The following is a 54,089-nucleotide window of genomic DNA, read 5'->3' on the forward strand; positions in this document are numbered from 1 at the left end:
AACTCGATTGCAAAATCACGGTCACTTACAGAGTCTAATGAATTGCCAGTTGGTTGATCGAAGTTGAGTGCTTGTGCCGTATAATGACGGTCAATAGGGTAGGTTGTTCCAGCAAGTGCAGCAGCACCTAAGGGACACTGGTTCATTCGACGTTGACAGTCTTCTAATCGTGAATAATCACGCTCTAACATTTCATACCAAGCCATTAAATGGTGGCCAAAGGTAACCGGTTGTGCCGTTTGTAAATGGGTAAAGCCTGGCATGATAGTATTTGCTTCTTGGCAAGCCAGTTCAGTAAGCGCTTGTTGAACACGAGTAATAGCAAATAAAATGGCATTAATTTGATCGCGCAAGTACAGTCGTATATCTGTGGCAACCTGATCATTTCGCGAGCGTCCAGTGTGAAGTTTTTTCCCCGCAATACCAATTTTATCCGTAAGGCGTGCTTCAATATTCATATGAATATCTTCAAGCGCAATTGACCATTCAATTTTACCTGAGGCTATCTCATCTGCTATTTCTTGTAAGCCTGTAATAATTGAGTCACTCTCTGCGGCTGTCAGGATGCCTACTTTAGTAAGCATTTTAGCATGAGCAATAGAGCCATTAATGTCATGTCGGTAGAGACGGTGGTCAAAGTGAATAGAGGCCGTAAATGAGGCAACGAAGGCATCAGTCGCTTCACTGAATCGACCGCCCCACTGTTGATTGGTTGAAGGCTGATTGGTTTGTATTTTTTTTGAGTTACTCATTAAGTTGGCCTTTTATCTGCGTATGTTTTGAGCGCTCTCCACCATAGAGAAATGATAATAGCGTATATTTGATACACAATTAAAATATTTATGTAGCAATCTTTTTTAGCTGATAATTGGAATACTCGTTCTAATGATCCGCTCTTGATAACCAATACTCTTCAAATAAATAAGTTATTTTTTATGGCGCATAACACTGATTTAGAACAACCAGGAACGTTGAAAGATGACTTTTTTCTGCCTGACTTGTGCACTACAAAAGCGGTATTTTTATTGGTGCTGCTGGCAGAGTTGATTGTATTTGTTTGGGTACTTGCACTGCCACAGGAAGCTACATTTGACTGGAATCGACTGGCACTAGCCTCGTTTTTTGTTCAGTGGATTGTGTTGGTAAGTGCTGCATTGCTTTGTTGGTTGCGTTCTTGGTTAGCTAAAAAACCTTTATGGCTCACCTTAGCATGTTGCTATGGTATTGTGGTTTTTGTCACAGTTACTTTTGCGCTTGCTGCAGAATGGGCGCTCTATTTACCAAGAGGGTTTCAGCCTTTTTGGCAAGGTATTGATATTACCAAGCTGGGTAAGTATGTGTTACTGGCTGTTATTTTAGCCAGTTTATTCTTGCGCTATTTTTATGTTCACCAGCAACTATACTATCAACAACAGGCAGAGCTACAAGCGCGCTTACAAGCTTTGCAATCGCGTATTCATCCACATTTTTTGTTTAACAGTCTCAATAGTATTGCTAGCCTGATAGTTATCAATCCTGATAAAGCTGAGCAAGCTGTTGAGGATCTGGCAGGGTTACTACGGGCTACACTGGATGATGTGACTTTAGAAGTCACTTTGCAGCGGGAAGTCGAAGTTTGTCAGCAATATATTCGTATTGAACAGCACCGGTTTGGGGAGCGCTTAACTGTGAACTGGCATATGAAGGGTGTGCCAATGGATTTACCGATTCCGTTATTGACTATTCAGCCCATTTTAGAGAATGCGGTGCTGCATGGAATTCAACCAATTCCGGATGGAGGTGTGATAGAAGTCACGTTAGAATATTTAAATGATCTACTTATCTTGCGTGTTGTTAACCCGTTAGCTATGTATTATCAACAACAGCCGGGAAAAGGTAATCGTTTAGCGTTGGCTAATATTCAGGCCCGTTTACAAGCCCTATACGGGTATCAAGCCCAGCTGTCTGCCAGCAAGTCCGACAATATGTTTGTGACGGAGTTAAAATATCCATGCCAGCCAGGAGTTGAGGCTGGCCGGGGAGAGTGAGCAGTAATGATCAAAGTGTTGATTGCTGATGATGAGCCTTTAGCCCGTGACCGTTTGCGCCGTATGACAGAGGGGATTGAGGGGTTTTGCGTCCTTGAAGAAGAAGCGCGAACTGGGGCAGAGGCGATTGCAATTGCTCATCAGCGTAAACCTGATGTTGTTTTATTAGATATTCGTATGCCGATGATGGATGGTTTAGAAGCAGCTATGGTTCTGTGTGAAATGGACTGTCCCCCTGCTATCATTTTTTGTACTGCATATGATCAATATGCTTTAGAAGCGTTTCATGTTCAGGCTGTAGGTTACTTATTGAAGCCTGTTAAGCAGGAGGCGCTATGTAAAGCACTTCAAAATGCACAACGCACCAATCGCTCCCAGCTAGCTGCGTTAAATGATCGACTGTCCGAAAATGAGCTGAAAAAAAGAACGCATATCAGTGCACGAACATATAAAGGCATTGAACTTATTCCATTGAACGATGTTCGTTTTTTTCAGGCCGATAATAAATACGTGACAGTAAACCATGCCAAAGGTGAGGTACTTATTGATGAAACACTAAAAGAACTAGAAACTGAATTTGCTGATGCGTTTGTTAGAATTCATCGCAATGCCTTGGTGGCGCGTCGAGCGATAGAAAGTATGACACGTAATGATCAAGGTTCTTATGAGATTCATTTACGAGATGTGATCAAACCTCTTCAAGTGAGTCGCCGGCATGTTGCAGAGATGCGTCGGCTACTAAAGTCTTTATAGTACTTCTTTTTCTGTCTATGTTTGTTGAGCAGCCCAGAGTTATCTGGGCTGTTTGTATTGCCGCAAATTGTTACACTATCGGTGTGAATAGCCCTTAACCGGAAGTGTTGACGTGAAAACCATTCGAATTGCCACCCGTAAAAGTGCACTTGCTCTTTGGCAAGCAAACCATGTTAAGCAACAACTTGAATGTGCTTATCCTGACGTACAGGTTGAGCTTGTCGCGATGATGAGCCAAGGGGATAAACTGCTTGATGCGCCTTTAGCAAAAATAGGGGGTAAAGGACTCTTTGTTAAAGAGTTAGAAAAAGCGCTGCTTTCTGGTGCTGCAGATATTGCAGTACATTCCATGAAAGATGTGCCTATGGAGTTTCCAGAAGGGTTATGTCTACCAGTTATTGGGTTGCGCGAAGATCCCCGTGATGCTTTTGTCAGCCATAGTGCCAGTTGTTTAGATGAGCTTCCACAAGGGGCTATCGTTGGAACCTCCAGCTTACGAAGGCAATGCCAGCTGTTAAAACACCGACCTGATTTAACGATTAATTTTTTGCGTGGAAATGTCAATACGCGTCTAGGCAAACTGGATGCGGGTGAATATGATGCCATCATCCTTGCCGCTGCGGGACTGAAAAGACTCGAGTTGGAAGCGCGCATTACGGACTATTTTTCTCCGGACTTCATGATTCCTGCCGCAGGCCAAGGAGCCTTAGGTATTGAGTGTCGTACAGCTGATACCGAGCTTAAAAAGGCGCTAAGTGTCTTACATGACACTGAAACGGCTGCCTGTGTGACAGCAGAGCGTGCTGTAGTTACTTATTTGAAAGGAGGTTGTCAGGTTCCAATTGGCGCTTATGCAACGTTACAGGAGGGCAAGCTGAGCTTAACGGCAATTGTTGCTGAGCCTGATGCCAGTAAGGTGTATATGAGTGAAATTGAAGGTGATATCAGCCAGGCTAAAGTATTAGGTGAAACGGTGGCAAAAGAGTTAATACAACAAGGGGCGGGTGATATTTTGCAGAAACTATTAGAGAATTGGACGAATCCATTGGTCATAAAATAAGCTTTCAATCAATCAGGAAGATAACACATCACCGATGAAATGATGATTACACCAGTATTTTTAGTGACTCGTCCCGAACCTCAGGCCAGTCAATTGGTCCAAAGCTTGGCATTGGCTGGGCTGCGTGCACTGGCGTTACCTATGATTGCCATTCAGCCATTACCAGAATCAGCACCACTTCGTGCCATTTGGCAGAATTTAGCACAGTTCGATAAAGTGATTGTAACCAGTACTGCGGCTGCTCAAATTGGACTGTATCAGGCTGAACAATATTGGCCGCAGTGGCCGGCAGGCTTAATGTGGTTTGCGATTGGTCAAGCAACGGCGTCTGTTATGCAACAGTTGTCGATTGACAGTGCTTTATCAGACCAGGGTGTTGATAGTGAAGCATTGTTGGTTTTGCCATCACTACAAGCAATACAACAGCAACGAGTGTTGCTTATTAAAGGCAAAGGAGGTCGTTCATTGATTCAGCAAACGCTTGAGTCAAGAGGGGCGGATGTGACAGTGTGTTGTGTTTATGAGCGTATTGAGCCAGCGTATCATGCTCAAGATGTTGAACAGCTCATTAAAGACCAAGGTGTCACAACAATAATTGCCACAAGTGGAGAAATCGCTAGTAACTTATTAGAGTATATTGACGGTACGATGGCTGCCAACCTGCAACTTATTGTGCCTAGTGAACGTGTGGCATTGCTCCAACAAAATCAACAATGGGCTGATATTTTTGTAGCTGAGGGGGCGAGTGACCAAGCTATTTTGAAATGCATACAGCGATATATTCTTAAAACCTAATCCTGTTTTTTTTGGTACGTTAGAATCTTTGGCGTTGTGAGGCTGTCTCTGGTGGCCCAGTCATAAGTTAGGTATCAGTATTAGTATCGGTAAGTATGTATAAAGTGTCATACAAATAAAAATCAGCAAGTGAATAGATTGCTGATAGGCTTGGTCAGCCTTTCACAGCGAGTGTAGTTTTCCTGAGTTAAAATATGTCCACATCAAGTTGTGAAATATTAATGTACTATTGAATCTGTTGACCCTGTTCAGCAGCTTTTTTGAATGTAAAGTTTGGTAATTTGCTCATGACAACGAAGAAAGATGGAAATAACACGCCAAATGAGGCATCGAGTCCAGATGCAAAAGGAAAGCATGATGTCAATGAACAGGCGAATACAGTAAATCCAAAAAAGGCTGATCAGCAGCCACCGCAAGAGGAGCAAAGTACAAATCTGCAAGCATCCCAACCAGCACCTGATAGCCAACATTCCATGGCCCAAAAAACGCCTCCTGCTGAGCAAGCTATTGCAGGGCAAATGCCCAAAAAGCGTAATCTCGTTAGCATTATTGCCTTAACAACCAGTGTAATCACTTTGGGGTTGGTAGGAGCAATCGCTTACATTGATTATGATGTGGGCTATTACTTTAAGCATGAAGGCACAAAGTTTAATCCAGAGCTGACAACATCTGCAGCGGTTGAGCAGTTGGATAATAAGTTGGGAGGAGAGCTTCAGCAAATGAAGCGTGCTAACCAGCAATCACAGCAGCAGATACAACAGTTGGTAAGTAAGCAACAGCAACAAACACAATCAGTCCGTAACCAAGCAAATGATTTATCAGAAAGTTTAAGTAACTTACGTCAGCAGTTTAATCAAATGCAAGGCACAAGCCGTGATGACTGGCAGTTAGCTGAAGTGGAGTATATGTTGCGTCTTGCCAATCAACGGTTACTAACAGAAAAGGATGCACAGGGCGTAGAAGCGATTTTAGTGAGCGCGGATAAAATACTGGCAGGTTTGGATAATTACTCGCTTTATCCTGTTCGTGAAGCGCTAGCCAAAGATTTAGTGGCTGTTCGTGCGATTCCCAGCATTGATCTTGAAGGACTCTATTTGCAATTGTCGGCATTAGAAGGCGCAATTAATAAGCTTCCGTTGATACCACCTGCAGGCTATGAACCAGAGAAGCCTACTCAAGTTACAACTAGCGATGAGGAAAAAGTGGATGATGGCTTTTTTGAGTATGCTCAAAACCATATTGCAGGATTATGGGATGGATTTACACAGTATTTTCGTTTCTCCACCGATCGTGACAAACCAGTAGAATTACTATTAACACCTAATGAAGAACTTTATTTACGCCATAATTTACGTTTAATGTTGGAGCAGGCGCAACTTGCCTTGTTACAAGGAAAACAAGAAATATATTGGAATAGCTTGAGTAAAGCAGAGCTTTGGGTAAAAAATTACTTTTCGCTTTCCAGTCGCGATGCTGAATCTATGTTAGGACAACTTGCTGAATTACAGAACGTTAAGCTTGCGCAAAAAATGCCTGATATTTCTGGCTCCCTTAAAGCAATTAAAGCCTATATTGATAATTTGCACCGTTTTCATGAGGGTAAACTACCCAAAAATAAATCAGAGAGTGACACTTCTACTGAGGCCGGCAGTCGCAACGCCTTAATGTCTGAAGTACAACGGACACAAAATTAAGGGCGGAGTAAAATGAAAATATTCTTTTATTTTTTATTATTATTGCTGTCTATTGCCGCAATCATTACCGGGATGAATCAAGATCAGGGCTATGTCCGTATTGCCTGGGATGGAATGGTCTTTGAAAGCACCCTGTGGATGTTGTTTGTATTTATGGGCATTGGTTTTTTTGGCTATAAAGCTTTACGTTGGCTAATAAGTTTATTGTTGAGCACTACAGGCTGGGTTGTACCAATCACCTCATCAAGTCGCCAGCAACGTGCTAAGCGTCAGTCGGTGAGAGGATTAAACTGCCTTATAAATGGACAGTGGGATCAGGCGCAACGGTTACTGTCAAAGTCAGCAGAGCAAGGTGAAGCCCCTCTAATTAACTATCTGGCGGCAGCGCGAGCGGCTTTTGAAGCTGGCGATAGTGAGAGTGTCAGTGACTATTTACGAAAAGCAGATAAAAGTGTATCTGGTGCTAAAGTAGGTGTAGGTATTGCTCAAGCACAACTTCAATTATCTGCCGGGCAATTTGAGCAGGCCTTGGCAACCTTGCAAGAGTTACGTCGTAAAGTCCCTCGGCATAAATATGTTTTAAAGCTTTTAAAACAAGTGTGCATTCGTCTTAATGACTGGGATCAACTGGCTGAGCTGTTGCCTGTATTAGAACGTCGGAAAGTAATTTCGGATGATGAGTTAAAGGACTTACAGCAACGCACCTGGAAAGCGCAACTCGAACAGGCATGTCAGCGTAGCAAAGTTGAGGACAAGGATGAAGATAGGGCTTCAGCTATTCAAGCGGTGTGGGATAGTTTACCTCGCCAAGCAAAACACGAAGTATCAGTGGTTGAAGTCTATATACGCTGTTTATTAAAACTAAATGCTCATGTTGTTGCTGAAAAAGTCGTGCGCGAGGCGCTTGGTCGAAATTATGATGATCGACTTATTAAGCTTTATGGCTTAACGGCGGGAAAAGATGTTAAAAAACAGTTGGCACTGTGTGATCAGCTATTGGCAAGTTATCCAGATAATCCTGAGATAATGCTGGCATTGGGTCGTTTATGCTTACGTAGTGAAATGTGGGGTAAAGCAAGAAGTTACTTTGAATCCACATTAAAAGTTCGTAAGACACCTGAAGTGTATAATGAGTTGGGTAGGTTACTAGCACACCTAGGTGATCATCAACAAAGTACAGAGCACTTTAGGGAAGGGCTAGCTTTAGTTGCACGCTCAGACGTCACTAAGTATCCAATTCCCATTGCAAAACAGCCAGCGGCTTAATAGGAAGCCGGTTAATAATGTAGTCATACTCTTGCAGCACTACCCTAAAAAAAGAGCAGAAATCTGCTCTTTTTTTATACATGATATTTCATCTCCAGCTTTTATCCCATGGCGCAAGGGTGACAGCAATCTGGTCTACAGACATAATCGTCAATACACGTAAGTTATAATTGTCATTATACATATCGACTACATAATTTTTTTGTACACGTCTTTTCTCTGTGACAATTCGGCTTGTGCCTTTCCATATATCATACTGAACATCAAGTCGTTCACCTGATGTGGGTTGCCACTCGTAACTTATAAAAACAATGGTTTTGTGGCCAGTTGGATAGTCATATACAACATGACTTAAGGAAAACTGAACCTTGGATTCGTTGTTGGAAACGATATAAGTTTCAATTGTTTCTCCACTTGGGACAACCAAGCGAGGTGTTTTAGCCAAAGCCATACCTTGTGGTAATAAAATATGTCGTAATGACATGTGAAGTGGTAGATAAGATGTGCAGTTTACAAGGGTTAAAATTGGTGTTGTCTTAAATGTTGTATCAATACACGTGGAATGAGTTCTATTAGCATAATCAATATCTGTGTTCATCAGTATGTGCTCTTTTCTTTAGTAAGGTACTTTTGAGGAGAGAGTTGAAATTAAATGAACTAAAAGAGCAAAAGAAGAGGGAATTTTTTCTGCAGCTTTTTTATGGGAATGAACTGTCTATACTCATAGTGAAGGATTTTTAGTGGGGCTAGTCTGTTAAGTGAGCTTCATTGGTGGGAAGGAAGCGTAAATCTAAGTGTTGTTTTATTTTCTGAATAATCTTCAAAAATAATACGAATAGATCTACCTTGGCGCTCATAGTTTGAAACTTTGAATTTTGAGGTCATGTCACTAGGTAAATTATTCACAAAAAAAGTCCTCATTTCTTGCAAGGTTTGAGGTGCGAGACCCGTTGCTAGATAGGCTTCAATTAAATAAAGTTTTACAGGGGCTAAGCTTGCTTTTATATTTGCTTGCTCAGCTGAACTTAAGTGCTGTAAAGTGGTTTCTAATTGCTCAATTTTTTTTAAGTTACCTATACGATTTCTTGTTTGAGAGACGTACTGTTTCATTCTGTTGATGATGGTATTTACTTCGTCTATATCTCGCTGTTGGATGAGGTATTGAGCATAAGCATAAGGTGTATCGATATGGAGTTCATCGAAAATAACCTGCTTTTGTTTAATTGTTGCAGCATCTAAAGCTTGCTGCAACAAGTGGATTGCACGTTGAAACTCTCTATTTGCTTTAGCATTCAGTGCACTTTGGTAAAGGTCAAATGCTTTATCTTCATTGGTTCTAAGATTATTTGCTGAGCTAGCTGTACTTGTTGAGGTCGCAGGTTCTGAGGGTTTTTGGGAGAAGCTACCGGTTGATAAGGTGCTTTTTTGTTTAGTTATGTGGGTTGTTTTAAAACCAAATGCTGATTTCGCTTGACCTTCTTCGTTAGTTGTTTGTGTAGCTGTTTTTTCTGGTGCAGTTCCTTGAATAATACCTAAGGTTGCCAGTGCATCATTAACGGGGATAAGGTAATTTATTCCCATTGATGTACCTGCAGCACTGATAAGTCCAGAAACGCTAATCGCAATTAGCTCACCTTGTTTGTTGTAAACTGGCCCACCAGAGTTTCCTGGATGAATAACAGTATCTGTTTGATAGTAACTAAGTCCTTTACGCTCTCGTTGAGCGGATATGATACCACTGGTTACGGTATACTTAAGTGACTCTGAGAGGGGAGAGCCAACTACATAAATTGTATCTCCCACATCAGGTAGCGTTTGGCTAATAACGGTTGCTTGTATATCAGGAGCTGTTGTGGTTTGTAATAATGCTACATCTCGCTTCACATCTTTTCTTAATAGTTGAGCAACATACTCTTCGTTATTTAAGAAAACCAAAAACTGGTTTCCTTCAGAAATTACATGTGCATTGGTTAAAATATGTCCTTGTGAGCTGATAAGCACACCACTGCCATGTCCAGAAACATTGCGTATAGTAGCTGCAGTTTTTTTTATGATGGCACTGCGTTGTTTAAATGTGAGTTGTTCTTCTGGGTAACGCAAAGGTATTTTAATTAGTTCGAATTTATTGGGAGTGTCCAGTAATTTGATATTAATCGCAACAGAGTCTGCTACGCGTTGATCTGAGAGAAAGTTGTCAAAGGAAACTTGGATTGCAGAAAGAATAGCTTGAGAGGTGTTTTGATTTGTATTGCCATATGAAGAGGCATAGCTTGCACCATCAGTATCTATAGAGACTTGCTTTTTTCTATACAAAGAATCAAAAACTGACCATTCTATTTTGAGATAAACATCACTTTTTGAAGTGCCTTCATCATAATTATCACATGTGTCAACGATAATTTTTTTTAGTTTGCTTATTAAAATAAAACGTGTTTCAAGGTTTTCTGTGACTTTATAATTATTTTTGATAAGTGTGTTTTGAATCATTTTTAATGCTGATTCATCAGCTAAATAGGTGTTACCAACTTTCCAGACGAGCTTCCCTACTTTTTTATCACACTGATACCCTGCCCATTGAGTGCCAACAGAAATTTCACCATATTGGGCATCGGGTAGTTCTGCTTTTAATGGCGTAACCACCAATGGTGAGGCTGGAATATTTTTATTATAAGCTTTTGGATAAGCAACTTTGACTTGTGGTAATCTTGAGTGTGGTTTATTAGGTTTTACTGTCTCAAAGCCCTGATCAGCACTTGATGCTTCAGGATGGGAGTCCGAAAAATGGATATTTCCTTGATCATCCACCCATTTGTAGACACCTGCATAGGCTGTGCTGGTAATAATATAGGTTAAAATTACGAATCGAATACACCACGCACAATGCCTTAGGTATGTGTATATCAGTCTAAAATCATACATTGTTGGTGCTATTGTAGGTATTACTCATCATGTTGGTGCACTCAAAGAGCAGTTATATATTTAATACTTATAAAAGAAAAACTTTATTTGCTGGCTAAAAACATTGATTTTATGAAGACATTTGAGTTCACTTGATGCTGGCAGACATTGCTAATAATGGTTTTAGATAATATGCTCAGCCAATATTTAAAGTGAATAAAAAAAACAAATTTATCTCTATCCGTTTACCATTCACATTAACTCTTCTAGTTTGGGTAATTACCTTTGCTTTTATAACTAAACAGAGGTTTTGAGTGCAGGCGTCTGATTTGTGAAGACGCGTTATATTCTCAAAAACTGTTTTAAAGGTAGAAGCTGCATCATCAAATGGTAAAGACCCTACATTAAAAGTGGGCATGGTAAACCCCGAGCAGGCTACATACCATCCGTTGGAAACTTAGTTGCTCGTATCTTTGTGGCAAACTGTTTAATGTGGGGAATCTTGCTTTTGTCTGCTATTGACCATAGTCGCCGGAAAATACCATGAGTGCTCATTTAATAGTGTTAGAGCCTTGGTGTCTGATTGCCTTTATTGTTCAAAACTTTTCTAAGGGTTGTTGGTCAATACTGTCATATTACCCCCAACCTTTTGGGGCGGTAGTTCTGATATTGTGCAAGGAGAGTGATGCTACTGTGCTAGATAACTAGGCTGACAGGATTTTGAATGGCTGCGACTAATGGCGGTTGACATAATATGTCGGTCATGTCAGTATGCATACTCAAATGACACTCTACTTCTAATGCGTAGAGCTTAATATGAATGCTATCCTTTTCAGCTAACGTTGTTGCGTGTAGATATTCCTTAATTTATTTTTAGTTTATTGATTAGGAGTTTAAGAATGGCATGGACATTAAATGATGTACAAAAGCTACTTGCTGAAGACCCTCGTTGGGACGTTACTCAGGAAGAAGATGTCATAAAAGTTAAAAACGAAGAAGAAATTGAAGCTTTTTTGACAGTAAGTGGCGAACAAATATTAGTTGAATCACTTTTATTTCCAGCAGCACAAGTTAATGACACTAATGAATTAAATAAAACGATACTTGAAACACATAAACTGTTTCCATTGACAACTATTTCGCTTGAAACGATTAATGGTGAACAGTATTACTCGGCATTTGGTGCATTATCTGCCAGCTCTAAAGCGGATAGCATTGTATTAGAGATTGAACTGTTGTTTACCAATGTTGAAGGCATGCTAGAAAGTTACGAGCACTTCTTAAAATAGTAACTAAATCTACGAATTTATTTAATTGAGGTTGTCGTCATGAGTGTTTGGAAAAAGTTATTTACTGCAATTAAAGGTGGCGCAAATGAGGTGGCTGAAACAGTTGCAGATAGCCAAGCCTTGCGAATTCTTGATCAGGAAATGAGAGAAGCAAAAGATCAGTTACGTAAGTCAGAAGAGTCACTAACCACTATTTTAGCGAAACAAAAGCTGGCTGACCAAAAAACAAAAGAGCTAAAAGCTTCGATTGCTGAGCATGAGAATTATGCAATGCAAGCAATGGAAAAAGGTGATGAAGCCTTGGCGGTTGAAATCGCTGAAAAAATTGCTGAGTTTGAAGGCAGTCTGGCGACAGAGCAAGGTATGCTTGACCAGTTAAATAATTCGGTTAGGTCACTGAAAGCATCCATAAAAGATGCTAAATTGAAACTACGACAGATGCAGACTCAGGTAGACAATATAAAAGCGACAGCTTCGTTACATAAAGCACAAGAAGCCGTTTCTTCTCGTCACTTGGGGGCTAACTCAAAGATGAAAACGGCTGCAGAGTCGTTGCAGCGAATTCAAGAGAAGCAGAAGCAACGCGCTGCAGAAATTGATGCGGCCAATGATCTTGCTGCTGAGGAAGACGGACGAGGCTTACAAGAAAGACTCAAAGCAGCAGGTATTATGGAAAACCAAAGCGCGCAAAGTGTCCTGGAGCGGTTGAAAGCAAAAAAACAGTAATCAATGATCATTTTACAAAGACTAAAAAGCTTCTTTGCTAATCATGTGATTCAAATGACAGTACGAGGGTTATTATTAACCCTCTCTGTTTATGTATTGGTCACATGGATAGGACTCACTCTTTTTCATGAAACCGCAATAACTGATTTATCCATATTCTTTTACTGGTTATTAGTGACAGCATCAACTGTCGGGTATGGTGACTTTTCCCCTGTAACACCTGGTGGTCAGTTGTTTACCGCTATTTTTGTTATTCCTTTTGGGTTGAGTATGTTTGCCATGTCGGCAGGCAAAGTAGCTGCACTTGTACTTAACCAATGGCAAAAAGGCATGAATGGACTGAGAGCATTAAGTATGAATAATCACATTCTCGTTATTGGTTGGCGGGGACAGCGAACAGCACATCTTTTGACGTTGTTATTACGAGAAACTCAACAGAACTTACAAAGGCAAGTAGTGTTGTGTGTGGATAAAGTCATGGAAAACCCAATGCCTGACGCAATCCACTTTGTTCAAGTTGAAAGTTTTAGCAATAGTAAGGAACTGGAAAGAGCGTGTGTTGTTGATGCTGATATTATCATTGTAGATACAGAAGCTGATGACACAACACTGACGACGGCATTGTACTGTGCCAAAATAAATACGCGTGCTAACTTAATTGCTTACTTTCAAGAAGAGCAGCTGAGTGAACTACTTAAGCTGCATTGCCCTCGTGCGGAATGTATGCCCTCTATTGCTACTGAATTAATGGTTAAGTCAGCAATGGACCCAGGATCAAGTCAGCTTCATCACCAACTTCTAAGTGTAGCCCATGGTATGACTCAGTATTCCGCTACTTATCCTAAGGAATGCACTGCTATTGCGTTTAGCAAGATATTTCATGTTTTTAAAGAAAAGCATAATGCAACAGCAATTGGTATTGAGCAAGATGGTCAGCTTTTGGTCAACCCAGCTTTAGATCATCAAGTGTTACCAGGTAATCGCGTTTACTATATTGCTGAAAAAAGAATTTTGCAGATTAGCTGGGAGACGTTGAGTCATGTTTGATTTCTTCAAGAAAAAGAAAAAAGAAGAGCCTGCAGCAGTTAAAGCACCAGAAATAATGGGCTTAAATATCAGTGGCTCTTTCCAGTTAAATGATCTTAAATTACGTTTAATTGAAGAGAAGCTGACGTTTGCCAATGCTCATCGAAATCAGTTAATCCAGGCTGTCGGTGAAGTTAAACTGGATGAAAGTACGACATTATTACGATTTTATACAGATGACGATGGTTTTTTACAAATTGTCTGCAAAGGTGGTTTAACTGAGAATCATATTGATGATGTGAAATTATTTTTTTTCCATAATACACAAGGTATTTCTTCACAGAGTCAATGGGATAAAGTGCTTGATGAGCATGTCAGCCAACCTACCTATTTGTTAGAGAACAATACATTCAAACGAGTGTGGGAAGAGGTAGGTGAAACGTCTCCGCCTGTGGCAATGACAGAAAAGACTTATATGCAAGATGGCTCAACCTCTATTACTGATCAATTTATAATGTTGTATGAGCGAGAGGTTGACGATAATTTGTTTGAATTTTTGTTAGTTTCTGCTGAAGAAAAAATTATTGATAATCAATATGATCGTTGCTTAGTGGAATCTGTTGGTATTAATCTCACCTCATCTGACATTGAAATTATTGGTTAAGGGGAACCAAACATGGATATGATTTTGACCTCAATTCAGGGGCTGGGGGGCTTTGCGCTTTATTTTATCAGCTCGGTTATTGCGTTATTCGCGTTTAAATTTATTTACACGATGATTACGCCTTATGATGAGTGGGCATTGGTTAAGAGTAATAATTCAGCCGCCGCCATTGCTTTAACAGGAACGCTAATAGGTTATGCCATTGCGTTGGGTAGTGCCGCCAAAAACTCAGTCAATTATGTTGATTTTATTGTGTGGGCCGTTGTAGCTTTAATCACACAAGTACTGGCTTATTTAATTGTTCGTCTATTTATGCCGTTAATTGCTTCTCGTATTGAAAAAGCTGAAGTATCTGCAGGTATTGTGCTTGGGGGCGTGTCTATCGCAATAGGTATTTTAAACGCTGCCTGCATGACTTATTAAAAAGGAGGCAGGAAGCATGAAACGCACTCGTTTTATTAATTTAGAGGTAATGCGCAAGGTTACGACCTTTGGCAGCATTGGACTTGGTACAAGTTTATTAGTAGGTTGTTCGGATCAGCCTAATGCAGTGGTTTATCGATCTTTAGATGAATGTAAGTCTGCCAACCCGAGTTATGAATCTCAGTGTGAGTTTGCCTACCAGAAAGCATTAAAGTCGTTATATAAAACGGCTCCGCAGTATACAAGTTTAGCTGACTGTGAGTATGAATTTGGTTATGGGCAGTGTATTCAACACTCTAAAAGTGATAATTGGATTCCCTTAATGGCCGGTTTTGTACTGGCAAAAGCACTTGATAATGATAGAGATATAGACTTTCGCTACAGCCGGCCTTTAATTACATCGTATTCACCATATTCTGATATTCGAGACCACTGGATGACGACTGATGGTCGTACCTATGGTAGTCGATACAATAAAAGTGTTTATGTTTCAAAAGACTCATTTAAAAAAGAACCGCCTAAAGTGACCCGGACAATTAGTCGTGGTGGTTTTGGGTCCAAAGCAAAAGCTACATCTTCTTGGAGTTCGCGTTCATCCTCTAGTGGTGGTTGGGGCGGTTAGACTCCAACCCTGCCCAAATAAGAAGTAACACAAGCTTAATGGTTGTATTATTATGTTACGGATTCCAATAAAAGAACGAGCCGATTGGCGTAAAAGAGCAGAAGAGTTTGGCTTTAAATTTCATACCATGTATGGTGAACCTTATTGGGATGAAACTGCTTATTATCAATTTACATTACGACAGATTGAGCAAGACATAGAAGACCCTACTGCAGAAATTCATGAGATGTGCCTTGCCGTAGTGGATAAAGTCATTCGCTCAGAAGAGCTAATGGAGCGTTTTTGCATTCCAGAAACACATTGGGATTTTGTGGCTTCCTCCTGGCAACGAAAAGATGCCTGTTTATATTCTAGGTTGGACTTTGCTTATAATGGAAAAGGCGAAGCAAAACTGTATGAAAATAATGCAGATACTCCTACCAGTTTATATGAAACGGGATTTTGGCAATGGTTATGGTTAGAAGAGTGTGTAAACACAGGGAAACTACCACGTCAATCAGATCAGTTTAATTCTTTGCAGGAAAAACTCATAACCCGATTTGTTCAGCTAGCAAAAGAGCGTACAGGTTCTCCTTTATTTTTTTCTTGCAGTAAAGATACTGATGAGGATCGAGGGACGGTACAATATTTACAAGACTGTGCAGAACAAGCAGGTATTGATACTTTTTTTGTTTATGTAGAAGATATTGGTCTTTCTGATGAAGGTGACTTTACTGACCTTGAGGACCATGCGGTACGTTGGATGTTTAAACTCTATCCATGGGAATTCATGTTAAGGGAAGAATATGCACCCTACTTACTGAATAATAAAACAGCATGGCTAGAGCCGCCTTGGAAGGCTATTTTATCGAATAAAGCATTACTATCTATGCTTTGGCGTTTATTCCCTAATCACCCGAACTTATTACCTAGCTATTTTGAAGATGATAAAAATATTGATTTACAGGACTATGTTATAAAGCCTATATTTTCTCGAGAAGGTAGCAACGTTGAAGTTTATCAAAATGGTCAACAGACAACCTTTATTGATGGGCCTTATGGTGAAGAGGGAAAAATAATTCAAGCCTATTACCCATTACCAAAATTTGGAGAAAACTATACACTCATTGGCTCATGGCTTATTAATGAAGAGCCTGCAGGTATTTCAGTACGAGAAGATAGCTCATTGGTTACTCAAGACTTATCTCGTTATTTACCGCATATTATTTTAAGTTGATTTTATTTTTTTAGGCATAAACCAACCTTGTTGGAAAATGAAGATCAGTCTATAGATGGTTTCCCAATAAACTTAAGGCAGGGTAAGTTGAGGAAAAAATCTACTACTTTTATGCGATCTTGCAGGAAATAACGATATAAACCACCAGCGGTGCTGACTACCAAGTTATACTCTTCTCCTAGTCGTAGTTCATGAACTAGCTTGGATTGCCCTTTATCATTAATAAACTCAAAAAAATGTGAGTTTATACTAATAGGTTTAATATTTTGATTAACGCCTAGTGGAAAAGAAATAAAAGCTTCTGTAGCAATTAACCCCTTTTCTTGGATAACTGCTTGAGGGAATTTATTCGCTATATTTTTAAGAGCATAGACACTGTTTTCTTCTCCCCAGCAGCTTATCAAGGAAAGCTCAGGCCAAATACGAGTGTATTGGTCAGCTGTAAATTTTGCGAGTAACTCACTACGCTTTGGCATTGGCTCAATTTTATACTCATTAATATCATGTTTTTCATCTAATGAAATAGAACCCGTGGCAAGATCATTTAGTAGTAACTGCCAGTAGCTTTTTAGTTGTTTTAATAGTTGAGAAAAATAATACGGGTGCCAGACAGAAACAAAACGAAGATCTTTGCAGGCTAATAGGTAAAGTAATGTCAGATAATTAAATGAGTCTATAGAATGAAGCTTGATCAGAGAGTTAGGCACCGCAATAACGGAGTTTATGAGTCCATGAATTTTACTGCTTATATAGCTACTTTTTTCTGTATACCCAATTTTAACGGCTGATTTTTGATTAAACTCTATTAAACTAGGCGCAATAGACCAATAGGATGATCCTCCCATAATATTTGGTTTTAACTTAAAAGTGTTGTTGATCCATGGTGCAACACCCAAACTAAATTCTTTTTGGAGTCCTTGTGTATAGGGAATGAGTTTTATATCTCCAGTTACACCACTAGTCGGCATTAAACAAAGCACACTTTCGATTGTGAGGATATGTGTTTTGCCTTCAATTACTTTTTGTATCCAAGGTTCAAAGTCGTTGTAGCCCCTAATAGGAACATACTTCTGATAGTCACTGAAGGTTTTTATGTGCTCAAAGTTATGTTGCTGGCCAAATTGAGTATATGCATTATTTTTGATGTACTGGAATAACTTGTTAGACTGCGTGCGCTCGGGATGAAGCGCTGCTTTTTTGAATACATAAGTGTTTGGGATATTACCAAGGTACCATAGTGCATTTATAGCCGTTTTGAGCATAAACTAATTAAATATGGGTTGAAAATTTAATCATGACTAAAAAAACTTGAACTCCGGTGTCTTAAAGCTGAGTACAGAGCATATCTTGTGAGAGGTTGTTAGCTTTTTATAAGTTAAGTAAAGCACAGAGCAAACATATTACCTACTATACTCTTCTTCGTGAGAGACAAATCCTGTTAAAACCTAGCTTATGACTAATGTTAAAAAACTATATACGCATGTTTTTTGAACAATAAATTTTTTATTAATATTAGTTATAACGCATGCCAATAATTTGAACTGGTTAGCGGTTTTCTCTGATTAACTTACTATAATTGTCGTATACTTTTTCTGGTGGTTGTGAGAGATCCATTAGTCATTCACTTGATGAATCATTGTTAAAGTATTTGGTTTTAAACCTCCTCCTGTAATTATTTACTTCCCTAAACCTAGCGTTGATGTTTGGCTATCTTTATCGGATAGCCTTTTTTTTGTGTTTTGCTAGCCAATTATCTCTCTTGAACTGCTGAATAGAATACACTTGCTACGTAGTGTTAAGAAAGTAAAGGACTGAAGGGTATACGTTAGAGTAAGTGAATGAGTAGTGATGCGCTATGATCCCATATTAACTGATGAGTCAGACCAAATAACAGCAACTCGGTCTGATACTCTTACATCAACACGATTTCAAATTGCTCGCGTAGGTAGATTGCGGTTTGCAACCTATTTTTTGCTGATTATTGCGCCTGTGTTAATTGCAGTGGATATGGCGAGCATAGCTAAAAATACTCAGTACAGTAAGTTAGTCGAAATTTATTTATATCTTGTTTGGCCTTATTTCGCGGGTTATGTAGCAGTTTTTCTTTTACCTGTTGCGCTGATGCGATTTCATGACTTGGGTCGATCTGGATGGTGGGTTTGGACTTTACTTATACCTGGTTATAACCTTTACATTTTCTATATTTTGCTAGCGAAGCCAGGTTCTTGTGATTTAAATCAGTATGGGCCTTTACCGCGGGCAAACTCTCCTCGAACCTACATCATATTTGGTATGTTTTCAGCCCTACCACTAATTTTCATTTATAAAGTAAGTCGAACACTTGTTTATTATGGTTTGTTAGTAAGCATGCAATAAAACAACACTTTAACCGGTTGAAAGTGACTGTTTGAAAGCTCATTAATATGAGCTAGAAATCATAATGACTTTTACTTGGCAATATGGGTTGGAGCCAGCATACTTTAAGAAGAATAAGCAGGCAAAACAAAGCAAGTATGTGGTTGTTTGTGAAGGAGTAGGGCAAGTGGGTAACAAAATGCCTAAAAGCTTTCAGCAGTTAGTGGTGCCAGTACTGTTAATAGTGGCTAGCTTCTCAATTCAAGCTGAAATGTATCAGTGGCGTGATGATCAGGGGCGCATTCACTATAGTGATAAACCTCCAGTCGATGCAGAGCAGAAGGCTGATAAAGTTGATATCAGAGTTAAAAATAATGATTTCAACTATATGGATGAGGATAGAATGGAGTCTGTAAGGCGGGAAGAAGTAAACAAGAAAGTACAAGAAGATATTCAGCTGGAAGAGCAGATAAAAAATGCTAAAACAGAGGAACGTAAACAGTTAAAGTGCAAGCGTTTAAAGAACAACTTAAAATCTCTCGAAGGCCCTGTAGTACTTGTGGATAAAGATGGTAACCAAATTCCGATGACCGAAAAAGAGCGTGCTGAAAAAGCAGAAGAGTGGCGAAAACTGTACCAAAAACATTGTTCATAGCACACATACCTAAGCGTCAGGCATATGTGTGCCATGATGGTTGAGAGATTAAGTTTGACGATTTTTAATGAGCGTCTCCATAACGCTAGGATCGGCAAGAGTTGTGGTATCTCCTAGTGAGTCAAATTCGTTACACGCAATTTTTCGTAAAATTCGCCGCATAATTTTACCTGAGCGGGTTTTGGGGAGAGCAGGTGTCCAGTGCAAGATATCTGGTTTGGCAATTGGACCAATTTCTTTGGTAACAAAACTACGCAGCTCAGCTTCTAGCTGAGGGCTGGGTTCAATATCATGCATTGGACTGATAAAAGCATAAATTCCTTGTCCTTTGATTTCATGGGGATAACCAACCACGGCTGCTTCAGCAACAGCATCATGTAGCACAAGTGCACTTTCCACTTCAGCTGTTCCCATACGATGACCTGAAACATTGAGCACATCATCAACTCGTCCGGTGATCCAATAGTCGCCATCTTCATCCCGTCGTGCACCATCCCCTGTAAAGTAATAGCCAGGGTAGGTCGAAAAATAGGTATCTAGCATACGCTGATGATTGCCATAAACCGTTCTGATTTGGCTAGGCCAACTCCCTGTAATAACTAAATTTCCTGAGCCAGGGCCTTCCACCAGCTGACCATTGTTATCAACCAGTGCAGGTTTTACACCGAAAAAAGGTTTTGTTGCAGAGCCTGGTTTAAGAGTGCTTGCGCCAGGGAATGGCGAAATTAAAATTGCACCTGTTTCCGTTTGCCACCAGGTATCAACTATAGGGCAGCGTCCATCCCCAACAACATGGTAATACCATTCCCAGGCCTCAGGGTTAATGGGTTCCCCTACAGTGCCAAGCAGTCTAAGGGATTTGCGAGAGGTATTGCTGACAAACTCACGCCCCTGTGCCATAAGTGCACGAATGGCTGTAGGGGCTGTGTAGAAAATATTAACGTTGTGTTTATCAACTACTTCCCAACAGCGTGCAGGAGTTGGGTAGGTTGGTACACCTTCAAACATTAAGGTAGTTGCCCCATTGGCTAAGGGACCATAAATGATATAAGAGTGACCCGTTACCCAGCCAACATCAGCAGTACACCAATATACCTCCCCAGGCTGATAGTCAAAGATATATTTAAAGCTCATGGTTGCTTGTAGCAGGTAGCCACCTGTAGTGTGCAAAACGCCTTTGGGCTTTCCTGTTGAACCCGATGTATAAAGAATAAATAATGGGTCTTCGGCATCCATTGTTTCTGGTGGGCAACTGGAAGCTACTTTTGCAGCAAGTTCGTGATACCAAATGTCTCTTCCCACTTTCCAGGCAATGTTTCCGCCATTGCGCTTTATAACAATCACTGAATGAACATCGGGGCAATGCTCTAAGGCGGCATCGGTATTTTGTTTGAGGGGAATAAATTTACCGCCACGCACACCTTCATCAGCAGTAATAACAACAGAGCAGTCGGCATCTAAAATACGTTCTTTTAGAGACTCTGGAGAAAAGCCACCAAACACTACAGAGTGAATCGCACCGATTCGGGCACAGGCAAGCATGGCATAAGCGGCTTCAGGGATCATGGGCATATAAATACAAACCCGATCACCTTTTTTAACACCTCGCTCTTTTAAGACATTAGCCATACGACACACGTGATCATGTAACATCTGGTAAGTAATGATGAGTGACTGGCCTGGTTCATCTGCTTCCCAAATAATCGCAGTTTGATTGGCTTTGGTTGGCAAGTGGCGATCAATACAGTTATAGGTAACATTTAGCTTGCCACCGACAAACCAAGCAACGTCGCCTTGCGCAAAGTCTCCTTGATAAACTTTTTCCCATGGTGAAAACCAATGCAGGTGGACTTTGGCTTGTTCTGCCCAGAAAGCATCTGGATTGTTGATTGATTCTTGGTACAGTTCTTGATAGTTCTGTTCAGTAATGTATGCGGTTTTAAAGGATTCCTTTACCGCGTGGTTTTTTATTTTGAACATGTCGTATCCTTGTTGTTAACCCCTTGGCGAGGGTTTACATCGCTTGACGTATACCCTTAACGAATCATTTTTATGCGCACTATCCATAGTGCTTACCCTAAAGGATATCGAGATTGGTGCTCTTGGCCATTAGGGAGGGTGGCAATGCAGTTTATGCAGGAGCATTTAACTGCCCCCCTAAAAAATCTTCGTTATGGGTATATTTTTTATGTATTATTTTTATTAAAAGTGGCTCTGTTAATACTATTTTAGTTTAAAAAATATTGAGTTATTTAGCGTTTATATTCGAAAGTGAGACTCAACGCTGAGCTTATCCCTCAATACCCTTCAGTAGGAGGGTAAGTCAATAAAATATCAATTTAATAAAAGAGTTAGTGTTAAAAGAGTACCCGTATTATTGAAATTATAAGGGTGACAATAAAATACCTTTGCCTAAAAAAGTATTAATGGAACCAGAGTGTTCCATGTTAGCGAGTGCAAGCTGAAATGCAAAGAAAAACGGCAGGAATTAACCTGCCGTTCTCAAAAATAACTGACTTATTTAAGCTACAAGTTAGTCATTTTTATCACGAAACATTTTGATCAGTGCATTGGTTGAGCTGTCAAACTCTGGGGCTTCAGCACCAGCCAATAGTGTTGGGTAGATAGTGTCACCAAGCTGTTTGCCTAGTTCTACACCCCATTGATCGAAAGAGTTGATTTGCCACATATGTCCTTGCACAAAAACTTTGTGTTCATACAGCGCCACTAAAGCTCCCATGACCTCTGGTGTTACTTTAGGCAGCACCAGCATATTGCTAGGGCGATTACCTGGGTGAACTTTGTGTGAGGCAATATGATCTGCTTCAGCACCGACTTTACCTGCAGCTAATAGTTCTGCTTTAGCCTCTTCCAGATTTTTTCCTGTCATTAGGGCACGGCTTTGGCTTAAAGCATTTGCGTAAAGCCAACGATGGTGCTCACCAATGGGGTTGTGAGTTTCAACTGGTGCAACAAAGTCTACAGGGATTAGCGCAGTACCTTGGTGAAGCAACTGGTGGTAAGCGTGTTGTCCATTGGTACCTACATCACCCCAAATTACTGGACCTGTAGTATAAGTAACCGTTTCACCAGCTTTATTTACTGATTTACCATTACTTTCCATATCCAGCTGTTGTAAGTGATTTGGCAGCTCGCCTAAATATTTGTCATAGGGGAGCACTGCGTGTGATGCTGCGCCCATATAGTTATGATACCAAACACCCAATAAACCCATCAGTACAGGCATATTTTCCGTTAATGGTGCGGTACGGAAGTGCTCATCCATTGCATAAGCACCTTCCAGCAGTGCGAGGAAGTTATCAAAGCCTAAGGTGAGGGCAATAGGCATACCGATGGCAGACCATAAAGAGTAACGTCCACCAACCCAGTCCCACATCGGGTAGATATTTTCTTCACAAATGCCAAAAGCAACGGCTTTTTCTACGTTACTGGAAACAGCAAGGAAGTGTTTTTGTACATCTTCTTGCTTGGCACCTTGATCAAGTAACCATTGACGACAGGTTTCGGCGTTTAATTTGGTTTCCAGAGTAGAAAAAGATTTAGATGCAATGATGAAAAGCGATGTTTCAGGATCAACTTGTTTGAGTACTTCAGCTGCATCACTTGGATCAACGTTAGCAATATAATGGTGTTTAATGCCTTCTTTTATGTAAGGGGTCAGCCCTTCAATAACCATTTTAGGTCCAAGGAAAGAGCCGCCAATACCAATATTAATAATGTGTTTTATTGGCTTACCTGTGTAGCCTAACCATTCGCCATTATGAACTTTTTCAGTTAAAGCCTGCATACGACGTAAGGTGTCTTTGATGGCAGGCATTACATCTTGCCCATCAACCTTGATCTCACGGTCACCACGATTACGAAGTGCCATGTGCAGTGCGGGGCGATGTTCAGTGTTATTCACTTTTTCGCCATTAAACAGTGCTTGAATACCGTCACTGAGTTTAGCGTCGTTGGCAAGGTTAATAAGTGCTTTGAGGGTGTCTTCGGTAATCAGGTTCTTTGAGTAGTCGAGAAACAGCGATGCGGCTTGCAATGAATATCGATTAAAGCGGTCTGGGTCTTCTGCAAATAATTGCTTGAGGGTGGTTTGTTTTAGCAACTCACGTTGTTTTAACAGGTCCTCATTATGAGCAAAAGCATCAAGCGGCGTTGGCCCTTGCAACGTACGATTGTTCATCATTGACACAGTTTCTCTTTGGTTATGTTAATCAGGATTTATGCACGAATGTGCAGAAAAAAGCCCCTACAAAACCATAAAAATAGCTGGGAAAGCGTAGAAGGCAAGCTGATTATAGGCAACAGAAGGGGGTGGGCCTAGTAACACTAAGTAACAAAACCCACCGAGTTGATTTCAGGCAATTTGTACAGGGATAGCGTTCGCACTATGGCTGACAGCATTGTCTTCTAATAGGTAAATTAAGGCGGGTTTAAAATCAGTGAGTTCACTATCGTCGTATTGTGCATAGGCACAAATAATTACGCGATCACCTACCTGAGCTTTGTGGGCTGCAGCACCATTCACTGAAATAATACCAGAGCCGTCTTCACCACGAATGGCGTAGGTAGTAAAACGCTCACCATTTTCAATATTATAAATCTGAATTTGCTCATATTCTCGTATACCTGCCATATCCAGTAATTTTCCATCAATGGCACATGAGCCTTCATACTCAAGTACGGCGTGCGTCACACGCGCTTGATGCAGCTTCGCCTTAAGCATCGTTGTTTGCATGGTTTGGTTTTCCACTAGTTCAGATTAATCACAATATTGTCAATTAAGCGAGCTTTACCTAAATAAGCAGCAGCCAAGACGACCAGTTCTTTATCTTTGGAAGAGGCGGGTAATAAAGAATGCTGATTGCAGATATCAATGTAGTCAGGCTTAAAGCCCGCCCGAGCCAGGTTGGCAGTGGCATCTTTCAGAATAATATCGAAAGGGGTTCCAGCTTGAATGGCATCTTTCACTTTACATAAGGTGGCGTATAACTTGGGCGCTATTGTTAACTCATCTTGAGTGAGGTAACCATTGCGAGAGCTCAAAGCAAGCCCGCGCTCATCACGGGCAATATCTGCCCCCACAATTTTAATGGGTATGTATAAGTCATCCACCATTTTGCGGATAACGGCCAGCTGTTGAAAGTCTTTAATACCAAACACCGCGATATCGGGCTGTACAATATTGAATAACTTACACACGACAGTCGCTACCCCTGTAAAATGGCCAGGGCGGCTTTTACCACAGTGCATATTGGACAAGCTTTCTACAGCCACGGCAGTATGATGATCCATCCCCTCTGGATAGATTTCTTCAGTGCTTGGTGCAAACAGTAAGTCTACCTTTTCATTTTTTAATTGGGCTTGGTCTTCCGCCAGGGTGCGGGGGTAAGACTCTAGATCTTCACTGGCACCAAACTGCAGAGGGTTCACATATATACTGACGATAACAATATCAGCTTGCTCCTGGGCTTTATGAACAAGTGATAAGTGCCCAGCATGTAAGTTGCCCATGGTGGGTACAAAGGCAACTTTTTTCCCATCAGCCTTTGCCGCGAGTACAAAATCCCGAATGGCTTGGATAGAGTGTACGGTTTTCATTCTTTAAACCCATGTTCTTCGGCGGGGTAGGTGCCGCTTTTTACTGCGTGTGAAAAAGCTTCAATCGCGGCTGGAATAGAGTCTGCTTCCGCTAAAAAGTTTTTAACAAAACGTGCGGGCTTACCGGGCGTAATACCAAGCATGTCGTGTAATACGAGTACTTGTCCATCAGTGTCTGGTCCGGCGCCAATACCAATGACGGGAACATTAACGCGCTTAGTAATTTCTTTGGCTAAGGGAGTGGGAACACACTCTAAAACGAATAAGGCTGCACCGGCTTCTGCAAGCTGTTCAGCATCCGCTAAAAGTTGAGCTGCAGCATCACCTCGGCCTTGTACTTTATAGCCGCCAAAAACATTTACTGATTGAGGTGTTAGCCCAAGGTGAATACAGCAAGGAACGCCATTGCGGGAAAGCTGTTGAACAGTCTCTTTTAACCATGCTCCCCCTTCTAACTTAACAACGTTAGCGCCTGCAGCCATTAGTTTTCCAGCATTTATTAGTGTCATTTCAGGGGAGGCAAACGACATAAAAGGCATATCGGCTATGAGAAGAGCGCCCTGGTTACCCCGACTTACACACTCTGTGTGGTATATCATCGTGTCCATGGTGACAGGTAACGTACTATCATGGCCCTGCAATACCATACCCAATGAGTCGCCTACCAATATAGCTTCAATGCCTGCTTTACTGACGACATGGGAAAATGTGGCATCATAAGCAGTGAGTACAGAAAACTTTTCACCGCTGGCTTTCATTTTATTTAATGTGGTAAGAGTGATATTGGCCATGCTTAACTCTCATGTGCAACTGTGCTTATTGGGCTGATTATACGCAAAATGTTACAGATTCCGAGTAGTGGTAACAGTCCATTCAATAAACACACTGACGAACAGCAATTCACTGATGGAAAAGCTATCCCTTACTTCAGTTATAGGGTGATTGTTTGTGGGGTGCTGCAATTAACGTCATAAGATGGGTGGGTAATCGGGTGATGCCTGATTGATCGGCAACAGTGGCGAGTTGTCGGACAGTTGTTCCTGAAGGTAACACTAAGTCTTCCGCAATATCTGCCAGTGGTAGCAAAACAAAACTTCGGTTGGTCATCTCGGCATGTGGCACGACAAGCCGGTCGTGGTTAATAACCTGATTACCATATAACAGGATATCTAAATCAAGCGTACGTGGTCCCCAACGTACCAGCCTTTGGCGGCCTTGTTGCTGTTCAATGGACTGCAATGCATCCAGTAATGTAAGCGGTGAAAGGCTAGTGTTGATTTGCACAACAGCATTCAAGTAATTCTGTTGTCCTTCCGGACCGAGTGGCGGGGTAGAGTAAAGCCCTGATACGGCTTCCAGCGTAGTTTCAGGTAACTGTTGTATACCTTGAAGCCCGGCAATGATATGACTTAACGGGTCATCAAGGTTACTGCCGAGTGCTATATAACTGCAAATCATGCGCTAGGTTTTGAATGTGGTGAAGGTCGGCGACGGTGACTGGGACGACGGCGCTTTCTGGGCTGAGGGTTAAGCTTTTTCAACATTTGCCGGCGCTGTTGCTCATTGCCTTGCTGGTACTGTGACCACCATTGCCCTAAGTTATCCAGCTGCTCTCCTGCTTGTTCACGAATCAGCAAAAAGTCATATCCAGCACGAAAGCGGGGGTGGTTTAAGGTAGCCTCAGTGCGTTTACCATGGCGAACTGTAAGTCGATGCTGTAATTCCCATATTTCCCGCATTGGGATTGCAAACCGTTTTGGAATGGCAGTATGCGCTGATTGGCTATCGATTACGTGGAGACCTGCTTGGATCATTGCAGGAATAGGGGGAACACCTTGGTGGCGTATATCATGCGCATAGTGAACCATAGGTACCCATAGAAGCGCTGCAAACAAGAAGGCAGGATGCACCGTTTTATTCTGGCGAATACGTTGGTCTGTATTTTTGAGAATCAAGGTAATGAAACGCAGGCCAAACCCATCATCCTGATCAATTAATGCATCCGTCATGGGGAATAGCTGCTTAAATAACCCATATTCACGAAGCATGGTAAAGGTTTGTTCTGCTGCACCTCCAAGGAAAAGTTTTAACACTTCATCAAACAGGCGGGCAGAGGGGATATCACGGAGCAAGTCAGCAAGCGCAGGAATTGGAGCCGCTGTTGAGCGCTCAATGGTAAAGTCTAGTTTGGCAGCAAAACGAATCGCCCGTAACATGCGAACAGGGTCTTCTTGGTAACGGGTTGTGGGGTCACCAATTAAGCGAACGGTGCGAGCTTTGATATCTTTGACGCCATTGGCGTAGTCATGAATGGCAAAGCCTCGAGTAGTGTAATACAAGGCGTTCATAGTGAAGTCACGACGCATGGCATCATCTTCTATGGAGCCATAGACGTTATCTCGTAAAATACGCCCGCTTTCAGCTTGCAAGGCATGCTTAGAAGAGGTTTGATCAAGCTCGTTGTGAGTGCTGTGATGCGCACGAAATGTAGCTACTTCGATAATCTCTCGCCCAAACTGCACGTGCACCAGCTTAAATCTTCGGCCAATTAGTCGAGAGTTACGGAATAAGCGTCGAGCTTCTTCAGGGGTTGCGCTGGTAACTACGTCGAAGTCTTTTGGTTGCTTGCCAAGGAGTAAGTCACGAATACAGCCTCCAACTAAGTAGGCTTCATACCCACCATCTTGCAGGCGATAAATGACCTTCAGTGCATTGTGACTGATTTGTTTACGAGAGACAGAGTGATTTTCACGTGTAATCTTGGTAAAAATAGGCTTCTGTTGAGGGGCTGTTTTGCCAGTTTTACCAGGCAATTTACTTAGCAGGGCATTTAGCCAGCTAAACCGTTCATTAAGCTTCATGAAAGTCAGAAAACATCCACAGTGTCGCTAAAAATAACCTAAGGTTCAAAAAAAGAGCGGCTATGATAACACTGTTCATGATGGATGCCAGTTTTTAAGCAATAAAAAAAGGGCTAGTGCCCTTTTTGAGGAAAGCTAAAGCTGTTGTTATTGTCTTTATTATTATTTTTATAGGTAACAGGAATTACATCCCTTACTGTTATTTTGACCTCATCCTGGAACCAAGCGGGGTTCCCTGCATAGTGCAAACGGATTCTTTTGGAGACGGAGTGGTGAGCATTTCATACCACTTAAAAAGACCGCTCGCCAAAACAATCAATTTGCGGACTCCTGTTGTTATTATTGTTACTGAGTCCAAATTATTATTCTTATTGTTAGTAAGCATTGTTTTTATTGTTTTTATACTGAATATACTGCAGGCGGTGTGCCAGTTTTTTATTTTTCAATAAAAACAATATCTTATGAAAACAAGCCAAAAAACGAGTGCTCTTATAGGTATAAATACTTACAAAGTGTTACCTTTTTACGTATTTGTCCTTCATGATGTGTTACTTATCAGCTATAGCGGTAACAAGTGAGCCTGTTTCAACCCATTAATTTGGAATATGCTATTGCTGAAAAGAATAAAAATGTGGGATTTGTCTCACTTTGCTTGAAGGTGATAAGTAGAGATTTTGCCCCAAGTGACTGGGGCTGAAGATGGGGTTAAAAACACTAGAGAACAGCGGTTAATTCAGACTGTTTTTTTGCGAGGGATACCCAAACGCTGGCGACGCTCCCATAGGCATTTTCGGCTGATACCCAGCTTTTGAGCGAGTTCAGTTTCCGTCATTTGATCCTGATGTTCTAGCACAAAGTGCTGAAAGTAGTCTTCTAAAGACAGTTCTTCATGCTGCTCAACGGTAGTTATACTGGATGAGAAGCTAGGCTCTGGTTTGGCAATATCAATGTTCAAAAGATCTGGGGTGATGATATCACTATCACATAAAATCACTGCCCGCTCGACAGCGTTTTCAAGCTCTCTCACATTACCTGGCCAGTCATACGCATTAATCGTTTGATAGGTTTCTGGGGCGAAGTAGTGCCTTTTGCGACCAAGCTTAGCGCATTGCCTCTCAAGAAAACGCTCGGCAATTTCTGTGACATCACTACCGCGCTCCCGCAGAGGGGGCAAGCGAATCTCAATAACATTCAGTCGATAGTAAAGGTCTTCTCGAAATTCACCTTTTTTAGCCAGACTTTTCAAGTCCCTATGGGTTGCTGCAATCAGCCGGACATTGACTTGCTGTGAATTGACAGAGCCAACCCGTCTAATTTCGCCTTCTTGTAAAACTCGAAGTAAACGTGCTTGAGCCTCTAAGGGGAGCTCACCTATTTCATCTAGAAATAATGTGCCACCATCAGCAGCCTCAACTAATCCGTGGCGAGCTGCAGTGGCTCCGGTAAAGGCCCCTTTTTCATGACCAAATAATTCTGACTCAATGAGTGTTTCAGGTATTGCCGCGCAGTTAACTGAGATCATCGGCGCATGTTGCCGGTTACTTTGATCATGAATGGCTTTGGCGACCAGTTCTTTTCCTGTGCCAGACTCGCCTAAAATCAGTACCGTCGAATCTGTTGGGGAGACTTTTTGAATTCGTCGAGCAAGCTCCAGCATTGCCGGACATTTGCCGATTATATGGCTCTGGCTTGTTTGTTGAGCTTTATCATCTGTTGATGATGCTTCATCAGCGTTGTGCGTATTTTGCTTTGAGGGAATTCTAGGGTTGGCATTGATGATACTGGTTACCGTTGTAATCATCTCATCATGATCAAAAGGCTTGGCAATGTAGTCAATAGCACCTTTTTTCATAGCTTCTACAGCTGATCTCAGGCTAGCGTAACTGGTCATTACTAAAACAGGAGTATCCCCGGCGTGGGCAATCAAATCTGTGCCTTGGCCTCCAGGTAACCGTTGGTCAGTAATCACTAGGTCGAAGCTATCCAGGTTGAATGTTTCAAGGGCATGTTGTACTGACTCTGCTTCTTCAACCGCATATTTGTGCCGCTCTAATAACCGTTTTAGTGCGGCACGGATAACCTTTTCATCTTCGACAATCAAAATTTGCTTCATAGCCACAGCCTGTTGTCTCTAATAAAGGTCAAATAGGGGTACTTTCAATAGGCTAACTAGCCAGACTCTAAGGTTCCTCAATAGGTAACCATACACTTACCTGGGTTCCAAAAGGAGGAGCCTGTTGCATTGGGCTCTTTATGGTAATTCTACCAGAATGTTCCCGCACAATGTTGAATACCATAGCAAGTCCAAGCCCTGTGCCTTCTCCAGGATCTTTTGTCGTGAAAAAAGGCTCAAAAATTTGCCGTTGATTGGCTTCAGAAATACCTTCCCCTTGATCAATTACACTGATAATGGCGTATTTTTGCTGGCGCTCAGGCAAACCTTTATTGGGTTGTTGAATGCGGCTCGTTATTTTGATGTACCCTTGGTTCGGTGAAGCATCTCGGGCGTTGTTAAGTAAATTTATAAAAACCTGTAGCAGTCTCTGGGCAATGCCTTGGACCATAATGGATTGATCGCAAGTATTGGAAAAGTGAACAATTTTATCGTGCTGTTTTAACGAGACAAGCTTGATGGCCTCATCGATCGTGGTGAATAAGTTAACGTGCTCTACATTAGGAATAAGCTTAGGTGTTGAGCCAGAGTGAGCGAAGTTAACCAGTGATTGCACAATATTACTGATTCGCTTCGTTTGCGTGACAATCTGCTCTGCCATTTCCGTTGTCAGTGGATCTGATGACTCAGATTTAAGTTCTTGAGCTAAGCAGGCAATAGCTGTTACCGGGTTGCCTATTTCATGGGCTACACCTGCCGCTAGTTGACCAATGGAAGCGAGTCGCTGGCTGTGCAGCAGCTTATCAGCCATAAGCTGAGCCTCTGTCTGGTCTTCTAATAGGATAACAAAGCCCCCCACACTAGCTTGTTGACGAGATGCATCTTGATTAATTGTTTTCTGAGCGTTGGTCGCTATTGTGTTTTGGTTAGAGAAGCTGGTAATTGGAGGTATCGCTGCTTTGTGTGCATTTATCCAACGAGGCTCATTATTAATAACAAGCTGCTGCTTGTGTAAATGGTCGTTGCTATGTTGAATCGTACGCTTGAGTAGTGCTTGCCAGGGTTCAGCAACATCGTCTAGATAAGAGCCAATAATCTGAGTGGCGCTAATGTCTGTGAGTTGACTCATTGCTTTATTCCACATCAAAACTTCGTGGTCCTTCCCTAATGTACAAATGGCTAAGGGTAATGACTCTAAAGTTTGTCGGTGATAACGCCTTAACCCATCAAGCTCAGCAGCTAAGCCTGTGAGTTGAGAGCGATAACGCTCTAAGCGGCTTTCAATGAACTGAATGTCTTCTGATACATATCCTTCATTGTTGTGCTTAAAAGGTAGGAAGGTATCAACGATATCTGTTGCAACAGCAGGTCCCATTAAGCCAGATAAGTTGGCCTCTAAACGGTCTCGCAAGCGGCGCAGCGCGTAGGGTCTTTTTTCGGCATAGGTATAACCAAGATCAACAAGTGCTCGATCAACCTCATGTTGTGCCATATGCAAACCTAATGGTTTGCTGAGTGCTGCCTGGAAGTCTTGAGGCGTGCATGCAGCAAGTTCCTTTCGGGCTGGACGATGAATATTATCAACAGCACAGGCATTAGCAGCGCTTAATTCAGCATCAGACATCTGGGTAATGAGTGATACTGCGATAAATACCAACGTGTTAATAAGGAGTGAGCCAATAGCGGCAATGTGCCAAGGCTCGGCATTTGAGTCTACGCCCCAATAGCCAAGCAACGTACTCACAAGGCTGACTTGTGGGAGCTCACTCAAGAGCGGTGTTAGTAAGGTTAAGGACCAAACAGTAAAACCAATGATTAGCCCACAAATAAAGCCTTTATGATTGCCTTGAGGCCAATACAGAACACTAAGTACACCAGGTAAAAACTGAAGAGCACCGACAAAAGCGACAATTCCTAAATTGGATAGGTCCTGCTCTGCACCTAATAGCCGGTAAAAGCCATATCCTGCAAGAATAATCAAAGCAATGAGAATACGGCGAATATTGAGCAGCCATTGGTAAAGGTTTTGGCTGCCTTGTGGTTGTATTACTGGCAGGACAATGTGATTAAGAACCATTGCGGACAATGCCAATGTTGTTACAACAATCAATGCGCTGGCAGCAGATAGTCCACCGATATAGCCTAGCAATGACAGCCACGGGGTCTGACTCGCTAAGCCAATACCAATGGTGAAATACTCTGGGTGTGTTGGATTGTTGAGCTTAAGTCCTGCCCACAAAATGGGTGGAATCGAGATGCTTAAGAGTAACAACAGGAGTGGTAATCCCCAGCTTGCCACTGATAGCGCATGGCGGCTTTGGTTTTCAGTAAAACACATATGAAACATATGTGGCATCACAATGGCAGAAGCAAAAAAGACCAGTAGCAGTGTGCGCCAAGGACCCTCATCTAATGGTGTTTGTAATGCTGCGAGGGCAGTGGCATGGTCGCTCAGCCAGCTCTGCATATCAGCAGGCCCTGAAAACACTACGAATAATGCATAACCTCCAATAATCAAGATAGCGATAAGCTTAATAAGAGATTCAAAGGCTATTGCTACTACCAGGCCGGCATGTTTTTTACCGCCAGCAATATGTCGTGCACCAAATAGAATGGCAAACATAATAATCATTATGCAAAAGCCTAAAGCGAGCTTTTCAGGCATAGCATGTTGGGTGAGAATTTGTACCGTATCAGTGACTGCTTGTATCTGTAATGCCAGCAGGGGTAACACTGCAAGTAACATAAAAAATGTTGTTAGCGTACCTGCCCAGCTACTGCGAAAGCGAAAAGTAAAAAGGTCTGCCAGTGAGGCAAGCTGGTAGGTCTGGGTAATTCTAAGAATGGGGATTAGCAGTACGGGGGCAAGTAAAAAAGCACCACAAATACCCAGGTAATAGGCTAAAAATAAAAAGCCATATTGATGTGCTAAGCCGACAGTACCATAAAAGGCCCAAGCACTGGCATAAACACCAAGTGATAAAACATAGGTAACAGGATGGTTGGCAATTTTGGCTGGGAGGTAACCACGCTCAGTTGCAAATGCCGTTAAAAATAACAGCAGCAGATAGCTGATACTGACAATGACCAGATGAGTTAGCTCAAATGTCATCAGCACCTCGTTGCCGGTGAAGAATATAGCCGACAATAATAAGTCCTATCCACAACAGATAAGGTCTATACCAGAGTGTTGGCATTTCGATCCACCATTCCATGATGGCTGGAGAAAACAAGTAAATTCCTACTACCAGTAGGAGAACAAGACGATATATATACATAAGTGTCGTATATAAATAGTTGGTCTCGTTGATAGTACTGCAAGTATTGTTTATCTTGCAAAGTCGTTTCAGTTTAAAAATTAAAAGGAAGTATATGACGGAGTTGAAACACTGATTTATATGACATATTTTTTATGAGATTTTTACGGTGCGGTTGTAGGCAGTAGAGTCTCTGGAATAGTCATCGACTGAGGGATAATGCGTGAATCCCAATGGCGGGTCGCCCACGCTATTATCTCAGACACTTTTGCACCAATCAGCTTGGGTGGAGGGCTTTGGTTGAGAGCATGTAATGCCCGTATTAACACTGGTTGAGGGTGCTCTAATGGGAGAGGTGTTGCCAAGTTTTGCTTCGATAATTTTTTACCATCACTGGCAACGATCACAGGAATGTGGGCATAGCTTGGATGTGAAAAACCTAAGACAGATTGAAGGTAGTATTGTCGAGGTGTTGAATCAAGTAAATCTGAACCTCGAAGAATATGAGTTATACCTTGCAATGTATCATCAACAACAACGGCCAACTGATAAGCAAATAAGCCGTCTTTGCGCTTAATAATAAAGTCTCCGCCTTCTTCCTCTAAGTTGAATGACTGTGCTCCCTGAATTTTATCAATAAAGTTAACGGGGGTGGATTCGGTTTTGAGTCTGATAGCAAAGGGTGAGGCTGGCAGTGTGCGTTGATTACGACAAGTGCCAGGGTATTGTCCATGGAAAATACTTAGTTCTTTACGTGAGCAGGTGCAGGGGTAGGCTTGTTGCTGTTTACAGAGGTACTCAATGTAATCCTGATAAATAGCGTGACGGGATGACTGATAAATGATGGGTTGGTCCCAGTGTAAACCGTAGTATTCCAGTGCTTTCAGGATAAGTTTAGCGGCACCTGCTTGTTCTCGTGGTGGATCAATATCTTCAATGCGAACCAGCCACTCACCCTGGCTAGCTTTAGCATCAAGATAGCTGGCAAGTGCACTGACTAGCGAGCCAAAGTGCAGGGGGCCTGTAGGAGAGGGGGCAAAACGCCCTCGATAACGTACCTTACTCATGGTCGTTACCATAATAAAAAATGAGGGTATATTGAAGTGGTAGCCAAAGTTAACGAGCCAGTACTAACTGTGTAAGGGCTAATATATTTTTGACTAAAAGGAGTGGGCGACATAGCGCCAATCAGCATCTGCAGCAAATCCTCAGCGTAGGATGCCGATAGTTACTTTGATGTTAAAGCCCCTAACAATAAGTGACTGCGGCTATTAGCCGCCGACTTGTCGTTCTTTTATTTCTGCCAGGGTTTTGCAGTCAATACACAGTGTTGCTGTAGGACGAGCTTCCAGACGGCGAATACCAATTTCAACACCGCAGGCATCACAAAAGCCGTAGTCGTCTTCTTCTATACGTGTAAGTGTCTGCTCAATTTTCTTAATGAGTTTGCGCTCACGGTCCCGTGCACGAAGCTCTAAGCTGAATTCTTCTTCCTGGCTTGCACGATCGGCAGGGTCAGGAAAGTTAGCCGCTTCGTCTTTCATGTGAGTAACCGTACGGTCCACTTCTTCCATGAGCTCCTGTTTCCAGTTACGAAGGATGGCTGAAAAATGAGCAAGCTGTTGCTCGTTCATATATTCCTCGCCTTCTTTTACTTCATAAGGCGTGAAAGATTTCATTAGATAACTGGATTCAGTTTTGTTTTGTGCTGACATTTTTACAGCCTCACAAAAGTGAACATTTTCCTTAGGGTGCGCATAAAATGCACATTAAATTCGTGAAAATGCTGAAAAAATAACCAGCATAAATTTCACGAAGCGGAGAAATTACCAGATACAATCAAAAGACGCTACTGGTATTTCAATATTTTTTTGTCGTTAAACAAAAAACATCATGTATAGTTAATCGCATTTTGCTATAGCTGCAATATTTTTTGTTCATAACAAACGCTATAGACTGTTCAATTAGGTTGTAATTCAGTATACGGGTAATTAATTTTGAAGTTTGAGCAGCCATTAAAAAACGGTGTACTTCTGAAACGCTATAAACGTTTTTTAGCAGATATTCATCTACCTTGCGGAAATAATTTAACACTTCACTGCCCAAATACGGGTTCTATGTTGAATTGTGCTGAGCCTGAAAGTCGGGTTTGGTTTTCCTGGTCTGATAATCAAAAACGTAAGTATCCTGGTACTTGGGAGCTTGTTGAAGTCCAAGCTGAGTCTACTGATGGAAAACAAGCTAAAGGGCTTGCCTGTATTAATACAGGGCGGGCAAATACTGTTATTTATGAAGCGATTCAAGAAGGCGTTATTAATGAGCTTGAAGGTTACAAAAATATTCGAAAAGAAGTTAAGTATGGGGCTGAAAAAAGCCGTATTGACTTACTGCTTGAATCTGATGATAAGCCTTCATGCTATGTAGAAGTTAAAAGCGTCACCCTGGCGGTGGGTAGAGGGTGGGGTCTGTTTCCTGATGCAGTATCTGCCCGAGGATCAAAACATCTTCGTGAGTTAGCAGCGATGTGTGCAGAAGGATACAGAGCAGTATTGGTTTTTTGTGTGCAGAATACATTGATTGAGCAAGTGGCTCCCGCTGACCATATAGACCAAGCCTATGGGGAAGCACTTCGTGAGGCTGTTGCAGCAGGGGTAGAGGTGTATGCTTACGCAGTTGATATAACGCCTCAGTCTCTTGTTTTAGCGCGGCGGCTTCCAGTGCATTTGAATCAGGGCCAGGAATTGCAAGCTTTATTGACTGAGGCTCAGTGAGCTTAAGCAGAAGAAAGTGGAAGTGTGACACAAATCTGTTGATTGGATGAGTGACAAGCCAGTTTAGTGAGGTGTTGTCCTGCACAAGGACCGGCAATACAAAGCCCTGTTTCAATTAAGAATAAGGCACCATGAGTAGCACACTGGATGAGACGCGCATCAGTGTCCAAAAACTGGTCAGGTTGCCACTCCAGGCGAATGCCCAAATGAGGACACCTGTTTAAATAAGCATGAAACTGGCCTGCGCGGTTCACAACAAAAATCGTTTGTTTTCCAACCGTAAAACCTTTGCTGGTATTGGGTGGAATCTCATCAACTGTACATAGCGTAATGCTCTCATCGCTCATTGACGGCCGCTTGCTTGAGTGAACCTTTCACTATTGTGACGCTGTGGAGACAGGTTAGCAATGTATTTACCCAGATTTTAAAAGTAAGAAGCTAAATGTATTTTTATGCGTTAGATATGCAACAAAAAATGAAGAATAAGAAGCTATGAGGCAGAGTCGTAAGGTCAGATGGTGGCTGACTTCTGTTTTGCTACTTATGCTGATAACGATAATTTGGGCGCTTAGTGTAGGGGTAATTGAAACACCTTGGTATAGCGCTTTACTGTTCGGTTTAGAGGACAGCAGAGGGCAGCTTCCAGCTCATATTTATACCATTATTGTTGATATTCGCTTACCAAGGGTGATGCTCGCCCTAGTGGTTGGAGCTATTTTGGCCAATAGTGGTGCGTTGTTACAGGGCCTGTTAAGAAACCCACTGGCCGATCCTGGGGTTTTGGGTATTTCCAGTGGTGCTGCTGTCGGTGCTGCTTTTGCAATGCTGGCACTTAATCAACTTTTTCCTGATATAGCTACTGCACTGGGTGAATTCCTTGTGCCGTGTTTTGCCTTCTTAGGAGGCGTTCTGGCTACCTGGGTTGTTTATCGACTAGGTGTAACTGTTTGGGGAATTTCTGTATCCACTATGTTGTTGGCGGGTGTTGCTATATCTTCCATGGCGATGGCTGCTCTAGCCGCCATAAACTACCTGGCAGATGACTTAACACTGCGTTCCTTTATGTATTGGCAGTTAGGTCAGCTGGGTGGTGCTCAATGGTGGGCGGTTGCTACCTGTTTTACGGTGCTGTCTTTGCAAGTTCTGCTCATACCGTGGTTGGGACAAGGGTTGAATGCCTTGTTATTGGGTGATCAGGAAGCAAGTTATTTAGGGGTTCCTGTTGAAACGTTAAAGCGAACGGTAATTTGTGTTGCTTCACTAGGGGTTGGTGTTGCTGTCGCTGCAGTAGGTATTGTGGCATTTGTTGGGTTGGTTGTACCGCATATTGTGCGTCAGTGTACTGGTCCTAATCACCAGATATTACTACCCACTGTGACGTTATGTGGTGCTTGGCTATTGCTGGTTGCCGACACACTTTCACGCTGGTTACTTGCACCCCTGGAGCTGCCAATTGGTATTGTCACCGCACTGATTGGTGCACCTGTTTTTATTTGGCTATTAGTTCAGCAACGACAACGGATGGTTAGTTAATAGTGCATGGTTAGTTAATAAATGTTGCAAGCAGCAAGTGTTTCAGTGCATAGGCTAAATAAAACTTTATTACATCCTATCAGTGTGATCTTCAACCCTGGTGAGCTTATTGTATTACTAGGGCCTAATGGTGCTGGGAAATCAACATTACTACACTGTCTTGCGGGCGGGGTTGCAGATAGCACCGGGGAACTTTATTGGCAGCAACAGCCAATAAACCAGCTATCACGTCAGTTTAAATCTCAACATATTGCATTTTTAGGGCAACAGCATCAGCTGCAATTTGCATTCACTGTTGCAGAAGTTGTTGCCTTGGGTCGTTTGCCTTGGAATACATCGTCTGCCGAAAACTCACACTGGGTTAAGTTAGCCCTTCAGTGTTTCGATATTATCCATCTACAAAATCGAAATTACCTTTCCTTATCTGGAGGAGAGCAGCAGAGGGTTCAGTTAGCTAGAGTGTGGGTTCAAGTACAAGCAAAAAAGCCTGAAACAAGGTGCTTATTATTAGATGAGCCACTTGCGGCTTTAGATCCTAAACATCAGTTGCAGCTTATGGAAGAAGCAAGACAGTTTGCTCATGCAGGTCATGTCGTAGTTATGGTGTTGCATGATATGAATATGGCCTTGCGTTATGCAGACAGGGTTTTACTGCTAAATGAGGGTAAGGCTGAGGGGTGGGGGAAGCCCGTAGAAGTTCTTACGCCTGAACAAATAGCAAATGTTTTCTCGCTTAATGTGTCAATCATGTCTCATCCGGACAGAGATTTTTCTTTTGTCGTGATCAACTAAACACCACTTGCATAAAGACTGCTCAATTAATGTGAAAAGTTGATTATCATTTACCAGAGTTGTGAACCACTTAATGATGACTTAATTCTTTCACTATATCGCAACCCTATGATAACTCGTTATGCTATCAGGCCCGTTTTTGAAGGCTGCAGATGGTGGACAGTTGTTTTGTATTGCCTTGAGAAAGTTGGTGATAACTAGCAGTAACTTACGTGTTTAAAAAAAGAAAACGATAGGATGGATGGGATGCAACGTGCTCCGTTTGAGATAAATGGTGTAAAAGTGGAGGCAGGCAAGCGTGCAACTGTAGACTTGGCTGTGGCCCAGCTGTATACCCATACCCCTCTGAATATACCAGTACAAATTGTTCATGGTCGGCAAGATGGTCCTGTGCTTTTAGTATGTGCTGCAATTCATGGAGATGAATTGAATGGTGTCGAAATCATTCGTCGTCTATTAAAACTAAAAGTGATGTCTCAGCTAAAGGGAACACTGGTAGCGGTGCCTATTGTTAATGTCTTCGGTTTTATCCAGCGTTCTCGGTATTTGCCAGACCGACGTGACTTAAATAGATGTTTTCCAGGTGTCAAGAAAGGTTCACTTGGTGCCCGAATTGCTAACTTATTTTGTGAAAGTGTTGTGCGTAAGTGCACACATGTTATTGATTTACACACTGGTGCTGTTCATCGTTCAAATTTGCCTCAAATATGGGGGGCTATGAACAGTAGTGGTTCAAATGAAATGGCGCGTGCATTTGGCACACCTGTTGTATTAGATGCTACGTTACCTGATGGCTCCTTAAGGTCTTTTGCAGAAAGTATTAATATTCCCGTTATTACCTATGAGGCGGGCGAAGCTTTGCGTTTTAATGAGCTGTCTATTTATGCAGGCATTCGTGGAATTATTAATGTGATGCGTATGCTGGGTATGTTGCGGTCTCATAAGTCGAAGAAAAAGTCGAGTAGAAGCCCAGTTATTGCCAATCAATCACAGTGGGTCAGAGCAGAAACAGATGGTGTGTTTCGTCCTCTTGTAGAGCTCGGTGCCAGTGTTAAAAAACACCAGCCGCTGGCTACCATTAGTGCGCCCTTTGGTGATGCAGAACTCACTGTACGTGCACCGGCCTCAGGCATTGTAATTGCCAGAACTAATATACCGCTTGTTAATGAGGGTGAAGCACTCTTTCATGTAGCCTTTTATGAGAAGGTTTCAGAAATTGCTCGTCATGTCGAAGTCTTCCAGTCAGAGTTATTTGATGATGAATTAATTTTTGCCGATGATATGGAAGAAGAGTCTTATTGAAATACTTAGTCAGGTGTAAAGTCTTGGTCTATTCGTGCCCTATGCTGTTGTGGGTATATTTGATAATGAATTTGATGCAAAAAAAAGCTGCCTGGGTTAGAGGCAGCTTAAACCGTGATTAGCCTGATGAGGAGATAACCTGTTTAGCTGTTTACCGCCAAGTAAAGCTGTTTACAGATTATCGCTGTCATGTGACAACGATTTAAATGATAATCATTCTCATTATCAAAGTCAAGCAATTAAATCTTGAATAACTCATTTTTTTTATGGACGTATTAAGTAGATACTTTTCAAGCCGCTATAGGTAAAGAGGAGGACTCTACTTATTAGTTTTCTGGTTGGCGCTGTCCGTTACTTTCAGCTTCTTTGATTAGTTTGGCTTTTAAGTCAGGGTCTAACTGATTCCAGTGGGCATCGAGTAAGGCTCCTTCTAACGCATACAGCAATACTTTAGAGACTTTAAAGCCACGGGTTTTGATTTTTCGGTAAGCTTCAACTGAGCCAATCTGTTCTAGGGTTTCTTTATCTCTAATACCTACAGCATTAAGCCACTGTACAGATGTTTTACCCAGGTTTTTCAATTCGATTAAGTCGGTAGCCATTGTCATTTTCCTTGCCCGAATGAATAACCAGCAAATGAATAAGCGTATTATTTTTATTATGAGTCAAGCGAATAGGGAGCACTCTTGTTCTAATAATAGCCAATAATTCAAAACTGTTTGTTAATTACACTAAATTCTTATTTCATTTTGGTAAAATAACCTTCAAGAATATGCTCGGTAAACGAGACTTTTCTACATAACTATCTGAGTTTAAAATACTTTTATTACTTATTTGACTAAGTTGCTGACTTAGATGTTTTGGTGATTGTTTGAGTCTTTGGTGATTTTATGACTAACCACAGGCTTATTGGGTTTGATAGTTTTGACTACTATTCACGTTTATTCACGTTGTAAAGCGCTTTTTAATATCCGCTTTATGACATATAGAGTCACAACTAAAGGAACCAATAACGGGTATAAGTTCTCGAATCAGCTAAGAGCATTATGGAGTAAGCAACTGAGTCCGTATAATCCAACCCATGAGCAAATCAGATCCTAACAGCACAAATTCCCAACCCCAAAAGCCTGTAAAAAAATTTCGCCTTTTCCGCACTCTAATCAAGCTTTGTTTGCTGATTATGTTGGTGGTCGGTGTTGTTGCAGGGGTATATCTTTATCGCCTTGATACTGTAGTTACTGCAAAGTTTGAAGGTAAAAAGTGGGATATTCCAGCCAAAGTATATGCCCGTCCACTGGAGCTTTATGAAGGATTGCAACTGTCGCCTGATACGTTTGCGCTCCAACTAAAGCAGCTGGGTTATCAGCGTAAAGATTTAGTAGATAGCCCAGGTGAAGTGATGAGAAAGGGTACAACATATACGTTGTATACCCGTGGTTTTCAGTTTGAAGATGGCGCAGAGCCAGCTCAACAAGTGTCAGTAACCTTTAATCAACAAAGTGTAAAAGCACTAAAAAATAACGAAGGTGAATCAGTACCCCTGGTAAGGTTAGAGCCGTTGCTGATTGGCGGAATTTACCCCGACAGCAATGAAGACCGTATTATTACCAGGTTGGAAGAGCTACCGGATATGCTGATTCCAACACTGCTTGCTGTTGAAGACCGAAAGTTTTATCAACACTATGGTGTTTCATTTAAAGCCATTGCGCGTGCCGCATGGATTAATTTCCGCTCTGGAGCAACGGTCCAAGGTGGGAGTACTTTGACGCAGCAGTTAGTCAAAAACTTTTATCTGAGTAGTGAACGCTCGTTTAAGCGTAAGCTGTCAGAAGCCGCCATGGCTTTTTTGCTGGAATTGCATTACAGCAAAGATGATATTTTAGAAACCTACCTTAATGAAGTTTATCTTGGTCAAGAGGGTAAGCGCGCAATTCACGGGTTTGGATTAGCAAGCCAATTTTATTTTGGTAAGCCAATAAGTGAACTTGAATTGCATCAAGTAGCGCTACTGGTAGGAATTGTCAAAGGTCCTTCAGAATACGACCCAAGGCGTCAGCCTAAAAAAGTACTTAAACGGCGTAATCTGGTTTTAAAGGTTATGGCGAAGCTGGGCCATATAACTCAAGAGGAAGCTCAAAAAGCTATTGAAAAGCCGCTAGATATTGTTAAGTCCAATAAATCTTACCTGGCTAATGCGTATGCTTACCTTGATCTTGTAAAACGGCAACTGCGTGAAGAATATAATGATGAAGACTTAACTTCAGAAGGGCTTAGCGTTTTTACTAATTTGGATCCAGTGATCCAAATGAAAGCACAAACCAGTGTCACAGAGACAATTAACAAACTTAAAAAAGCTTATCCCAAGCATAAAGACCTGCAAGGCGCCATGGTGGTTACAGCACCTAACAGTGGAGATGTGCTGGCGATTGTTGGGGCCGTTAAACCTGGTTATGCTGGTTTTAACCGCGCACTGGATGCTGAACGCTCTATTGGATCTCTGGTCAAGCCCGCCGTCTATTTAACTGCATTGAGCTTTCCAGAACAGTTCAACTTAGCCACGTTAATTGATGATGACTCAATTACGATTCGTTCAGATACAGGAGAGGTGTGGGAGCCCAAAAACTATGATCGCAAAAGCCATGGTTGGGTACCTTTACACCGGGCCTTAGCAAAAAGTTATAACTTAAGTACAGTGCGACTAGGGATGGAAGTGGGTTTGTCAGAAGTTATTCATACCTTGCAACAGCTTGGTGTTGGTGAAGAACTTAAGCCTTTTCCAGCGATGCTATTAGGTGCGATTAATCTAAAGCCTATACAAGTTGCTCAAGTCTATCAAACCATAGCTGCCGGTGGCTTCCAAACTCCTATGCGTACAATCCGTGCGGTATTAACAGCCAATGGCGCAACGCTTCAACGTTATGAGTTAGCTTTGGAGCAGAAAGTGGATGAGCGCTTTGTTCACCTTGTTCAGTACTCAATGCAAGAAGTGATGCGTGAAGGCACTGGTCGTAGTGCGTATAGTGTCTTGCCTGGCAAATTAAGGCTGGCAGGAAAGACAGGTACAACTAACGACAGGCGCGATAGCTGGTTTGCCGGATATGGTGATAATTTATTAAGTGTTGTTTGGATTGGAAAAGATAATAATGAGTCAACACCATTAACGGGTAGTTCTGGAGCGCTCAAAGTGTGGTCTGATTTTATGAAGAAGGCCAACGTTCGCTCTTTGCAGCCTATAATACCTGAGGGTGTAAACTACTTATGGGTTGATGAAGCAACAGGGTTAAGAAGCCAAGAACGTTGCCCTGGTGCTCGGTACCTGCCTTTTGTGTCAGGATTTGAGCCACTACAGGAGGCGGGCTGCTATCGGGCTAATGATGGCTATGATAGACGCAACGGTTATCCTCAGCGCCGCCGTTCAAATAATGTTATTGATTGGTTTAAGTCTATTTTTAGATAAGGGGAAGACAAATGCAGTCAAGTCATGGACAGCATTCAAAGCTAGTGATGGTGTTGGGTATATTGGTAGCTTTAGCTGGCTGTCGATCAAACCCTTACTTGGTACCCGCTGATCGTGACCCTGGAACCGGTATGTTGCCAGGGCAAGGTGGTTATCAGCAAGCACCGGTTGAGTCACGTTATCCAACAGATCAACATGGTCGCTACCCACAAGCGCCACAGCAACAGTATCCTCAGCAAGGTTATCCTGATGATCCCTATAACCAGGAACCTGCTCCTCAACAGTATCCACAGTCTCGTGGGGATAATAATGGTGGTTACACTGTTGAGCAAAATACGAACTCACAGCAGGCTTATGATCAGTATGATCGCAGAGCCAGTGTGTCAAGGGTAGAACGTGATCAGTACGCTTATGTATCTCGCCCAGAGTCAACAACATCAAGTAATTCGGCAGTACGTAAGTTGATTAATACAGCAAAGCGCCAACGCGCTGAAGGCAACTTAGGTGGCGCTGCTGCAACCCTTGAACGGGCATTGCGGGTCTCTCCACAAGATCCAAATGTTTACTATGAGCTAGCTTCTGTTAGACTCATGCAGCACAATTACCGCCAGGCAGAGCAATTAGCCCGTAGAGGTTTAACATTAACTCGTGATGCAGGCATGAAAGCGCGTTTTCGGGATCTAATCCGTGAATCGCAAACTATTGCTGCTCAGTGATAGGTTAAGCTGACATGATTTGCTCTGCCACACAGTTACACATAAGGTAGTGCCAGAGCAAATTATGAAAACCACAAATTTACGACACCTGCTCCAAGCTATTCAAGATGAAATGGAGGCGCTCCAGCTCTGGGAAGTGGAACCTCCTTCTGCTGAAGCCCTTGCCAGCAAACAGCCTTTTTGCATTGATACACTGGAGTTTACTCAGTGGTTACAGTGGGTTTTCTTACCCAAAATAGAGGCGCTGTTGGATAAAAATACCCCGCTACCATCTTCTAGTAATATCCATGCACTAGCAGAAGAGTATTTTAAGTCGTTGACAGTTGACTCTGCTCAGCTACTTGTCCTGCTTAAAAGAGTCGACCAACTGATTACTCAGTGATAGCACTATGATAACTAAGCAAAGGAACTTGCTATTGCTGGTTTTTCTTTATTCCTTTTTGACAGGTTGTGTGTTTACCTCATCAGCTAAGCCCATTTCTGTTGTCGGAAAAAATCAGCAATTGCTTTCAAATTTAACCATCAAAAACTATGTTGATCGTTGTGTTGTCATGGCTCCAAGGCAGGTTGTTTACCGGAGAGAGGGTAGTTTTCTTGAGGGGGTGCTGTACTCAATGGAGCCCCTCAAACAGTGTGGTTGTGATTCTTTTTTACTGGATTATCGGCTGCAGGAAGTTTTGGATAGTCAAAAAAAACAACTAAACAAAACGATGAGCTGGGAAGCTTCACGGTTAGTAGCTCCATTACCAGGAAAGTCGAAGCCCTTTAGCGTTTCACTTAAAACTGATTCTGCAGTTTATTATCGAGGTAAGCTGGTGGTAACCCTGAAATGCCCTCCAGGGTTCTAGAGCTATGGAGCTAATGTTTTTACACTTTTTTATTTGCAGCGAATGTTTGAAAGTGAGTGTTGAGTGCAGCGGCTATAAGCAAAACTCTTTGATGGCTTCATCAGCTTGTTTAATTTGCGCCTGACGTTCTTCTTCACTCAACATTTTGATTGATCCATCCTCCATTTTCATTTTGACCCTGCTTTTTAATGTGAGTTGTACTTTATTTTGCCTAGCTTCTTCGCACTGTTTTTTACGTTCCTGCTTTGCGGCGGCTAAATCTTTTTGAAAGCGAGCTTCTTCTTCTTTCTCTTTTGTCTCTATAGTTTGCTCTACTTTTGTTTCCTCAAGCTCTTTAGTAGCCTGGTCTTGATTGGCTGGTTTTTGAGCATGGGTTTTCACTGACTCTGCACTGGCACCTTCAGGTGGGCGAGTACCATAGTGGGTTACTCCCTGGTCATCTACCCATTTATAAAAGGTATCTGCATGGGAGAGTTGGGTTTGCAAGCAAAAAACAAGGCAAGTAATGCTGACTAACAAAAATGGTCTCATACGGGGGCCTATGGTTATCACTAGAGTACGCAGCTGTACAAACAGATTAAAGTATAGTGTATAGAAATTTATTGCTAAACAGTTAAGCAAGATCTTACTAAGTTCATGTTAAGCCACTGTCAATCACTTAAAAGCTATGTGGTTTTATGGGCCTTCTTAAACAAGGTACAAAAACACATACAGCATTTATTCGCTATTGACATATTGTTGCCGAACAATAACATGTATAGGTTGATAGCTATGTTATCAATTTTCTGTCAGGCCCAGAGTCGTAACCCGATATCTGGCTGATTCCCTTGACCACGTTACCTCGGGTCGGGAAAACAGATACGTACCCGTGTATCTGTTTTAACTGAATAGCTCTGCTAATTATATGTCATTTCACTTAAATGATAGTGTCTGGCAATCCGTTGGATAATTAGCATTAGAGAGTTATAGCGAGGTTGCGTGAGTACCTGATTAAGTGATACCCGTTTATCCTAACCAAGGCCATCCTCGCTCAACTATATCTGGCAGTATAGAATGCAAGTGTAGTATTTGTTGGAAAATATCACGTTTGGAAAGGGGTATTTCGTGGAGCTATTATCTGGCGCAGAAATGGTTATCCGCGCACTAGCGGATGAGGGAGTGGAGTATATTTATGGCTATCCAGGAGGAGCTTTACTCCATGTGTATGATGCTTTATTTCAACAAAATAAAGTCACTCATATTTTAGTTCGCCATGAGCAGGCTGCGACGCATATGGCTGATGGTTATGCGCGAGCTTCAGGTAAAGCCGGTGTGGCTTTAGTGACATCAGGGCCAGGTGCAACCAATACCATTACTGGTATTGCTACTGCTTACATGGACTCTGTCCCTATGGTTGTTATTTCTGGGCAGGTACCTTCGGATTTTATAGGTACCGATATGTTTCAGGAAACTGACATGGTGGGTATTTCACGTCCAATCGTTAAGCACAGTTTTTTGGTGAAACAGGCGCAAGACATTCCAGCCACAATAAAAAAAGCATTCCATATTGCTCAGTCTGGACGACCTGGGCCTGTAGTGGTGGATATTCCAAAAGATATTACCAACCCAAGTGATAAGTATGAGTATATTTATCCGAAAAAAGTAAAACTGCGATCATATACCCCCCCGTTAAAGGGGCATTCGGGACAAATCCGCAAAGCGCTTAATATGCTGCTTGAAGCAAAGCGTCCAATTATATACAGCGGTGGAGGGGTAATCCTCGGCAATGCTTCCAGTGAGCTTACGCAGCTAGCCAAACAGCTACATTTACCTGTAACTAATACATTGATGGGCTTAGGTGGCTTTCCAGGTACGGATAATCAGTTTTTAGGTATGTTAGGAATGCATGGTAGCTATCCTGCAAACTTGGCAATGCACCACAGTGATCTGATTCTAGCGGTTGGTGTGCGCTTTGATGATCGGGTAACTAATGGTATTTCTAAGTTTTGCCCAACAGCCAAAATCATTCATATTGATGTGGATCCGGCAAGTATCTCTAAAAATATTAGAGCAGATATACCTATTGTTGGTCCTGTACAGCCTGTATTGAGTGAAATGCTATCGCTGCTGAAAGAAAATAAAAAAGATCAAAATGAAGAGGCTATTCATGCCTGGTGGAAACAAATAGAGGAGTGGCGTTCATCACGTGGCACATTCCCTTATGATAAAGGTGATGGTTCAGTCATTAAGCCACAAATGGTGATTGAAACGTTGTGTGAAGTGACAAAGGGTGATGCTTATGTGTCCTCTGATGTTGGCCAGCATCAGATGTTTACTGCTCAGTACTATAAATTTAATAAGCCCAACCGTTGGATTAACTCTGGAGGCTTAGGCACGATGGGGTTTGGCTTGCCTGCTGCTATGGGGGTGAAATTAAGTTTTCCAGATGAAATGGTGGTCTGTGTAACAGGTGAAGGGAGTATTCAAATGAATATTCAAGAGCTGTCTACCTGTATGCAGTATGACTTACCCATCAAGATTATTAACTTGAATAACCAGGCATTGGGCATGGTTCGTCAATGGCAGGATATGCAGTATAACAGTCGATACTCCCATTCCTATATGGACTCTTTACCTGACTTTGTGAGGCTTGCAGAAGCCTATGGTCATGTAGGTATCCGAATTGAGAAACCTGAAGACCTCAAGCCGGCTATGGAAAAAGCACTGGCTATAAAAGATCGTTTAGTCTTTTTGGATATTCGGGTTGATCCGAATGAGCATGTATACCCAATGCAAATTAAAGATGGCTCTATGCGAGATATGTGGTTAAGTAAGACGGAGCGAACCTAATGCGGCATATTATTTCAGTTTTAATGGAAAACGAACCAGGTGCACTGTCTCGGGTCGTAGGGTTGTTTGCTCAGCGTAACTACAATATTGAAAGCCTTAACGTTGCTCCAACGGAAGATGCAACATTATCTCGCTTAACACTCACGACAATTGGTGCGGATCATAAAATTGAACAAATCACTAAACAGCTCAACAAACTCATTGATGTTGTAAAAGTGGTTGATCTGACAGAAGGCGCCCATATTGAGCGAGAATTAATGTTTGTTAAGGTTAAGGCTACGGGTGGGCAGCGGGCAGAAGTGAAGCGGACGACAGATATTTTCCGTGGACAAATTGTTGATGTCACTGCCAATACATATGTTGTTCAGCTGGCCGGCGATAGTGCTAAGCTGGATGCTTTTATTCAAGCTGTTGGCTCGTCCACAGTTCTTGAAGTGGTGCGCACAGGTGTTTCTGGTATAGCAAGAGGTGAAAAAGTACTCAGCCTATAATGCTATGCTTTAGTGTTATCGTTAGATGAAATGTAGACATTAAAAGGCAGTGTCATCACTGCCTTTTTTGTGGCTATCTGTTTTATTCGGTTTAGCGATGCTGAATTAGGTTTTAAAATAAAAAAAGAGCGCTTAAATGCGCTCAGGGTCAGTCAGACTTTGTAGGATTTTTTAATAGGCGCTATGTTAGCGCCTATTCATTGTTTAATTGCATGGAAAAAATTTATCAGATAATTTTTTTCATATCCTTCATATAGCTACGTAGCTCACGGCCGATGGTTTCAACAGGATGGTTGCGAATAGCGTCATTAACTTCAACAAGTTTGGCATTATCAACAGAGAAACTAGCCGGAGCAGTACCTTTGCCAATAACTGTTGTATCAACCTTTTTCATAAAGTCTTGCAGTAAAGGTACGCAAGCGTTCGCAAATAAGTAGCAGCCATACTCAGCTGTATCAGAAATAACTACATTCATTTCGTACAGCTTACGACGTGCAATTGTATTAGCAATGAGTGGTGTTTCATGTAGTGATTCATAGTAAGCAGATTCGGCAATAATGCCAGACTGGGTCATTACCTCAAAAGCCAGCTCAACACCTGCTTTAACCATTGCGACCATCAGTAAACCATGATCAAAGTAATCTTGCTCAGGGATGTTGGCATCTGTTGATGTGGACTTTTCAAAAGCAGTTTCAGCTGTTTCTGCTCTCCAGCGAAGCAAATCTGCATCATCGTTTGCCCAGTCGGCCATCATGGTTGAAGAGAAGTGCCCACTGATAATGTCATCAATATGTTTCTGGAAAAGTGGGCGCATAATGACTTTAAGCTCTTCAGAAAGCTCAAAAGCACGAATCTTATCGGGGTTGTTCAAGCGATCCATCATGTTGGTGATACCACCAATTTTCAGTGCTTCAGTTGTTACTTCCCAACCATACTGAATAAGTTTTGATGCATAGCCTGGTTCAACACCTTCGGCGATCATTTTTTCAAAGCACAGTATTGAACCTGTTTGTAACATACCGCAAAGGATAGTTTGTTCACCCAGTAGGTCTGATTTAACCTCTGCAATAAAAGAGGATTCCAGTACGCCTGCACGATGACTGCCCAAACCTGCTGCATAGGCTTTAGCAAGTTCAAGTCCTTCTCCTTGAGGATCATTTTCCCGGTGGACTGCAATCAGAGTTGGAACACCAAAGCCCCGCTTGTATTCTTCACGAACTTCTGTGCCAGGGCACTTAGGCGCAACCATGATAACAGTAAGGTCTTTGCGGATTTGCATGCCTTCTTCAACGATATTGAAGCCATGAGAGTATGAAAGGGTGGCACCTTTCTTCATTAAAGGCATTACTTGTTCAACAACGCTTGAGTGCTGTTTGTCTGGTGTTAAGTTACAAACAAGATCTGCTTGGGGAATCAGGGACTCATAAGAGCCTACTGTGAAGCCATTATCTGTCGCATTTTTCCAGGATTGGCGCTTTTCAGTGATAGCTGACTCTCTTAGTGCAAAAGAAACATCCAAACCACTATCACGTAGGTTCAATCCTTGGTTAAGGCCTTGGGAGCCGCAGCCAACAATAACTATTTTTTTGCCTTTAAGTTTTTGGGCTTCATCTGCAAACTCGCTACGATCCATAAAACGGCATTTACCTAGCTCTTCCAACTGAATGCGCAGAGGCAGGCTATTGAAGTAGTTCATGAGTGGGCTCCTGGCAATAATAAGTAGTGGTGATGACAGTTCCTATAAAAAAGCAGTCTTGTCGAGGCAAGTGACTCGCCTTGCCTCGACAAGGACATAAAGCACCACAGTTAAATTGCACTAATTATAGTTTTGCTGTGCAGTAACGTGTGGTAGACACTCCTTAGTTATTAATTCGGTTTTGTTGCATCAAAACAGAATGACTAAGCTGTTTTTAGGATTGATATGTTTACAGCCTTGGGCTGAAGGCTAGAAACTTTAGGTAGCCTAGCGTAAAACAAATATTGCGTAAAATGATATATTTGAAATACTACATGTCATATTTTGCAATATTGTGAGATGTTAATGCTATGGACCATCATGCTTTGAGGTTGTTTTTGCATCTGGCGAATACGCTTCACTTTGCGCGGACCAGCCAAGCTTGCCATGTCAGCCCTTCGACACTAAGCAGGGCAATTAAACGGCTGGAAGATGAGGTTGGGGAAGTGCTTTTTGAGCGGGATAACCGTTCTGTTGTACTTACTGTAGCTGGCAGAGAGTTTCAAGCTTATGCACAGCAAGCTCTGCAGTTATGGCAGGAAATGCAAAGCCGAGTGCATCAGCAAACCATGCTTTTGCAGGGTGAAGTTAATTTATTTTGCTCTGTAACGGCAAGTTATAGCTTTCTTTCAGAACTTTTAATGCGCTTTCGTCAACATTATCCAAGTATTGAAATTAAACTCAGGACTGGTGATGCAGCACTTGCACTACAAAAAGTCCAAGAAGGTGAAGAAGACTTAGCTATTGCCGCTAAGCCAGATCAACTCCCTGGTAATTTAAACTTTAAAACCATTGCCCATACACCGTTACAGTTTATAGCTCCCCAACAACCAGGACTGGTGAGAGACTTAACCTTACAGCAATCAGAGATAGACTGGCGAACAGTGCCCATGATTTTTGCCGAGCAAGGACTCTCTCGAAAAAGACTAAAGCACTGGTTTCGCGCTAAAGGAATAAAGCCCAATATTTATGCCCATGTAGGAGGTCATGAAGCTATTGTAAGTATGGTGAATTTAGGGCTTGGGGTGGGGGTGGTTCCAGAGCTGGTTGTGGTGAATAGTCCAGCTTCAGCTAAGATTCGTACATTGACCGTTGATCCGCCTTTAGAGCCATTTGCTATTGGTGTCTGTGTACAAGCTAAACGGTTGCAAGACCCATTAATTAAGGCTTTTTGGGATGTAGCATGTCTGTCTGCAGAGTAAGCAGACAGGTAAATGCTTCACTTGTTGTTATGAGTAACGATACATTTTAGTAGGGTTTGCTATAATCCCTGACTCATTTTCTGGCAGAAGATATTGACCTATGAACGAGGAAAAGCAATCTGTAACTAATAATGATGAGCATGAAGAACAGCTTGGAGAGTCCATTTTACCCATTGATGAGCATGTAGAAGAGGTTGCGGAGAATGGCCGTAAGGTGAGACGCCGTGGAGTTTACTTATTGCCCAACTTATTTACAACGGCAGCCTTATTTTGTGGATTTTATAGTGCTGTTGCGGCTATGCAATTTAAGTTTGAGCATGCTGCAATCGCTATTTTTGTGGCAATGATTCTTGATGGTTTGGATGGGCGTGTGGCGCGTCTGACAAATACGCAAAGTGCATTTGGTGCTGAGTACGATAGTTTATCTGACATGATTGCCTTTGGCTTTGCGCCAGCAATTTTATGTTATAGCTGGACATTGCATAGTCTTGGTAAGGCGGGATGGATGGTAGCATTCATCTATGTAGCGTGTACTGCACTTAGGCTGGCAAGATTTAACACGCAAATAAGCAGTTCTGATAAGCGTTACTTTACAGGTCTTCCATGCCCTTCGGCGGCAGCAGTGGTAACAGGAATGACTTGGGTATGCACAGATTTTGGACTTTATCCAGCTGAGCCAGGAATCAGTATTTTGGCTGCGCTAATCACTGCTGGTGTAGGTATTTTGATGGTTAGCAATGTCCGTTACCATAGTTTTAAAGATTTGGATTTTAAAGGCCGCGTTCCCTTTGTGATGATTTTTGCGCTCGTGTTAATTTTTGCTGTGGCCTCTATTGATCCGCCTAAAACACTACTTTCTGTATTTATGATCTATGCTACCTCTGGTCCAGCGTTAGCCCTTTGGAGACTCTGGAAAAGGTCGAAAATGGCTTCTTGAAATATAATTAGCTTTAACCCGTTCTTAAAAAGGAGCTGAGTGTTGCTCCTTTTTTTTAGGTTAGAGCTTATGATTATCAAGAAGCCATCTGCTATTCCTAGTTATGAAATAACCTCTGAGCGAGCTTACTTGAATCGTCGTCAGTTTATGCGGCGAAGTGGTCAGTTCATTTTAGGTGCTTCTGCTGTTCTGGTCGGCTGTGGGGAAGCTGATGAGCCAAATTCGCAAACTTCTGAACAAAAGCGGATTGCCATTCCAGAAAAAGTTCTTACAGCAGGCAAACAATACCCAGCACCTGCCTGGCTGCAAAAACAAGTTTCAAGTGCCAGGCCTTCTCATTTCCGTGCTGATGATCCATTAACGCCTTATCAGGATGTCACTTCGTACAATAACTTTTATGAGTTTGGTACGGGCAAAAAGGACCCTGCAAGTTTAGCGAAAGATTTTGTTACAGACCCTTGGTCATTGACTGTTGAAGGTGAAGCAGAAAAAACAGGTAAGTTTACCTTAGAAGATATTTTAAAGCCCCATGCTATTGAAGAGCGTATATATCGTTTTCGCTGTGTTGAAGCTTGGTCAATGGTGGTGCCTTGGCTAGGCTTTTCACTAGCAGATTTGTTACGTAGATTTCAGCCTACCTCAAAAGCAAAATATGTGTTGTTTGAAACGCTGCATGACCCAAAGCGTATGATTGGCCAGAGGAGTCAGTTCAGTTTAATTGACTGGCCTTATATTGAGGGACTTAGGATTGATGAGGCTATGCATCCACTGGCCATGATGGTGGTTGGACTTTATGGAAAAACACTACCTCCACAAAATGGTGCACCGCTTCGCTTAATGGTGCCTTGGAAGTATGGTTTTAAAAGTATTAAGTCCATTGTCAAAATTACGTTTACAGACATGCAGCCTAAGACCACCTGGCAGAATTTAGCACCTAATGAATATGGCTTTTATGCAAATGTTAACCCAGCAGTAGATCACCCTCGTTGGAGCCAAAAGCGAGAGCGACGCTTACCATCCTCTCTCTTTTCACCAAATTATATCGATACCATGCCTTTTAATGGTTATGCCGATCAGGTGGCATCGTTATATAAAGGAATGAACTTGAATAAATACTTTTAAGTTGAGTAGGTTTAGGAGTGCTATGTGGGGTTAACCATTAAACTGGATAAAATAGCGGTATTTAGCTTGGCTCTTGCTCCTATTGGGTATTTAGTTTGGCAAATTGTTGGGCAGCAGTTAGGACCCGATCCAGCCAAAGAGGTCGTACTTTTTTTAGCTAACTGGGCATTAAACTTACTGTGGGTTACTTTGGCGCTGTCTCCCATTAAGCTGATTTTCAAGAAATCCTTTGTTATTCGTTATCGCCGTATGTTGGGATTGTTTAGTTTATTTTATGCAATCTTGCATGTGTTGGCTTATTTAGCTTTTATGCTCGCATGGCAGTGGAGTGATTTACTGCAGGATCTGGTCAAGCGTCCTTATATTATTGTTGGCTTTATAGCGCTACTTGGTTTAATTGCACTGGGTGTAACCTCCCCTAAAGTAATGGTTAGACGCCTGGGTAAATCGTGGAAAAAGCTACACAACATAATTTACGTTATTGCTATCTTGGTTATGGTCCACTTCTTTTGGCTTTCCAGGACAGATGTTGGAGAGCCTGTTATGTACTCTGTCATTTTGGCTGGACTCCTTTTGGTGCGCTGGTTTTTCTGGGGAAATAACTGGCTGTATCAACTCTTTTTTTCCTCTTCTTCAAAGGCTAAATAAATAGTCTCAAAAAAAGGTTGCATCTGTGAGGGAGGTCTTTATAATGCGCCCTCACTTCAGCGGTAACGCTTTTCAAGTCCCCGACGCCCAGAGGGTTTCACCGAATACAGATGGTGAGTAAGCCTCTTTTGATGTGCGTCAAACGTCGTTCAGTAGGATGACGAAAAAGAGGGGGTTGACAAGGTTATCGAACGCGCTAGAATGCGCGGCCGCTGAGAGGCGAGTTGGGTTGTGATTGAGGTTGAAATAAAATTCAAACACAGCTTGACAAAACAAGGCGAGGCAGTAGAATAGCCGGCCTTGGTTGAGACCAGCGCTTAACCAAAGTTCTTTAACAAATGATCAAGTAATTCGTGTGGGTGCTTACGATGACGGATTAGGATACTG

Annotated in this window: 48 protein-coding genes (1 of these 48 only partly in view); 29 read left to right on the forward strand and 19 right to left on the reverse strand. The window is 42.0% G+C overall.

The genetic code is table 11. The features are described 5' to 3' along the window. Positions 1 to 752 carry the 5' portion of an argininosuccinate lyase gene (gene argH / locus KHS79_RS17925; protein ID WP_051310695.1) on the reverse strand. The gene continues 691 nt to the left of window position 1, outside the view, so the window shows 752 of its 1,443 coding nt (coding positions 1-752); the start codon lies at positions 750 to 752; the stop codon falls past the left edge of the window. Between the two features lie 183 nt (positions 753 to 935). Between argH and KHS79_RS17930 the strand changes: the two genes are divergently transcribed. The 6 genes from KHS79_RS17930 (at position 936) to KHS79_RS17955 (ending at position 7,595) form a co-directional block, all read left to right on the forward strand. After that, positions 936 to 2,027, forward strand: a complete 1,092-nt coding sequence (locus KHS79_RS17930) for a sensor histidine kinase (RefSeq protein ID WP_027706646.1) — start codon at positions 936 to 938, stop codon at positions 2,025 to 2,027. A gap of 6 nt (positions 2,028 to 2,033) precedes the next feature. Beyond that, on the forward strand, positions 2,034 to 2,780 hold the full coding sequence (locus KHS79_RS17935; protein WP_233468487.1) for a LytR/AlgR family response regulator transcription factor: 747 nt from the start codon (positions 2,034 to 2,036) through the stop codon (positions 2,778 to 2,780). A gap of 112 nt (positions 2,781 to 2,892) precedes the next feature. Beyond that, complete coding sequence (hemC, locus tag KHS79_RS17940) at positions 2,893 to 3,840, forward strand: hydroxymethylbilane synthase (protein ID WP_212720757.1); 948 nt, start codon at positions 2,893 to 2,895, stop codon at positions 3,838 to 3,840. Positions 3,841 to 3,903: 63 nt separating this feature from the next. Then, a complete protein-coding gene (locus KHS79_RS17945; RefSeq protein ID WP_212720759.1) occupies positions 3,904 to 4,635 on the forward strand; it encodes a uroporphyrinogen-III synthase in 732 nt (243 codons plus the stop codon). 287 nt (positions 4,636 to 4,922) lie between these two features. Further along, a complete protein-coding gene (locus tag KHS79_RS17950) occupies positions 4,923 to 6,329 on the forward strand; it encodes a uroporphyrinogen-III C-methyltransferase (RefSeq protein WP_212720762.1) in 1,407 nt (468 codons plus the stop codon). Positions 6,330 to 6,341: 12 nt separating this feature from the next. Next, positions 6,342 to 7,595, forward strand: a complete 1,254-nt coding sequence (locus KHS79_RS17955) for a heme biosynthesis HemY N-terminal domain-containing protein (RefSeq protein ID WP_212720763.1) — start codon at positions 6,342 to 6,344, stop codon at positions 7,593 to 7,595. Between the two features lie 88 nt (positions 7,596 to 7,683). On the opposite strand, the gene KHS79_RS17960 is transcribed toward KHS79_RS17955, so the two are convergent. Together KHS79_RS17960 and KHS79_RS17965 are read right to left on the reverse strand one after the other, a co-directional pair. Further along, positions 7,684 to 8,193 carry a hypothetical protein gene (locus KHS79_RS17960; RefSeq protein ID WP_027706642.1) on the reverse strand — a complete coding sequence of 170 codons (510 nt, stop codon included), beginning with the start codon at positions 8,191 to 8,193 and terminating at the stop codon, positions 7,684 to 7,686. A gap of 167 nt (positions 8,194 to 8,360) precedes the next feature. Then, a complete protein-coding gene (locus tag KHS79_RS17965; RefSeq protein ID WP_233468488.1) occupies positions 8,361 to 10,514 on the reverse strand; it encodes a trypsin-like peptidase domain-containing protein in 2,154 nt (717 codons plus the stop codon). 878 nt (positions 10,515 to 11,392) lie between these two features. Between KHS79_RS17965 and KHS79_RS17970 the strand changes: the two genes are divergently transcribed. The 7 genes from KHS79_RS17970 to KHS79_RS18000 are packed head-to-tail and all read left to right on the forward strand — an operon-like array spanning position 11,393 to position 16,459. Then, complete coding sequence (locus tag KHS79_RS17970; RefSeq protein ID WP_212720767.1) at positions 11,393 to 11,782, forward strand: DUF2170 family protein; 390 nt, start codon at positions 11,393 to 11,395, stop codon at positions 11,780 to 11,782. A gap of 39 nt (positions 11,783 to 11,821) precedes the next feature. After that, complete coding sequence (locus KHS79_RS17975) at positions 11,822 to 12,508, forward strand: PspA/IM30 family protein (protein ID WP_027706640.1); 687 nt, start codon at positions 11,822 to 11,824, stop codon at positions 12,506 to 12,508. A gap of 3 nt (positions 12,509 to 12,511) precedes the next feature. Beyond that, positions 12,512 to 13,555 (forward strand): potassium channel family protein, encoded by a 1,044-nt coding sequence (locus tag KHS79_RS17980; protein WP_027706639.1) that lies wholly within the window; start codon positions 12,512 to 12,514, stop codon positions 13,553 to 13,555. Continuing rightward, positions 13,548 to 14,198: a YjfK family protein gene (locus tag KHS79_RS17985; protein WP_027706638.1), complete on the forward strand. Its 651-nt coding sequence runs from the start codon at positions 13,548 to 13,550 to the stop codon at positions 14,196 to 14,198. The genes KHS79_RS17980 and KHS79_RS17985 overlap by 8 nt, the downstream gene beginning before the upstream one ends. Before the next feature lie 12 nt (positions 14,199 to 14,210). Continuing rightward, positions 14,211 to 14,621, forward strand: coding sequence for a DUF350 domain-containing protein (locus KHS79_RS17990; RefSeq protein ID WP_027706637.1), 411 nt, complete (start codon positions 14,211 to 14,213; stop codon positions 14,619 to 14,621). Between the two features lie 16 nt (positions 14,622 to 14,637). Continuing rightward, positions 14,638 to 15,243: a DUF1190 domain-containing protein gene (locus KHS79_RS17995; RefSeq protein WP_212720768.1), complete on the forward strand. Its 606-nt coding sequence runs from the start codon at positions 14,638 to 14,640 to the stop codon at positions 15,241 to 15,243. Positions 15,244 to 15,295: 52 nt separating this feature from the next. Continuing rightward, positions 15,296 to 16,459 (forward strand): glutathionylspermidine synthase family protein, encoded by a 1,164-nt coding sequence (locus KHS79_RS18000; RefSeq protein ID WP_212720769.1) that lies wholly within the window; start codon positions 15,296 to 15,298, stop codon positions 16,457 to 16,459. Positions 16,460 to 16,503: 44 nt separating this feature from the next. Here KHS79_RS18000 and KHS79_RS18005 read toward each other — a convergent pair whose 3' ends face one another. Next, complete coding sequence (locus KHS79_RS18005) at positions 16,504 to 17,721, reverse strand: GH3 family domain-containing protein (protein ID WP_212720770.1); 1,218 nt, start codon at positions 17,719 to 17,721, stop codon at positions 16,504 to 16,506. Between the two features lie 586 nt (positions 17,722 to 18,307). Between KHS79_RS18005 and KHS79_RS18010 the strand changes: the two genes are divergently transcribed. Next, positions 18,308 to 18,835 (forward strand): DUF805 domain-containing protein, encoded by a 528-nt coding sequence (locus KHS79_RS18010; protein ID WP_094788857.1) that lies wholly within the window; start codon positions 18,308 to 18,310, stop codon positions 18,833 to 18,835. Between the two features lie 64 nt (positions 18,836 to 18,899). After that, positions 18,900 to 19,469, forward strand: a complete 570-nt coding sequence (locus KHS79_RS18015; protein WP_212720773.1) for a DUF4124 domain-containing protein — start codon at positions 18,900 to 18,902, stop codon at positions 19,467 to 19,469. Positions 19,470 to 19,517: 48 nt separating this feature from the next. Here the strand turns inward: KHS79_RS18015 and acs are convergent, their stop codons facing one another. The 11 genes from acs to dksA form a co-directional block, all read right to left on the reverse strand. Further along, positions 19,518 to 21,449: an acetate--CoA ligase gene (acs, locus tag KHS79_RS18020; RefSeq protein WP_212720774.1), complete on the reverse strand. Its 1,932-nt coding sequence runs from the start codon at positions 21,447 to 21,449 to the stop codon at positions 19,518 to 19,520. Positions 21,450 to 22,002: 553 nt separating this feature from the next. Continuing rightward, entirely contained in the window at positions 22,003 to 23,673 is a 1,671-nt protein-coding gene (gene pgi / locus KHS79_RS18025) for a glucose-6-phosphate isomerase (RefSeq protein WP_233468489.1), read from the reverse strand. A gap of 171 nt (positions 23,674 to 23,844) precedes the next feature. Beyond that, the gene (gene panD / locus KHS79_RS18030) at positions 23,845 to 24,225 is read right to left on the reverse strand and encodes an aspartate 1-decarboxylase (RefSeq protein ID WP_027708596.1); all 381 of its coding nucleotides are present in this window, start codon (positions 24,223 to 24,225) and stop codon (positions 23,845 to 23,847) included. Positions 24,226 to 24,239: 14 nt separating this feature from the next. After that, on the reverse strand, positions 24,240 to 25,088 hold the full coding sequence (gene panC, locus KHS79_RS18035) for a pantoate--beta-alanine ligase (protein WP_212720775.1): 849 nt from the start codon (positions 25,086 to 25,088) through the stop codon (positions 24,240 to 24,242). After that, positions 25,085 to 25,879, reverse strand: coding sequence for a 3-methyl-2-oxobutanoate hydroxymethyltransferase (gene panB / locus KHS79_RS18040; protein WP_212720777.1), 795 nt, complete (start codon positions 25,877 to 25,879; stop codon positions 25,085 to 25,087). Before panB ends, panC begins: the two co-directional genes overlap by 4 nt. 136 nt (positions 25,880 to 26,015) lie before the next feature. Continuing rightward, positions 26,016 to 26,546: a 2-amino-4-hydroxy-6-hydroxymethyldihydropteridine diphosphokinase gene (gene folK, locus KHS79_RS18045; RefSeq protein WP_212720778.1), complete on the reverse strand. Its 531-nt coding sequence runs from the start codon at positions 26,544 to 26,546 to the stop codon at positions 26,016 to 26,018. Continuing rightward, on the reverse strand, positions 26,543 to 27,949 hold the full coding sequence (pcnB, locus tag KHS79_RS18050; protein WP_212720779.1) for a polynucleotide adenylyltransferase PcnB: 1,407 nt from the start codon (positions 27,947 to 27,949) through the stop codon (positions 26,543 to 26,545). The genes folK and pcnB overlap by 4 nt, the downstream gene beginning before the upstream one ends. 733 nt (positions 27,950 to 28,682) lie before the next feature. Next, complete coding sequence (locus KHS79_RS18055; protein ID WP_212720780.1) at positions 28,683 to 30,062, reverse strand: sigma-54-dependent transcriptional regulator; 1,380 nt, start codon at positions 30,060 to 30,062, stop codon at positions 28,683 to 28,685. A 67-nt stretch (positions 30,063 to 30,129) separates the two neighbouring features. Next, positions 30,130 to 33,174, reverse strand: coding sequence for an ATP-binding protein (locus KHS79_RS18060; protein ID WP_233468490.1), 3,045 nt, complete (start codon positions 33,172 to 33,174; stop codon positions 30,130 to 30,132). 309 nt (positions 33,175 to 33,483) lie between these two features. After that, positions 33,484 to 34,386, reverse strand: coding sequence for a tRNA glutamyl-Q(34) synthetase GluQRS (gluQRS, locus tag KHS79_RS18065; RefSeq protein WP_212720781.1), 903 nt, complete (start codon positions 34,384 to 34,386; stop codon positions 33,484 to 33,486). A gap of 204 nt (positions 34,387 to 34,590) precedes the next feature. Continuing rightward, positions 34,591 to 35,034: an RNA polymerase-binding protein DksA gene (dksA, locus tag KHS79_RS18070; RefSeq protein ID WP_027708586.1), complete on the reverse strand. Its 444-nt coding sequence runs from the start codon at positions 35,032 to 35,034 to the stop codon at positions 34,591 to 34,593. A gap of 282 nt (positions 35,035 to 35,316) precedes the next feature. Here dksA and sfsA point away from each other — a divergent pair, with 282 nt between their 5' ends. Next, the gene (gene sfsA, locus KHS79_RS18075; RefSeq protein ID WP_212720782.1) at positions 35,317 to 36,090 is read left to right on the forward strand and encodes a DNA/RNA nuclease SfsA; all 774 of its coding nucleotides are present in this window, start codon (positions 35,317 to 35,319) and stop codon (positions 36,088 to 36,090) included. A gap of 2 nt (positions 36,091 to 36,092) precedes the next feature. Here sfsA and KHS79_RS18080 read toward each other — a convergent pair whose 3' ends face one another. Continuing rightward, on the reverse strand, positions 36,093 to 36,437 hold the full coding sequence (locus tag KHS79_RS18080; RefSeq protein WP_094788845.1) for a Rieske (2Fe-2S) protein: 345 nt from the start codon (positions 36,435 to 36,437) through the stop codon (positions 36,093 to 36,095). Between the two features lie 196 nt (positions 36,438 to 36,633). Here KHS79_RS18080 and KHS79_RS18085 point away from each other — a divergent pair, with 196 nt between their 5' ends. The 3 genes from KHS79_RS18085 to KHS79_RS18095 all read left to right on the forward strand — a co-directional run bounded on the left by KHS79_RS18085 (position 36,634) and on the right by KHS79_RS18095 (position 39,717). Then, positions 36,634 to 37,623 carry a FecCD family ABC transporter permease gene (locus KHS79_RS18085; protein WP_212720783.1) on the forward strand — a complete coding sequence of 330 codons (990 nt, stop codon included), beginning with the start codon at positions 36,634 to 36,636 and terminating at the stop codon, positions 37,621 to 37,623. Between the two features lie 21 nt (positions 37,624 to 37,644). Further along, positions 37,645 to 38,415 carry a heme ABC transporter ATP-binding protein gene (locus KHS79_RS18090; protein ID WP_094788843.1) on the forward strand — a complete coding sequence of 257 codons (771 nt, stop codon included), beginning with the start codon at positions 37,645 to 37,647 and terminating at the stop codon, positions 38,413 to 38,415. 246 nt (positions 38,416 to 38,661) lie between these two features. After that, positions 38,662 to 39,717: a succinylglutamate desuccinylase/aspartoacylase family protein gene (locus KHS79_RS18095; protein ID WP_212720784.1), complete on the forward strand. Its 1,056-nt coding sequence runs from the start codon at positions 38,662 to 38,664 to the stop codon at positions 39,715 to 39,717. Positions 39,718 to 40,043: 326 nt separating this feature from the next. On the opposite strand, the gene KHS79_RS18100 is transcribed toward KHS79_RS18095, so the two are convergent. After that, positions 40,044 to 40,319, reverse strand: coding sequence for a TfoX/Sxy family protein (locus tag KHS79_RS18100; RefSeq protein WP_027708580.1), 276 nt, complete (start codon positions 40,317 to 40,319; stop codon positions 40,044 to 40,046). A 479-nt stretch (positions 40,320 to 40,798) separates the two neighbouring features. Between KHS79_RS18100 and mrcB the strand changes: the two genes are divergently transcribed. The 4 genes from mrcB to KHS79_RS18120 all read left to right on the forward strand — a co-directional run bounded on the left by mrcB (position 40,799) and on the right by KHS79_RS18120 (position 44,738). After that, on the forward strand, positions 40,799 to 43,174 hold the full coding sequence (mrcB, locus tag KHS79_RS18105; protein ID WP_212720786.1) for a penicillin-binding protein 1B: 2,376 nt from the start codon (positions 40,799 to 40,801) through the stop codon (positions 43,172 to 43,174). Positions 43,175 to 43,185: 11 nt separating this feature from the next. Further along, positions 43,186 to 43,890: a tetratricopeptide repeat protein gene (locus KHS79_RS18110; RefSeq protein WP_094788841.1), complete on the forward strand. Its 705-nt coding sequence runs from the start codon at positions 43,186 to 43,188 to the stop codon at positions 43,888 to 43,890. A gap of 64 nt (positions 43,891 to 43,954) precedes the next feature. Beyond that, entirely contained in the window at positions 43,955 to 44,272 is a 318-nt protein-coding gene (locus tag KHS79_RS18115; RefSeq protein ID WP_051311482.1) for a YqcC family protein, read from the forward strand. A 7-nt stretch (positions 44,273 to 44,279) separates the two neighbouring features. Beyond that, entirely contained in the window at positions 44,280 to 44,738 is a 459-nt protein-coding gene (locus KHS79_RS18120; RefSeq protein WP_212720788.1) for a DUF2195 family protein, read from the forward strand. Positions 44,739 to 44,810: 72 nt separating this feature from the next. Here KHS79_RS18120 and KHS79_RS18125 read toward each other — a convergent pair whose 3' ends face one another. Further along, positions 44,811 to 45,269, reverse strand: a complete 459-nt coding sequence (locus KHS79_RS18125; RefSeq protein ID WP_212720790.1) for a DUF4124 domain-containing protein — start codon at positions 45,267 to 45,269, stop codon at positions 44,811 to 44,813. Between the two features lie 573 nt (positions 45,270 to 45,842). Here KHS79_RS18125 and KHS79_RS18130 point away from each other — a divergent pair. Continuing rightward, positions 45,843 to 47,567, forward strand: a complete 1,725-nt coding sequence (locus KHS79_RS18130; RefSeq protein ID WP_212720800.1) for an acetolactate synthase 3 large subunit — start codon at positions 45,843 to 45,845, stop codon at positions 47,565 to 47,567. Continuing rightward, positions 47,567 to 48,058 carry an acetolactate synthase small subunit gene (gene ilvN / locus KHS79_RS18135; protein ID WP_027708575.1) on the forward strand — a complete coding sequence of 164 codons (492 nt, stop codon included), beginning with the start codon at positions 47,567 to 47,569 and terminating at the stop codon, positions 48,056 to 48,058. Before KHS79_RS18130 ends, ilvN begins: the two co-directional genes overlap by 1 nt. A gap of 226 nt (positions 48,059 to 48,284) precedes the next feature. Here ilvN and ilvC read toward each other — a convergent pair whose 3' ends face one another. Continuing rightward, complete coding sequence (gene ilvC / locus KHS79_RS18140; RefSeq protein WP_212720802.1) at positions 48,285 to 49,754, reverse strand: ketol-acid reductoisomerase; 1,470 nt, start codon at positions 49,752 to 49,754, stop codon at positions 48,285 to 48,287. 350 nt (positions 49,755 to 50,104) lie between these two features. Here ilvC and ilvY point away from each other — a divergent pair, with 350 nt between their 5' ends. The 4 genes from ilvY (at position 50,105) to KHS79_RS18160 (ending at position 53,702) form a co-directional block, all read left to right on the forward strand. Further along, positions 50,105 to 50,995 carry an HTH-type transcriptional activator IlvY gene (ilvY, locus tag KHS79_RS18145; RefSeq protein WP_027710082.1) on the forward strand — a complete coding sequence of 297 codons (891 nt, stop codon included), beginning with the start codon at positions 50,105 to 50,107 and terminating at the stop codon, positions 50,993 to 50,995. Positions 50,996 to 51,095: 100 nt separating this feature from the next. Then, a complete protein-coding gene (pssA, locus tag KHS79_RS18150; protein WP_212720804.1) occupies positions 51,096 to 51,932 on the forward strand; it encodes a CDP-diacylglycerol--serine O-phosphatidyltransferase in 837 nt (278 codons plus the stop codon). A 69-nt stretch (positions 51,933 to 52,001) separates the two neighbouring features. Then, positions 52,002 to 53,054, forward strand: coding sequence for a protein-methionine-sulfoxide reductase catalytic subunit MsrP (gene msrP / locus KHS79_RS18155; protein ID WP_212720805.1), 1,053 nt, complete (start codon positions 52,002 to 52,004; stop codon positions 53,052 to 53,054). Between the two features lie 24 nt (positions 53,055 to 53,078). Next, positions 53,079 to 53,702, forward strand: a complete 624-nt coding sequence (locus tag KHS79_RS18160) for a protein-methionine-sulfoxide reductase heme-binding subunit MsrQ (protein WP_212720806.1) — start codon at positions 53,079 to 53,081, stop codon at positions 53,700 to 53,702. Positions 53,703 to 54,089: the final 387 nt, after the last annotated feature.

Source organism: Zooshikella ganghwensis, from assembly GCF_018263875.1.
Classification (GTDB): domain Bacteria; phylum Pseudomonadota; class Gammaproteobacteria; order Pseudomonadales; family Zooshikellaceae; genus Zooshikella; species Zooshikella ganghwensis.

What these genes read in the sequence shown, in the direction of transcription:
- ilvN (WP_027708575.1), top strand. Translation starts at nt 47,567, where the DNA reads ATGCGGCATATTATTTCAGTTTTAATGGAAAACGAACCAGGTGCACTG.
- KHS79_RS18005 (WP_212720770.1), bottom strand. Translation starts at nt 17,721, where the DNA reads ATGCTCAAAACGGCTATAAATGCACTATGGTACCTTGGTAATATCCCA.
- KHS79_RS18000 (WP_212720769.1), top strand. Translation starts at nt 15,296, where the DNA reads ATGTTACGGATTCCAATAAAAGAACGAGCCGATTGGCGTAAAAGAGCA.
- ilvC (WP_212720802.1), bottom strand. Translation starts at nt 49,754, where the DNA reads ATGAACTACTTCAATAGCCTGCCTCTGCGCATTCAGTTGGAAGAGCTA.
- folK (WP_212720778.1), bottom strand. Translation starts at nt 26,546, where the DNA reads ATGATTTGCAGTTATATAGCACTCGGCAGTAACCTTGATGACCCGTTA.
- gluQRS (WP_212720781.1), bottom strand. Translation starts at nt 34,386, where the DNA reads ATGAGTAAGGTACGTTATCGAGGGCGTTTTGCCCCCTCTCCTACAGGC.
- KHS79_RS18095 (WP_212720784.1), top strand. Translation starts at nt 38,662, where the DNA reads ATGCAACGTGCTCCGTTTGAGATAAATGGTGTAAAAGTGGAGGCAGGC.
- KHS79_RS17980 (WP_027706639.1), top strand. Translation starts at nt 12,512, where the DNA reads ATGATCATTTTACAAAGACTAAAAAGCTTCTTTGCTAATCATGTGATT.
- KHS79_RS17950 (WP_212720762.1), top strand. Translation starts at nt 4,923, where the DNA reads ATGACAACGAAGAAAGATGGAAATAACACGCCAAATGAGGCATCGAGT.
- KHS79_RS18120 (WP_212720788.1), top strand. Translation starts at nt 44,280, where the DNA reads ATGATAACTAAGCAAAGGAACTTGCTATTGCTGGTTTTTCTTTATTCC.
- KHS79_RS18085 (WP_212720783.1), top strand. Translation starts at nt 36,634, where the DNA reads ATGCTGATAACGATAATTTGGGCGCTTAGTGTAGGGGTAATTGAAACA.
- mrcB (WP_212720786.1), top strand. Translation starts at nt 40,799, where the DNA reads ATGAGCAAATCAGATCCTAACAGCACAAATTCCCAACCCCAAAAGCCT.
- acs (WP_212720774.1), bottom strand. Translation starts at nt 21,449, where the DNA reads ATGTTCAAAATAAAAAACCACGCGGTAAAGGAATCCTTTAAAACCGCA.
- KHS79_RS17970 (WP_212720767.1), top strand. Translation starts at nt 11,393, where the DNA reads ATGGCATGGACATTAAATGATGTACAAAAGCTACTTGCTGAAGACCCT.
- KHS79_RS18090 (WP_094788843.1), top strand. Translation starts at nt 37,645, where the DNA reads ATGTTGCAAGCAGCAAGTGTTTCAGTGCATAGGCTAAATAAAACTTTA.
- KHS79_RS18100 (WP_027708580.1), bottom strand. Translation starts at nt 40,319, where the DNA reads ATGGCTACCGACTTAATCGAATTGAAAAACCTGGGTAAAACATCTGTA.
- KHS79_RS18080 (WP_094788845.1), bottom strand. Translation starts at nt 36,437, where the DNA reads ATGAGCGATGAGAGCATTACGCTATGTACAGTTGATGAGATTCCACCC.
- pcnB (WP_212720779.1), bottom strand. Translation starts at nt 27,949, where the DNA reads ATGAAGCTTAATGAACGGTTTAGCTGGCTAAATGCCCTGCTAAGTAAA.
- msrP (WP_212720805.1), top strand. Translation starts at nt 52,002, where the DNA reads ATGATTATCAAGAAGCCATCTGCTATTCCTAGTTATGAAATAACCTCT.
- KHS79_RS17960 (WP_027706642.1), bottom strand. Translation starts at nt 8,193, where the DNA reads ATGAACACAGATATTGATTATGCTAATAGAACTCATTCCACGTGTATT.
- KHS79_RS18010 (WP_094788857.1), top strand. Translation starts at nt 18,308, where the DNA reads ATGCGCTATGATCCCATATTAACTGATGAGTCAGACCAAATAACAGCA.
- KHS79_RS17990 (WP_027706637.1), top strand. Translation starts at nt 14,211, where the DNA reads ATGGATATGATTTTGACCTCAATTCAGGGGCTGGGGGGCTTTGCGCTT.
- KHS79_RS17935 (WP_233468487.1), top strand. Translation starts at nt 2,034, where the DNA reads ATGATCAAAGTGTTGATTGCTGATGATGAGCCTTTAGCCCGTGACCGT.
- KHS79_RS17930 (WP_027706646.1), top strand. Translation starts at nt 936, where the DNA reads ATGGCGCATAACACTGATTTAGAACAACCAGGAACGTTGAAAGATGAC.
- KHS79_RS18055 (WP_212720780.1), bottom strand. Translation starts at nt 30,062, where the DNA reads ATGAAGCAAATTTTGATTGTCGAAGATGAAAAGGTTATCCGTGCCGCA.
- panD (WP_027708596.1), bottom strand. Translation starts at nt 24,225, where the DNA reads ATGCAAACAACGATGCTTAAGGCGAAGCTGCATCAAGCGCGTGTGACG.
- dksA (WP_027708586.1), bottom strand. Translation starts at nt 35,034, where the DNA reads ATGTCAGCACAAAACAAAACTGAATCCAGTTATCTAATGAAATCTTTC.
- ilvY (WP_027710082.1), top strand. Translation starts at nt 50,105, where the DNA reads ATGGACCATCATGCTTTGAGGTTGTTTTTGCATCTGGCGAATACGCTT.
- pgi (WP_233468489.1), bottom strand. Translation starts at nt 23,673, where the DNA reads ATGATGAACAATCGTACGTTGCAAGGGCCAACGCCGCTTGATGCTTTT.
- KHS79_RS18060 (WP_233468490.1), bottom strand. Translation starts at nt 33,174, where the DNA reads ATGACATTTGAGCTAACTCATCTGGTCATTGTCAGTATCAGCTATCTG.
- pssA (WP_212720804.1), top strand. Translation starts at nt 51,096, where the DNA reads ATGAACGAGGAAAAGCAATCTGTAACTAATAATGATGAGCATGAAGAA.
- KHS79_RS17975 (WP_027706640.1), top strand. Translation starts at nt 11,822, where the DNA reads ATGAGTGTTTGGAAAAAGTTATTTACTGCAATTAAAGGTGGCGCAAAT.
- KHS79_RS18115 (WP_051311482.1), top strand. Translation starts at nt 43,955, where the DNA reads ATGAAAACCACAAATTTACGACACCTGCTCCAAGCTATTCAAGATGAA.
- panB (WP_212720777.1), bottom strand. Translation starts at nt 25,879, where the DNA reads ATGGCCAATATCACTCTTACCACATTAAATAAAATGAAAGCCAGCGGT.
- KHS79_RS18125 (WP_212720790.1), bottom strand. Translation starts at nt 45,269, where the DNA reads ATGAGACCATTTTTGTTAGTCAGCATTACTTGCCTTGTTTTTTGCTTG.
- panC (WP_212720775.1), bottom strand. Translation starts at nt 25,088, where the DNA reads ATGAAAACCGTACACTCTATCCAAGCCATTCGGGATTTTGTACTCGCG.
- KHS79_RS17985 (WP_027706638.1), top strand. Translation starts at nt 13,548, where the DNA reads ATGTTTGATTTCTTCAAGAAAAAGAAAAAAGAAGAGCCTGCAGCAGTT.
- KHS79_RS18015 (WP_212720773.1), top strand. Translation starts at nt 18,900, where the DNA reads ATGACTTTTACTTGGCAATATGGGTTGGAGCCAGCATACTTTAAGAAG.
- KHS79_RS17965 (WP_233468488.1), bottom strand. Translation starts at nt 10,514, where the DNA reads ATGTATGATTTTAGACTGATATACACATACCTAAGGCATTGTGCGTGG.
- KHS79_RS17955 (WP_212720763.1), top strand. Translation starts at nt 6,342, where the DNA reads ATGAAAATATTCTTTTATTTTTTATTATTATTGCTGTCTATTGCCGCA.
- KHS79_RS17995 (WP_212720768.1), top strand. Translation starts at nt 14,638, where the DNA reads ATGAAACGCACTCGTTTTATTAATTTAGAGGTAATGCGCAAGGTTACG.
- KHS79_RS18110 (WP_094788841.1), top strand. Translation starts at nt 43,186, where the DNA reads ATGCAGTCAAGTCATGGACAGCATTCAAAGCTAGTGATGGTGTTGGGT.